This window comes from Sphingosinicella sp. YJ22 (assembly GCF_011320075.1).
GTDB lineage: Bacteria > Pseudomonadota > Alphaproteobacteria > Sphingomonadales > Sphingomonadaceae > Allosphingosinicella.
In genome coordinates this window covers 1-43,265 of sequence record NZ_JAANPA010000028.1, presented here as the reverse complement: position 1 = coordinate 43,265, position 43,265 = coordinate 1, and the positions used below count along the sequence as shown (strand labels likewise).

Annotated in this window: 51 protein-coding genes, 2 tRNA genes, 2 other RNA genes and 1 pseudogene; 30 read left to right on the top strand and 26 right to left on the bottom strand. The window is 69.2% G+C overall.

Annotated features, from left to right (window positions below):
* Window positions 1-474, top strand: a 474-nt coding sequence (locus tag G7B71_RS10895) for a glycine zipper domain-containing protein (protein ID WP_166040748.1), incomplete at its 5' end; no start/stop codon positions are given.
* Between the two features lie 63 nt (window positions 475-537).
* Here the strand turns inward: G7B71_RS10895 and G7B71_RS10890 are convergent.
* A complete protein-coding gene (locus G7B71_RS10890; protein WP_243406210.1) occupies window positions 538-2,079 on the bottom strand; it encodes a L,D-transpeptidase family protein in 1,542 nt (513 codons plus the stop codon).
* Between the two features lie 187 nt (window positions 2,080-2,266).
* Between G7B71_RS10890 and G7B71_RS10885 the strand changes: the two genes are divergently transcribed.
* From G7B71_RS10885 to G7B71_RS10875, 3 genes are all read left to right on the top strand, one after another.
* A complete protein-coding gene (locus tag G7B71_RS10885) occupies window positions 2,267-3,442 on the top strand; it encodes an NAD(P)/FAD-dependent oxidoreductase (RefSeq protein ID WP_279338402.1) in 1,176 nt (391 codons plus the stop codon).
* A 97-nt stretch (window positions 3,443-3,539) separates the two neighbouring features.
* Window positions 3,540-4,466 carry a PAS domain-containing protein gene (locus G7B71_RS10880; RefSeq protein ID WP_166040744.1) on the top strand — a complete coding sequence of 309 codons (927 nt, stop codon included), beginning with the start codon at window positions 3,540-3,542 and terminating at the stop codon, window positions 4,464-4,466.
* 67 nt (window positions 4,467-4,533) lie between these two features.
* Complete coding sequence (locus G7B71_RS10875) at window positions 4,534-6,225, top strand: DEAD/DEAH box helicase (RefSeq protein WP_166040742.1); 1,692 nt, start codon at window positions 4,534-4,536, stop codon at window positions 6,223-6,225.
* On the opposite strand, the gene G7B71_RS10870 is transcribed toward G7B71_RS10875, so the two are convergent.
* The gene (locus G7B71_RS10870; protein ID WP_166040762.1) at window positions 6,226-6,459 is read right to left on the bottom strand and encodes a DUF1294 domain-containing protein; all 234 of its coding nucleotides are present in this window, start codon (window positions 6,457-6,459) and stop codon (window positions 6,226-6,228) included.
* A gap of 121 nt (window positions 6,460-6,580) precedes the next feature.
* On the opposite strand from G7B71_RS10870, the gene ffs reads away from it, so the two are divergent.
* An RNA gene (gene ffs / locus G7B71_RS10865) (signal recognition particle sRNA small type) lies at window positions 6,581-6,678 on the top strand.
* A 129-nt stretch (window positions 6,679-6,807) separates the two neighbouring features.
* On the opposite strand, the gene G7B71_RS10860 is transcribed toward ffs, so the two are convergent.
* A complete protein-coding gene (locus G7B71_RS10860; protein ID WP_166040740.1) occupies window positions 6,808-7,326 on the bottom strand; it encodes a hypothetical protein in 519 nt (172 codons plus the stop codon).
* 203 nt (window positions 7,327-7,529) lie between these two features.
* On the opposite strand from G7B71_RS10860, the gene G7B71_RS10855 reads away from it, so the two are divergent.
* The 3 genes from G7B71_RS10855 to G7B71_RS10845 all read left to right on the top strand — a co-directional run bounded on the left by G7B71_RS10855 (window position 7,530) and on the right by G7B71_RS10845 (window position 10,290).
* The gene (locus G7B71_RS10855) at window positions 7,530-9,173 is read left to right on the top strand and encodes a DNA polymerase III subunit gamma/tau (RefSeq protein ID WP_166040738.1); all 1,644 of its coding nucleotides are present in this window, start codon (window positions 7,530-7,532) and stop codon (window positions 9,171-9,173) included.
* A 2-nt stretch (window positions 9,174-9,175) separates the two neighbouring features.
* Window positions 9,176-9,499: a YbaB/EbfC family nucleoid-associated protein gene (locus G7B71_RS10850; RefSeq protein ID WP_166040735.1), complete on the top strand. Its 324-nt coding sequence runs from the start codon at window positions 9,176-9,178 to the stop codon at window positions 9,497-9,499.
* 65 nt (window positions 9,500-9,564) lie between these two features.
* Window positions 9,565-10,290 carry a transporter gene (locus G7B71_RS10845; RefSeq protein WP_243406209.1) on the top strand — a complete coding sequence of 242 codons (726 nt, stop codon included), beginning with the start codon at window positions 9,565-9,567 and terminating at the stop codon, window positions 10,288-10,290.
* Here the strand turns inward: G7B71_RS10845 and mtgA are convergent.
* From mtgA to G7B71_RS10830, 3 genes are all read right to left on the bottom strand, one after another.
* A complete protein-coding gene (gene mtgA, locus G7B71_RS10840) occupies window positions 10,287-11,039 on the bottom strand; it encodes a monofunctional biosynthetic peptidoglycan transglycosylase (protein WP_166040758.1) in 753 nt (250 codons plus the stop codon). The two genes, G7B71_RS10845 and mtgA, sit on opposite strands and share 4 nt — an antisense overlap.
* 58 nt (window positions 11,040-11,097) lie before the next feature.
* A complete protein-coding gene (gene rpoH, locus G7B71_RS10835; RefSeq protein ID WP_166040733.1) occupies window positions 11,098-12,000 on the bottom strand; it encodes an RNA polymerase sigma factor RpoH in 903 nt (300 codons plus the stop codon).
* Window positions 12,001-12,061: 61 nt separating this feature from the next.
* Window positions 12,062-12,985, bottom strand: coding sequence for an RluA family pseudouridine synthase (locus G7B71_RS10830; RefSeq protein WP_243406208.1), 924 nt, complete (start codon window positions 12,983-12,985; stop codon window positions 12,062-12,064).
* Window positions 12,986-13,141: 156 nt separating this feature from the next.
* On the opposite strand from G7B71_RS10830, the gene G7B71_RS10825 reads away from it, so the two are divergent.
* The 11 genes from G7B71_RS10825 (at window position 13,142) to G7B71_RS10775 (ending at window position 22,456) form a co-directional block, all read left to right on the top strand.
* Window positions 13,142-13,777 (top strand): histidine phosphotransferase family protein, encoded by a 636-nt coding sequence (locus G7B71_RS10825; RefSeq protein ID WP_166040729.1) that lies wholly within the window; start codon window positions 13,142-13,144, stop codon window positions 13,775-13,777.
* 64 nt (window positions 13,778-13,841) lie between these two features.
* Window positions 13,842-16,181, top strand: coding sequence for a chemotaxis protein CheA (locus G7B71_RS10820; protein ID WP_166040727.1), 2,340 nt, complete (start codon window positions 13,842-13,844; stop codon window positions 16,179-16,181).
* Window positions 16,174-16,611: a chemotaxis protein CheW gene (locus tag G7B71_RS10815; protein WP_166040725.1), complete on the top strand. Its 438-nt coding sequence runs from the start codon at window positions 16,174-16,176 to the stop codon at window positions 16,609-16,611. The genes G7B71_RS10820 and G7B71_RS10815 overlap by 8 nt, the downstream gene beginning before the upstream one ends.
* 77 nt (window positions 16,612-16,688) lie before the next feature.
* Window positions 16,689-17,054: a response regulator gene (locus tag G7B71_RS10810; RefSeq protein WP_166040723.1), complete on the top strand. Its 366-nt coding sequence runs from the start codon at window positions 16,689-16,691 to the stop codon at window positions 17,052-17,054.
* Window positions 17,051-18,160 carry a chemotaxis-specific protein-glutamate methyltransferase CheB gene (gene cheB / locus G7B71_RS10805; protein ID WP_243406207.1) on the top strand — a complete coding sequence of 370 codons (1,110 nt, stop codon included), beginning with the start codon at window positions 17,051-17,053 and terminating at the stop codon, window positions 18,158-18,160. The genes G7B71_RS10810 and cheB overlap by 4 nt, the downstream gene beginning before the upstream one ends.
* Entirely contained in the window at window positions 18,151-19,002 is an 852-nt protein-coding gene (locus tag G7B71_RS10800; RefSeq protein WP_243406206.1) for a protein-glutamate O-methyltransferase CheR, read from the top strand. The genes cheB and G7B71_RS10800 overlap by 10 nt, the downstream gene beginning before the upstream one ends.
* A gap of 43 nt (window positions 19,003-19,045) precedes the next feature.
* Window positions 19,046-19,738, top strand: coding sequence for an N-acetylmuramoyl-L-alanine amidase (locus G7B71_RS10795; RefSeq protein WP_166040719.1), 693 nt, complete (start codon window positions 19,046-19,048; stop codon window positions 19,736-19,738).
* Window positions 19,739-19,774: 36 nt separating this feature from the next.
* Window positions 19,775-20,142: RNase P RNA component class A (gene rnpB, locus G7B71_RS10790), an RNA gene on the top strand.
* A gap of 59 nt (window positions 20,143-20,201) precedes the next feature.
* Window positions 20,202-20,801 (top strand): Yip1 family protein, encoded by a 600-nt coding sequence (locus G7B71_RS10785; protein WP_166040717.1) that lies wholly within the window; start codon window positions 20,202-20,204, stop codon window positions 20,799-20,801.
* 101 nt (window positions 20,802-20,902) lie between these two features.
* Window positions 20,903-21,433, top strand: a complete 531-nt coding sequence (locus G7B71_RS10780) for a J domain-containing protein (protein WP_166040715.1) — start codon at window positions 20,903-20,905, stop codon at window positions 21,431-21,433.
* Between the two features lie 69 nt (window positions 21,434-21,502).
* Window positions 21,503-22,456 carry a toll/interleukin-1 receptor domain-containing protein gene (locus G7B71_RS10775; RefSeq protein WP_166040713.1) on the top strand — a complete coding sequence of 318 codons (954 nt, stop codon included), beginning with the start codon at window positions 21,503-21,505 and terminating at the stop codon, window positions 22,454-22,456.
* Here G7B71_RS10775 and G7B71_RS10770 read toward each other — a convergent pair.
* Window positions 22,437-22,790: a UrcA family protein gene (locus G7B71_RS10770; protein WP_166040711.1), complete on the bottom strand. Its 354-nt coding sequence runs from the start codon at window positions 22,788-22,790 to the stop codon at window positions 22,437-22,439. The two genes, G7B71_RS10775 and G7B71_RS10770, sit on opposite strands and share 20 nt — an antisense overlap.
* Window positions 22,791-22,938: 148 nt before the next feature.
* On the opposite strand from G7B71_RS10770, the gene G7B71_RS10765 reads away from it, so the two are divergent.
* Window positions 22,939-24,498, top strand: a complete 1,560-nt coding sequence (locus G7B71_RS10765; protein WP_166040709.1) for a winged helix-turn-helix domain-containing protein — start codon at window positions 22,939-22,941, stop codon at window positions 24,496-24,498.
* A gap of 12 nt (window positions 24,499-24,510) precedes the next feature.
* On the opposite strand, the gene G7B71_RS10760 is transcribed toward G7B71_RS10765, so the two are convergent.
* The 9 genes from G7B71_RS10760 to pspA form a co-directional block, all read right to left on the bottom strand.
* Window positions 24,511-24,903, bottom strand: coding sequence for a PaaI family thioesterase (locus G7B71_RS10760; protein ID WP_166040755.1), 393 nt, complete (start codon window positions 24,901-24,903; stop codon window positions 24,511-24,513).
* A gap of 44 nt (window positions 24,904-24,947) precedes the next feature.
* A complete protein-coding gene (locus tag G7B71_RS10755; protein WP_166040707.1) occupies window positions 24,948-25,355 on the bottom strand; it encodes a SufE family protein in 408 nt (135 codons plus the stop codon).
* Window positions 25,356-25,389: 34 nt separating this feature from the next.
* Window positions 25,390-25,620 carry a hypothetical protein gene (locus tag G7B71_RS10750; protein ID WP_166040705.1) on the bottom strand — a complete coding sequence of 77 codons (231 nt, stop codon included), beginning with the start codon at window positions 25,618-25,620 and terminating at the stop codon, window positions 25,390-25,392.
* 11 nt (window positions 25,621-25,631) lie between these two features.
* On the bottom strand, window positions 25,632-25,883 hold the full coding sequence (locus tag G7B71_RS10745) for a hypothetical protein (protein WP_207774775.1): 252 nt from the start codon (window positions 25,881-25,883) through the stop codon (window positions 25,632-25,634).
* Between the two features lie 30 nt (window positions 25,884-25,913).
* Window positions 25,914-26,183, bottom strand: a complete 270-nt coding sequence (locus G7B71_RS10740) for a hypothetical protein (protein WP_166040704.1) — start codon at window positions 26,181-26,183, stop codon at window positions 25,914-25,916.
* A gap of 11 nt (window positions 26,184-26,194) precedes the next feature.
* Complete coding sequence (locus tag G7B71_RS10735) at window positions 26,195-26,467, bottom strand: hypothetical protein (protein ID WP_166040751.1); 273 nt, start codon at window positions 26,465-26,467, stop codon at window positions 26,195-26,197.
* A gap of 77 nt (window positions 26,468-26,544) precedes the next feature.
* On the bottom strand, window positions 26,545-26,925 hold the full coding sequence (pspC, locus tag G7B71_RS10730; RefSeq protein WP_166040702.1) for an envelope stress response membrane protein PspC: 381 nt from the start codon (window positions 26,923-26,925) through the stop codon (window positions 26,545-26,547).
* Window positions 26,925-27,242 carry an envelope stress response membrane protein PspB gene (gene pspB / locus G7B71_RS10725; protein ID WP_166040700.1) on the bottom strand — a complete coding sequence of 106 codons (318 nt, stop codon included), beginning with the start codon at window positions 27,240-27,242 and terminating at the stop codon, window positions 26,925-26,927. The genes pspC and pspB overlap by 1 nt, the downstream gene beginning before the upstream one ends.
* A gap of 4 nt (window positions 27,243-27,246) precedes the next feature.
* The gene (gene pspA, locus G7B71_RS10720) at window positions 27,247-27,942 is read right to left on the bottom strand and encodes a phage shock protein PspA (protein WP_166040698.1); all 696 of its coding nucleotides are present in this window, start codon (window positions 27,940-27,942) and stop codon (window positions 27,247-27,249) included.
* Window positions 27,943-28,180: 238 nt separating this feature from the next.
* On the opposite strand from pspA, the gene pspF reads away from it, so the two are divergent.
* Window positions 28,181-29,221, top strand: coding sequence for a phage shock protein operon transcriptional activator (pspF, locus tag G7B71_RS10715; RefSeq protein ID WP_166040696.1), 1,041 nt, complete (start codon window positions 28,181-28,183; stop codon window positions 29,219-29,221).
* 31 nt (window positions 29,222-29,252) lie between these two features.
* Here pspF and G7B71_RS10710 read toward each other — a convergent pair whose 3' ends face one another.
* The 6 genes from G7B71_RS10710 to G7B71_RS10685 all read right to left on the bottom strand — a co-directional run bounded on the left by G7B71_RS10710 (window position 29,253) and on the right by G7B71_RS10685 (window position 35,404).
* Entirely contained in the window at window positions 29,253-30,137 is an 885-nt protein-coding gene (locus G7B71_RS10710) for an RDD family protein (RefSeq protein WP_166040693.1), read from the bottom strand.
* Window positions 30,130-31,125, bottom strand: a complete 996-nt coding sequence (locus G7B71_RS10705; protein WP_166040691.1) for a stage II sporulation protein M — start codon at window positions 31,123-31,125, stop codon at window positions 30,130-30,132. The genes G7B71_RS10710 and G7B71_RS10705 overlap by 8 nt, the downstream gene beginning before the upstream one ends.
* Before the next feature lie 139 nt (window positions 31,126-31,264).
* The gene (locus tag G7B71_RS10700; protein ID WP_166040690.1) at window positions 31,265-32,581 is read right to left on the bottom strand and encodes a DUF58 domain-containing protein; all 1,317 of its coding nucleotides are present in this window, start codon (window positions 32,579-32,581) and stop codon (window positions 31,265-31,267) included.
* Window positions 32,578-33,576: a MoxR family ATPase gene (locus G7B71_RS10695; RefSeq protein WP_243406205.1), complete on the bottom strand. Its 999-nt coding sequence runs from the start codon at window positions 33,574-33,576 to the stop codon at window positions 32,578-32,580. The genes G7B71_RS10700 and G7B71_RS10695 overlap by 4 nt, the downstream gene beginning before the upstream one ends.
* Window positions 33,573-34,769 carry a DUF4350 domain-containing protein gene (locus tag G7B71_RS10690; RefSeq protein WP_166040686.1) on the bottom strand — a complete coding sequence of 399 codons (1,197 nt, stop codon included), beginning with the start codon at window positions 34,767-34,769 and terminating at the stop codon, window positions 33,573-33,575. Before G7B71_RS10690 ends, G7B71_RS10695 begins: the two co-directional genes overlap by 4 nt.
* Window positions 34,766-35,404, bottom strand: a complete 639-nt coding sequence (locus tag G7B71_RS10685; RefSeq protein ID WP_166040684.1) for a DUF4129 domain-containing protein — start codon at window positions 35,402-35,404, stop codon at window positions 34,766-34,768. The genes G7B71_RS10690 and G7B71_RS10685 overlap by 4 nt, the downstream gene beginning before the upstream one ends.
* A 137-nt stretch (window positions 35,405-35,541) precedes the next feature.
* On the opposite strand from G7B71_RS10685, the gene G7B71_RS10680 reads away from it, so the two are divergent.
* Window positions 35,542-36,024, top strand: a complete 483-nt coding sequence (locus tag G7B71_RS10680) for a hypothetical protein (protein WP_166040682.1) — start codon at window positions 35,542-35,544, stop codon at window positions 36,022-36,024.
* An 80-nt stretch (window positions 36,025-36,104) separates the two neighbouring features.
* Window positions 36,105-36,476 carry a hypothetical protein gene (locus tag G7B71_RS10675; protein WP_166040680.1) on the top strand — a complete coding sequence of 124 codons (372 nt, stop codon included), beginning with the start codon at window positions 36,105-36,107 and terminating at the stop codon, window positions 36,474-36,476.
* A 1-nt stretch (window position 36,477) separates the two neighbouring features.
* Here G7B71_RS10675 and G7B71_RS10670 read toward each other — a convergent pair whose 3' ends face one another.
* Together G7B71_RS10670 and G7B71_RS10665 are read right to left on the bottom strand one after the other, a co-directional pair.
* Window positions 36,478-37,704 carry an FAD-dependent oxidoreductase gene (locus tag G7B71_RS10670; protein ID WP_166040749.1) on the bottom strand — a complete coding sequence of 409 codons (1,227 nt, stop codon included), beginning with the start codon at window positions 37,702-37,704 and terminating at the stop codon, window positions 36,478-36,480.
* Window positions 37,705-37,777: 73 nt separating this feature from the next.
* Window positions 37,778-37,851 (bottom strand) — tRNA-Cys (locus G7B71_RS10665).
* A gap of 64 nt (window positions 37,852-37,915) precedes the next feature.
* Between G7B71_RS10665 and G7B71_RS10660 the strand changes: the two genes are divergently transcribed.
* The 5 genes from G7B71_RS10660 to G7B71_RS10640 all read left to right on the top strand — a co-directional run bounded on the left by G7B71_RS10660 (window position 37,916) and on the right by G7B71_RS10640 (window position 40,366).
* A complete protein-coding gene (locus tag G7B71_RS10660; protein ID WP_166040678.1) occupies window positions 37,916-38,668 on the top strand; it encodes a ComF family protein in 753 nt (250 codons plus the stop codon).
* Between the two features lie 49 nt (window positions 38,669-38,717).
* On the top strand, window positions 38,718-38,975 hold the full coding sequence (gene grxC, locus G7B71_RS10655; protein ID WP_166040676.1) for a glutaredoxin 3: 258 nt from the start codon (window positions 38,718-38,720) through the stop codon (window positions 38,973-38,975).
* Complete coding sequence (locus tag G7B71_RS10650; RefSeq protein WP_166040674.1) at window positions 38,976-39,803, top strand: carbon-nitrogen hydrolase family protein; 828 nt, start codon at window positions 38,976-38,978, stop codon at window positions 39,801-39,803.
* Window positions 39,800-40,249, top strand: coding sequence for a DUF1178 family protein (locus G7B71_RS10645; RefSeq protein ID WP_166040673.1), 450 nt, complete (start codon window positions 39,800-39,802; stop codon window positions 40,247-40,249). The genes G7B71_RS10650 and G7B71_RS10645 overlap by 4 nt, the downstream gene beginning before the upstream one ends.
* A gap of 40 nt (window positions 40,250-40,289) precedes the next feature.
* A tRNA-Arg gene (locus G7B71_RS10640) sits at window positions 40,290-40,366 on the top strand.
* A gap of 12 nt (window positions 40,367-40,378) precedes the next feature.
* On the opposite strand, the gene G7B71_RS10635 is transcribed toward G7B71_RS10640, so the two are convergent.
* On the bottom strand, window positions 40,379-41,068 hold the full coding sequence (locus G7B71_RS10635; protein WP_166040671.1) for an anti-sigma factor: 690 nt from the start codon (window positions 41,066-41,068) through the stop codon (window positions 40,379-40,381).
* Window positions 41,068-41,574 carry a sigma-70 family RNA polymerase sigma factor gene (locus G7B71_RS10630; protein WP_166040669.1) on the bottom strand — a complete coding sequence of 169 codons (507 nt, stop codon included), beginning with the start codon at window positions 41,572-41,574 and terminating at the stop codon, window positions 41,068-41,070. Before G7B71_RS10630 ends, G7B71_RS10635 begins: the two co-directional genes overlap by 1 nt.
* A gap of 101 nt (window positions 41,575-41,675) precedes the next feature.
* On the opposite strand from G7B71_RS10630, the gene G7B71_RS10625 reads away from it, so the two are divergent.
* On the top strand, window positions 41,676-42,926 hold the full coding sequence (locus G7B71_RS10625) for a S8 family serine peptidase (protein WP_166040667.1): 1,251 nt from the start codon (window positions 41,676-41,678) through the stop codon (window positions 42,924-42,926).
* A gap of 73 nt (window positions 42,927-42,999) precedes the next feature.
* Window positions 43,000-43,265 (top strand): annotated as a pseudogene (locus tag G7B71_RS10620) (hypothetical protein); the annotation flags it as partial.

The following is a 43,265-nucleotide window of genomic DNA, read 5'->3' as shown; positions in this document are numbered from 1 at the left end:
ACCGGCGCTGCGATCGGCGCGGTCGGCGGGGCCGGCGTCGGCGCGCTCGCCGGCGATCCGATCGCCGGGGCGGCGATCGGCGCGGCGATCGGCGGTCTCGCCGGCGCGGTGTGGGCCGATGCCAACAATGACGGCCGTGTCGACGGCTATACCCGCGGCGGTCAATATTATGCCGGCACGCCCGCTTATTATGATCCGGCGACGGGCCGGGCCTGCCAGAACGTGCTCGGCACGGCGGCGGCCGGGGCGGGCCTCGGCGCGGTCGGCGGCGCCGGCGTCGGTGCGGCGACCGGTTTCGGCACTCTCGAAGGCGCGATTGCCGGCGCGGTGGTCGGCGGTCTTGCCGGCGCGATCTGGGCCGATTCCAACAATGACGGCTGCGTCGACGGCTACACCCGTGGCGGCCAATATTATCAGGGCGCGCCCCAGCAGCCCGTCTATCAGGCTCCGGTGCAGCGCGGCGAGCGCGGCTGATCGCCTGAACGGTGAGGAAAGCGCCGCCGGGGACCATCCCCGGCGGCGCTTTTCTTTTGCGCTCTAGCGCCGCCGGCGTGCCGGAGGCTGGTTCAGCGCCGCGATTTGCACCGGGTCGCGATTGTACACGTCCTGGCGGAAGGCGACGCCCTGCGGCTCCGGCGCCACCGTCAGGTAGGTGATGTAGACCGGCACCGGCTCGGGAATGTTGACTTGCTGCTCCGGCGCGCTGCTCGGCGCCCTTGGCGCGGTTCCGAACAGCCAGCGGGCGAGCCGCGGCGCGTCCTCCAGCCGCACGCAGCCGGCGCTGAACAGCCGCCCTTCCTCGCGCAGCAGCGACCGGTCCGGCGTGTCGTGCAGGTAGATGCCGAGGTCGTTGGGGAACATGAACTTCATCCGCCCCATCGCATTGTCCTGGCCCGGCAGCTGGCGCACGCGCAGCTCCTGCCGTCCCGCCGCGACCGCGTTCCAGTCGACCTCGGACGGGTCGAGCCGGCGCGCGTCCTCGGTCCAGTCGGACAGGACCTCGTAGCGACGGCTGCGGATGAAGCCGGGGCCCTCGCGCTGCACGCCCGGCGCGATCCGCTCGCGGACGAGATCGGGCGGCACGTTCCAATAGGGGTTGAGCGTCAGGTAGCGCAAAGTGCCGGCCATCATCGGCGTCGGCTCGGTCGGCCTTCCGACGACCACGCGCATCGATCCGACCGCCTCGCCGTCCTCGTACATCCACAGCCGCGCCGCCGCGGCGTCGACCAGCACGTAGCGGCGGCCGAGATTGGCGGGGAGGGCGCGGGCGCGTTCCAGGTTGAGGCGCAGCAGCTGCTGGGTCTCGCGCGAGCCGTGGTTGAGCAGGGCAAGCGTCAGCGGGCCGGCGAGCCCGTCGGTCGGCTGGCCATAAGCGCGCTGGAGCTCGCGAACGGCATTGGCGACCGCCCGATCATAGGGGCCGTCGGGGATCATTCCGAGCCGTGCGCGCAGCAGCCGCACGCGCGGATCGGTCGAGCCCGGCCGCAGGATCGGACCCGAAGGAACGTGGATCGCCGGGCGCTCGTCCCCCAGGCCGCGATGGGCCGCGAGGCCGCCGCGAAGCTGCGCGTAGAGCGGGTTCATCCAGCCGATCGATTCGAGATAGGCTTGCAGGTTCGGCGCCGCCGCCGCCGCCATCAGCACCACCGTCTTGCTCGGCACGACCGGTCGGAAATGCGCCTCGGTATAGACGATGCCCATATCGCGGGCGCGGCGCGCGTCGCGCACATATTCGGCGAAGGTCCGCGACAGAAGCATTTCCGCGCGCGCCAGCGCCCGCGGCGCGCCGCCCGCCGCTTCCTCGATCGCATCGGCGACCGCGTTCGGCCGGTAGGTGCGCGGGTTCAGACCGTCCGCCTCGGCGGTTTCGAGGAGGTGGAGCAATTGCTGAGCCTCCGGCCCGAGCGTGCCGCCGCGCACCCAGATCGGCTGGTAGCCACGCTGCTGGTAGAAACGCGCGATCTCGCGGTCGCCGCGCACGGCCGATCGCACCGCCTCGGTGAGGCCGCCCTGAGCGAGTGCAGGCTCAGGCGCCGCCGCGACCGCGACCGCCGCACAGGCCAGAGTCGAAAATAGCAAGGAGCGGGCCCGGGAAACACCGGCCCGCCTAACGGATTGAAAACGCATTACACCCCCGACTGGATGATCCGGCAGGATCAACGCGAGGATGGCTTCGGCGTTCCACCTTTCAGCGACGAGGCGGGCAGACAGAAGGGCCGTTGGAGGCTAGGGACGCGCCGCAGCCCGATCGAAAGCAGTTCCTTCCGTGTCTTCCTCCTATGACGTAATCATCCTCGGTGCCGGCGCCGCCGGCCTGATGTGCGCGGCCACCGCCGGACAGCGCGGCCGCCGCGTGCTGCTCGTCGAGCACGCCGATCGCGCGGGCAAGAAGATCCTCATCTCTGGCGGCGGACGCTGCAACTTCACCAATATCGGCGCGGGGCCGGCGCAGTTTCACTCGGCCAATCCCCATTTCGCCAAGTCGGCCTTGAGCCGCTACACGCCGAGCGACTTTCTCGCTCTCGTCGAAAAGCACCGCATCGCCTGGCACGAGAAGACGCTCGGCCAGCTCTTCTGCGACGGCTCCTCGCTTCAGATCGTCAACATGCTGATGGAGGAATGCGCAAAGGGGTCGGTGCGCATCGCCCTTTCGAGCCCGATCCGCGACGTCGGCCATGCCGACGGCCAGTTCAGCGTCACCCACGGGGACACGGTGTCGACCGCGCCGTCACTGGTGATCGCCACCGGCGGACCGTCGATCCCGAAGATGGGGGCGACCGGCTTCGCCTACGATCTCGCCCGCAAGTTCGGTTTGAAGATCGTCGAGCCTCGGCCGGCGCTCGTCCCGCTCACGCTGGGCGGCGACGAGGCGTTGTTCCGCGATCTGTCGGGGGTTGCCACCGAGGTGATCGCCAAGGCGAACAAGACTCGGTTCCGCGAGGCGGCCCTGTTCACGCACAAGGGCATGTCGGGGCCGGCCATCCTTCAGATTTCGTCCTACTGGCGCCACGGCGAGCCGGTCGGGATCGACTTCCTGCCTGCGCAGGCGCCGGGCTGGGCGGTGGCGGCGAAGCGGGCACGGCCGCGCACCCATTTCCACACGTTGCTCGGCGAGCTGCTGCCGGACCGCCTCGCCGAGACTCTCGCCAAGAAGATCGGCCTGTGGGGCGAGCTCGCCAACCTGCCCGACCGCAAGCTGGAGGAGGCCGCGCGCCGCCTCGCCGACTGGCAGTTCCACCCCAACGGCACCGAGGGCTTCGCCAAGGCCGAGGTGACCGCGGGCGGCATCAGCACCGCCGAGCTGTCGTCGCAGACGATGGCGGCGAAGAAGGTGCCGGGCCTCTACGCGATCGGCGAGGCGGTCGACGTCACCGGCTGGCTCGGCGGCTACAATTTCCAATGGGCCTGGGCCAGCGCCTGGGCCGCCGGCCAAGCGATCTGACTGGGTGTCAAGGCAATCGATCCCATGCTAAACGATTGAAATGGAAACAAGTGAATTGCCTCGCCTGGCCGTTGCGTTCGAGGGAGCGTCGGCCGACATGCTGGCCGCGATCCTCGATCAGAGCGCCGATTGCATCAAGGTGATCGGGTCGGAAGGCACAGTCGATTACATGAACCGCAACGGCCAATGCGCCATGGAGGTCGACGATTTCTGCGCCATCGCGGGCCTCAAATGGTCCAGCCTCTGGCCGGCAGAGTCGCAGCCGCTGATCGAGAGCGCGATCGAGAGGGCGCGTTCCGGCGGAGTCGCCCGTTTCGAGGCGTTCTGCCCAACCGCCAAGGGCACCCCCCGCTGGTGGGAAGTCAGTGTGTCGCCGTTGCGCGGTACCGGTGGAAAGGTCGACGGCTATATCGCGACGTCGCGGGACATCACCGATCGGGTCAATCAGAACCGGCTCCGCGACGCGGTCTCGGACGAAATGCGCCACCGGCTGCGCAACAATTATGTCGTCGTCGGCAGCCTGCTTTCCGCCTATGCCCGGGGCAAGCCGGAACATGAGGGCTTCGCGCGCGAGATGACGCGCCGCCTGACCAGTCTCGGAATCGCCCAGACGATGAAGTCTGAACATGGCGCCGACTGCACTCTCGCCGGCCTGATTCCCGCACTGCTCGAGCCCTATGCGACCCCCGATTGCCCGCTCGTCATCGGCCCGTTGCCTGACGCCCCGCTCGCACAGGGCGCGGTCGACGCGCTCGCCCTCGTGCTGGGTGAGCTGGCCTGCAATTCGACGAAGCACGGCGCTCTCGGGACGGTCGGGCGGGTCGACCTGACCTCCACCCTCGTCCAGCGGACACTCCGCCTGGTCTGGTCGGAACGCTCCAGCCGCACCATCGAACGTCGTCATCGGGAGGGCGGCCAGGGCCTGCGCCTGATGAACCGGGTGCTTGCGTCTCAGGGCGGCGGAATCGATCTGGCCTGGAGCGAGAACGGCCTCGATGCCACGGTAACTCTGACCATCGCCTGAGCCTTTCGAGCCGCGCCCGTCGTCCCTCCTTGTCCGCGGGACGATTCATCCCCATTTGCGAGCGCTCATGACTTTCGAAAATCTGCCGCCGCTTCTCTCTGAAGCGCTCGCCGCGCGCGGCTATGCCGCGCCCACGCCCGTCCAGGCCGCCGTGCTCGCTCCCGAAGCGGAAGGGCGCGACCTGCTTGTCTCCGCGCAGACCGGATCGGGCAAGACTGTCGCCTTCGGCCTCGCCATGGCCGGCGAGCTGCTGGAGGACGGTGTCCCGCCGGCGGTGCGCGAGCCGCTCGCCTTGGTCATCGCGCCGACCCGCGAGCTGGCGCTCCAGGTCAGTCGCGAGCTCGCCTGGCTGTACGGCAAGGGCGGGCGGATCGCGACCTGCGTCGGCGGCATGGACCCGTCCAAGGAGCGCCGCGCTCTGTCCTACGGCGCCCATATCGTCGTCGGCACGCCGGGACGCCTGCGCGACCATCTCGAGCGCGGCGCGCTCGATCTCTCCGCGATCCGCGCCGTCGTTCTCGACGAGGCCGACGAGATGCTCGACATGGGCTTCCGCGACGAACTCGAGGAGATCCTCGACGCGACTCCGCAGGAGCGGCGCACCCTGCTGTTCTCGGCGACGCTGCCGAAGCCGATCGTGGCTCTTGCCAAGCGTTACCAGCGCGATGCCCTGCGAATCTCGACGGTCGGCGAGGATCGCGGCCATGGCGACATCACCTATCAGGCGGTCACCGTCTCGCCGGCCGGCATCGAGCATGCCGTCGTCAACCTGCTTCGCTTCCACGAGGCGGAGACGGCGATGCTGTTCTGCGCCACGCGCGACAATGTCCGCAATCTCCACGCCAGCCTGGTCGAGCGCGGCTTCGCTGCGGTGGCCTTGTCGGGAGAGCACAGCCAGTCGGAGCGCAACCACGCGCTCCAGGCGCTGCGCGACCGCCGCGCGCGCATCTGCGTCGCCACCGATGTCGCCGCGCGCGGAATCGACCTGCCGACGCTCAGCCTCGTCGTCCATGTCGAGATTCCGCGCGATGCCGAGACTCTGCAGCACCGTTCCGGCCGAACCGGCCGTGCCGGCAAGAAGGGCACTGCGATCCTCATCGTCCCCTATCAGCGCCGCCGCCGCGTCGAGGCGATGTTGCGCGGGGCGCGGATCAATGCCGAGTGGATTCCTGCGCCGACCGCCGAAGCGGTCCATGCCCGCGACCGCCAGCGGCTCATGGAGACGCTTCTCCAGCCCGTCGAAGCCGACGAGGACGATCTCGACCTCGGCCGCAAGCTGCTCGCCGAGCGCGCGCCCGAGGAGATCGCCGCCGCCCTGGTCCGCGCCCACCGCGCCAAGCTGCCGCCGCCCGAGGAGCTCGCCGAGCAGGGCGAGGGGCGCCGCGACGAGCGCGAGCGTGGCCATCGCCCGGGCTTCGAGGACACGATCTGGTTCCGAATGAATGTCGGCCGGCGCCACAATGCCGATCCGCGCTGGCTGCTGCCGCTGCTGTGCCGGCGCGGGCACATCACCCGCAACGAGGTCGGCGCCATCCGCATCGCCGCCAACGAGACCGCGTTCGAGATCCCGAGCGCGCTCGCCGGCCGCTTCATGAAGGCCGTCGCCCGCACCGCCCGCGACGAGGATGACGGTCTCCTCATCGAGCAGATGCAGGGAACGCCCCGCGATGCCGCGCGCGACAACCGCCGCCACGACGGCGCTCGGCCGGCTCCCGCTCATCGGTCGAAGGGCCCGCCGCGGCGGGCGCGGCACGGATAGCTAAAGGAGCAGGAACCCGAGGACGGCGCCGATCTGCAGGGCGACGATCGCCAGAAGGTGGGTCGAGAAGGGCTCCTTGCGGGTCTTGTGGCGGAATAGCCGTCTCGCCAGAAGCGCGCCGGGCGAGCCGCCGAGCAGGGCCAGGCCGAGAAGGTCGCCTTCCCGTATCCGTCTCGCCCCGGCGCGGGCGCGCCGCTTGTCGTCCCAGAAGCTCCACATGGTCCAGCCGTTCATGGCGGCCAGGAAGAGAGCGCCGAGAGGAAGCCAGGTCGTCGTGACCGCGACGCTAGCCGGCACGGGTTACCGATAGGTTCAGCGCCATCTTGCATCCTCCGGCCGCCTCGACCATATCGCCCCCGGGAGTCGGGCGGACGGAATTGTCGCCAACCTGGTCAGGTCCGGAAGGAAGCAGCCACAACGATTTCGTTCCGGGTCGTTCCGGCTCCCACCTCATGAACCGCCGAGCGCAGTGACGGCGACGCGAAGCGTCGCCGGAGCAGCGCGTAGAGTCGGTGAATGACGGACGGCCTGCCGCCTGGCGGACAGGACCGACGGCGCGGCTTTGCCGCGACGCAATTCCGCTCAGTCGAGCGAAACGCCAAGGCGCCGCGCCTCCTCCGCGAAGGCCGTGTCGATCACGCGCCAGCCGATCTCGCCGGCCGCGACCGCGCCGTCGAGCGAACCGATCATGCGCAACATGGCCTCGCAGCGTTCCGGCTCAGTGCTCGTCGCGCTCGCAACGGTCTCGAGCGAGCTCATCATGCCCGACATCACGGTGACGCCGCTTTCCATATAGGCCTGGAAATCGGGCCGGTTCATCAGGTCCAGGGCGAAGCGCGCGCGATCGTCCGCGGTCCACACGCCAAGCTCGATGAGCCGCGCCGAGCGCCGGTCCATCCGCTGCTCGAGGACTTGGTTCATCTCCTGGATCGCTGGCCGAGTCGCTTCCATCACCCGATCCATCTCGCTGATCAGCGCCTCTCGCTGGCCGGCGTCGGCGCAATTCGTCGCGCGCAAAGCCGGCGGGATGTCGATCCGCGGCAGGGTCAGCTCGGGGGCGGGTGGAAGCAGCGCCGCGGCGATGATGATGCTGGCAAACATGAACTTCCCCCGTCTCGCATGCCCACTCTGGTTCAGGTCCGCGCTGTGGGCAAGGTCGGGCTTAACCGGTTGGACCCGATCCCGCGCAGCGTGTGGTGCCGCTGCACTTTTCGCTGTCCTAGAGGGACCGGCATGGCCATGATCGGCCGCGATGTCTGATCCCCGATTCCTGCTTCGTTCGCTGCAGCGCGTAGAGTTCGCTCATGTCTGATTCCTTCGGCCTCGGCCTCGACGAGCCTCCCCAGCCGCAGTCGGCGCAGCCCTATCGCGTGCTCGCGCGCAAATACCGGCCGCAGAACTTCTCCGAGCTGATCGGCCAGGAGGCGATGGTCCGCACCCTCGCCAACGCGATCAAGCGCGACCGGCTCGCCCATGCCTTCCTGCTCACCGGAGTCCGCGGCGTCGGCAAGACCTCGACCGCGCGGCTCATCGCCAAGGCGCTGAACTGCATCGGCCCGGACGGACAGGGCGGCCCGACCATCGATCCGTGCAACGTCTGCGAGCCGTGCCGCGCGATCGCCGAAGGCCGCCATATCGACGTGATCGAGATGGACGCCGCCTCCAACACCGGCGTCGACGACGTCCGCGAGATCATCGACGCGGTCCGCTATTCCGCGGTGTCGGCGCGCTACAAGGTGTACATCGTGGACGAGGTCCACATGCTGTCGAAGAACGCGTTCAACGCGCTTCTGAAGACGCTCGAGGAGCCGCCGCCCCACGTCAAATTCCTGTTCGCCACGACCGAGGTGAACAAGGTCCCGATCACGGTCCTGTCGCGCTGCCAGCGCTTCGACCTCCGGCGCATCCCCGCCGACCGCCTCACCGCCCATTTCGCCGAGGTCGCGAAGGCGGAAGGAGTCGAGGTTGAGGAGGAGGCACTCGCCTTGATCGCCCGCGCCGCCGAGGGCTCGGCCCGCGACGGCCTGTCGATCCTCGACCAGGCGATCGCCCACGGCTCCGGCACGGTCACCGCCGAGCAGGTCCGCGCGATGCTCGGCCTGTCCGACCGCGGCGCGATCCGCGGTCTGCTCGGTCTCCTGCTCGCCGGCGACGCGCCGGGCGCGCTCGCCGCGGTCAAGGACCAGTACGACCTTGGCGTCGAGCCGGCCGCGCTGATCCGCTCGCTGCTCGAGGCGGTCCACGGAATCACCCGCGCCAAGATCGGCGGCGCCCGGGACCCGGCGCAGTCGGACGAGGAGCGCGAGGCTTATGCCGAATGGTCCGGCCGCCTGTCCTTCGCGATGATCCACCGGCTGTGGCAGCTGCTCCTCAAGGGCCTCGACGAGGTCAACCGGGCGCCGCTGCCGCTCGAAGCCGCCGAGATGGCGCTGCTCCGGGTGATCCACGCCTCGGAGTTGCCCGACCCCGGCCAGCTCGCCCAGCGGCTGGCGAGCGGGGGAGGGGCCGCGCCCGCCCAAGTGTCGGGTCCGTCGGCTTCGTCACCGTCTGCGCCGCCGGCGGAAACCTCCTCCGGCCAGGCCCCGGCCAGCTTCCCGGCCCTGATCACGTTGCTCGAGCAGAAGGGCCACGCCCATCTCGCCCAGCAGCTCCACGATTATGTCGGCCTGGTCCGCTATGCGCCGCCCGAGCTGGTGGTGAGGCCCGCGCGGCCGATGCCGGACCTCGCCCGTGAGGCGGTGACCGCGCTCAACGCGGCGACCGGGATGCGCTGGCAGGTCGAGCTCGCCGAGGACGGCGAGGCGCAGCCGAGCCTGCTCGAGCAGGAAGAAACCAACGCCGAGCGCGAGCGCCAGGAGGTGTTGGACTCGCCGATGGTCAAGGCGGCGTTCGAGGCCTTTCCCGATGCCGAGCTTGCTGGCTATACGGCCGGCAACCAACGGAGCTGAACATGCCGAACATCGATGAAATCATGAAGATGGCGCAGGACGCGCAGAACAAGTTGATGGAGGCCCAGCAGAAGCTCGACACCATCGAGGTCGAGGGCGCGGCGGGCGGCGGAATGGTCAAGATCCGCGCCACCGCCAAGGGCCGGGTCACCGGAGTCTCCATCGACGACAGCCTGTTCGCCGGCGGCGACAAGCAGATGCTCGAGGACCTGATCGCCGCAGCGTTCAACGACGCCAAGGGCAAGGCCGATACGGCCGGCTCCGAGGCGATGCGCGACGCCACCGCGGGCTTCCCGATGCCGCCCGGCTTCCAGATGCCGTTCTGATCAAGCGGCTCGCCCTGCTGCCGCTGGCGCTCGCTGCGGCAACGCCCGCGCTGGCGCAAGAGCAGTTGCGCGACCTGTGCGGCGACCGACCCGGCCTCGGCAGCTCCACCTGCATCGTCGATGCCGGGCACGTGCAGGTCGAGACGGGCCTGTCCTGGACACGCAGCGAAGAGCTTGGCGCCCGCGAGGATGTCTTCCTCGTCGGCGACACCCTGCTTCGCTTCGGCCTCGACGAGCGCACCGAGGTCCAGCTCGGCTTCACCGCTTTCGGTCACGTCCGCACCCGGACGCCGCTCGCGGTGGACGAGGACTCGGGCATCGGCGATGTCACTCTCGCTCTGCGCCGCAACCTGGTCTCTCCGGATGGTTCCGGGACCAACGCCGCGGTCCAGGCCTATGTCACACTTCCGACTGGCGACGATGCCATCGGCGCGGGCGAGTGGAGCGCGGGCATCCTGCTTCCGTTCGGCTTCGACTTGAATGACAGCCTGTCGATCGCCTTCACCCCTCAGGCGAGCCTCGAGCCGGACTCGGACGGGGAGGGGCACCATGCATCGTTCGGAGGCTCGGCCGGTATCGGCATCACTCTCTCTGACCGGCTCGGAGCGGCGGTCGACCTTGCCGTCATTCAGGATGACGACCCGGCCGGGTCCAGCACCGAGGCGTTGCTCGGCCTGTCGATGACTCTGAGCGTGTCGGACAACGTCCAGCTCGACGCCGGCCTCAATCTCGGCCTCAACGACGACAGTTCCGATACCGAGCTCTACGCCGGCATCGTCACCCGCTTCTAATCATAGACGCAGGAGTCGAGCCCCTGCCGCTCGACCGCGCCCATCCGCGCCGCGATGGTGTTGCCGTAGCGTCGGGTGAAGCCCGCCGGCGCGACCGCCGCGCGGCGCTTGGGCAGCGGCAGCACCGCGGCGATCCGCGCCGCTTCCTGGCGGGTCAGTTGGTCGGCGCCATGGTTGAAGTAGCGCTGCGCCCCGGCATTGGCGCCATAGGTGCCGATCCCCGTCTCGGCGACGTTGAGATAGACCTCCATGATCCGCCGCTTCGACCACATCGTCTCGATGAGCAGGGTGAACCAGGCTTCCAGGCCTTTGCGGAAGAAGCCGCCGCCCTGCCACAGGAAGGCGTTCTTCGCGGTCTGCTGGCTGATCGTCGATCCGCCGCGCAAGACGCTGCCGCCCTCCTGGTTGCGGCGCCAGGCCGCCTCGATCGCCTCGCGGTCGAAGCCGTGATGGGAGCAGAACTTGCTGTCCTCTCCCGCGATCACCGCCCGCACCATGTCGCGGTCGATGCGCGCGATGCTCATCCACTGGCCCTGGGCGCCGTTGCCGGCGGCGATGTCGGCGATCTGGGTGAAGGTGATCGGCGGGTTCACGACGCGATAGGCGAGCACCCACAGGACGCTCACCACCACGAACCAGAACAGGATCTTGAACGGCAGCAGCAACAGCCGCCGGCCGAGCGAGCGCTTCTTCTTCTTTCCCCTCCCGCGCGCGGGAGGGGGCAGGGGAGGGGCTGTTGTATCGGCCATGCGCGGGCTTGCGGACATGCCCATCCCTAACCCCTCCCGCAAGCGGGAGGGGAGGGTTTTATCCCGCCGTGAGCAGGCGGCGCTCGCCGGCGAGGCTCATCAGCGCCTTCTGCAGCTTTTCGAACGCCCGCACCTCGATCTGGCGGATCCGCTCGCGGCTGACATTGTAGACCTGGGAGAGCTCCTCGAGCGTCTTCGGGTCGTCCGACAGGCGGCGCTCGGTGAGAATGTGCTTCTCGCGGTCGTTCAGCGATTCCATCGCCTCGACGAGCAGCTCGTGGCGGACTCGGCTTTCCTGAGCGTCGGCGACGCGTTCGTCCTGCAGCGGCTCGGCATCCACGAGCCAATCCTGCCAGGTGCCTTCGCCATCCTCGCGCAGCGGCACGTTCAGCGAGGTGTCGCCGCCCATTGCCATGCGCCGGTTCATCGAGATCACGTCTTCCTCGGTGACTCCGAGATCCTTGGCGATCTTGGCGACGTCCTCGGGCTTGAGATCGCCTTCCTCGAACGCCTCGATGCGGTTCTTCATCCGACGGAGGTTGAAGAACAGCTTCTTCTGCGCCGCGGTGGTGCCCATCTTCACGAGCGACCAGCTCCTCAGGATGAACTCCTGGATCGACGCGCGAATCCACCACATCGCGTAGGTCGCGAGGCGGAAGCCCCTCTCGGGCTCGAACTTCTTCACGCCCTGCATGAGGCCGATATTGCCTTCGGAGATGAGCTCCGAGACGGGCAGGCCATAGCCGCGATAGCCCATCGCGATCTTGGCGACGAGGCGCAGGTGGGAGTTGACCAGCTTGGCCGCGGCATCGGTGTCCTGATGCTCGGCCCAGCGCTTGGCCAGCATATATTCCTCCTCGGGCGTGAGGATGGGGAACTTCTTGATCTCGGCGAGATAGCGGTTGAGCCCCGCTTCGCCGCCCGTCGCCGGGATGGTCGCTACGTTTCTGCCGGTGGCCATGACGGTCTTCTTCAACTCCCTGGGCGCTGTCCGCTATGCTGCGGACCGGCACCTTTCGTGCCTATACGGTGAGCGCCCTCAACAGTTCCTGTATATCCGACGGAAGGGCGCTTTTGAACGACAAGTTTTCATTCAAGACCGGATGCACGAATCCGAGCTCGGCAGCGTGCAGGGCCTGACGCTCGAAATTCAAACGCTTCAACACGTCCTTATGCTCCGGACGGCTGCGTCCGTAGACCGGATCGCCGAGCAAAGGATGGCCGATCGAGGCCATATGGACTCGCACCTGGTGAGTGCGTCCGGTCTCCAGCCGGCATTCGACCAGCGACGCTCCGCGCAGCGGTTCGACGAGCCGGTAATGGGTGACCGCGCGCTTGCCGCGGCCTTCCTCGACGATCGCCATCTTCTTGCGATTGACGCTCGACCGCGCGAGCGGCGCGTCGACCGTCCCCAACGGCGGCTTCGGCAGGCCAGCGACCACCGCATAATATAGCCGGTGGATACTGTGCTTGGCGAATTGCGCCGCCAGGCCTTCATGGGCGCGGTCGGTTTTGGCGACCACCAGAAGCCCCGACGTGTCCTTGTCGATGCGGTGCACGATGCCCGGCCGGGCCACGCCGCCGATGCCGCTGAGGCGGCCCGCGCAATGGTGGAGCAGGGCATTGACCAGGGTCCCGTCGAAATTGCCCGCGGCCGGGTGGACGACCAGGCCGGCAGGCTTGTCGACCACCAGCAGGTGGTCGTCCTCGAACAGGATGTCGAGCGGGATATCCTGCGGCTCGTTGTGCGCGGGCTTAGGCTCGGGAACCTCGACGGCATAGACGCCGCCGGGGACGGCCTTGGCCGCCGGATCGCGCACCGCGATGCCTTGGGGGCCGGCGACGGAGCCGCTCGAGATCAGGGCCTTGAGGCGCTCGCGCGACAGCGTCGGGACCGCCGCGGCAAGGGCCCGATCGAGCCGCCATCCGGCAGCGTCGTCCGCCACCCGCGCTTCTATGATTTGCGACGCCCCCACTGGAGCCGATATGGAGTCGGAGCCGAAATCTTCAAGCCGCCGCGCCGAAAGCCGACGCCTTGCAAGTCTTGGCGTTCCCGCCCAAAGAACCTGAACCGATAACCCGCACGGATCGTCGCGCCCCGCATGAAGTCCCACGAATTCGCCAGCCTGCTCTGCTCGCGCCTGTGCCACGATCTGCTGAGCCCGATCGGCGCGCTCAACAACGGCATCGAGCTGCTCGCCGACGAGCATGACCCGGAGATGCGGGCGCGCTGCCTCGACCTTCTCGGCGAGAGCGCTCGGGCGTCGGCCAACAAGCTCAAATTTTTCCGTCTGGCTTTCGGCGCGGCGGGTGGCTTCTCGGACGAGGTCGACACGCGCGAGGCGCGCCAGGCGATCGACGGCCTGTTCGGCACCGACGGGCGCATCCAGATCGGCTGGATGGTCGAGGAGCCGACGATGAGTAAGTCGGCGCTCAAGATCCTCCTCAACCTGGTGCTGATCGCCGGCGACTCCCTGGTCCGCGGCGGCCGGCTCGACATCGGCGCAGAGCGCCATTCCGGCGGCATGGACATCGTCATCCGCGCCGAGGGCACCCGCATCGTCCTCGATCCGGAGCTGCGCCGGGTGCTGACCGGCGCCGAGGCCGAGGGCGATCTCGCGCCGCGCGCGGCCGCCGCGTGGCTGGCGCAGAGCCTGGTCGCCGAAGGCGGCGGCCAGATCCAGCTCGCCGACGACGAGGACGGCGTCCTCCTGCTTGGGGCGAGCCTGCGTTTCTGACGCGGTAAACCCCTTCTTTACCAGCCGCTCGCCATAAGGTCCGCCGCCACCTGCGGACGGACCCATGGACGAGCTGATCAACGACTTCATCGCGGAAACCCGCGACATGCTGGAGGCCCTGGGCGGCGAGATCGTCGCCTGGGAAGCGGCGCCGGGCGACCGCGCTCGCCTCGACGAGATTTTCCGCTTCGTCCACACCGTGAAGGGCAATTGCGGCTTCTTCGACCTGCCGCGCCTCGAAGCGCTGAGCCATGCCGCCGAGGACGCGCTCGCCGAGGTCCGCTCCGGCAAGCGTGGCGCCGACGCTGCCCTGGTCAGCGGCGTGCTCGCGGTGATCGATCGGATCGGCGAGCTTGTTCACGCGCTCGAGACCGGGGAATCCCTCGCTTCCGAGGATGACGGGCTGCTGATCGAATCGCTGAAGCCCGGCGCCGCGCCGTTCGTCGAAGTGACGAGCAGCGACGTGGCGATCGGCGACGCGCGCAAGGCGCAGCGCTCGATCCGGCTGTCGGTCGACCTCCTCGACCGAATGATGAGCGGCGTCTCCGACGCGGTGCTCGCCCGCAACGAGCTCTCCCGCCGGCTGCGCGACGCGCCGACCGACTTGGCGGTCGAGGCGGCGTTCGACCGCGTCTCCGCCTGCATCGCCGAGATCCGCGACGCGATCACCCGCACGCGCATGCAGCGCATCGACAATCTCTTTGCTGCGCTGCCGCGCATGGTCCGTGACATCGCCTCTGAACTCGACAAGCATGTCCGCCTCGAGGTCGACGGCGGCGACGTCGAGCTCGACCGCGAGATGATCGAGATGATCCGCGATCCGCTGACCCACATGGTCCGCAACGCCATCGACCACGGCATCGAGCCGGCCGAGGCGCGCTCTGCCGCCGGCAAGGAGGCCGCGGGCACGCTCAAGGTGTGCGCGCGCCAGTCGGGCAACCAGATCCTCATCGAAGTGGTCGACGACGGCCGCGGCATCGACGGCGACAAGCTGGTCAAGAAGGCGCTCGCCAGCGGCGTTCTGACTCCGGAGCGCGCCGAGCGCCTGTCGCAGGCGCAGAAGATTGGCCTCATCTTCGAGGCTGGCCTGTCGACCGCCCAGGAAGTCACCGCCATTTCCGGCCGCGGCGTCGGCATGGACGTGGTCCGCGCCAATATTGAGCGGATCGGCGGCCTCGTCGAGGTCGATTCCAAGCTCGGCCATGGCGTGCGCTTCACCATCCGCGTGCCTCTGACCCTCACCATCATCCCCGCGCTCACGGTCAGCGCCGGCGGCCAGATCTTCGCCATCCCGCGCGCCGCGATCGACGAAATCCTGCGCACCAGCGGCAGCGCCGTGAAGCTGGAGACGATCGGCGACTCCTGCATTGCCACCATCCGCGGCCGCCGGGTTCCGCTGATCACTCTGACCGACCTGCTCGGCCTGCCGCGCAACAAGGGCGGCAAGGACCAGACGATCATCCTTCTGAAGCCGGCGGGCGGCGACGTTTATGCGTTGCTGCTCGACGGCGTGTTCGATCACGAAGAGCTGGTGGTGAAGCCCGCCGCGCCCGCGATCATGGCCGCCGGCCTCTATGCCGGCACCACGCTCGCCGACGACGGCCGGCCGGTCCTGCTGCTCGATCCTTCCGGCATCGCCAGCAAGGCGGCGATCGCCGAGCAGGAAACCGACCGCGAGCATCGCGTCGCCGAAACGGCCAAGAAGGCGCGGGTCGAGGAGCATGCCCAATTGCTCGTCTTCCGCGGCCTCGACGGCGGCCGCCGCGCCGTGCGGCTCGCGGTGGTCGAGCGGATCGAGGACATTTCTCCCGACGCCATCCAGTTCACCGCCGGCCGCCTGCGCGTCGCGATCGACGGCGCGATCCTGCCGATGGCGGGCTGCACGGAGGCGCCCGACCGCGAGAAGATCCGAATCCTTCGCCTCAGCGACGGCCTCGGCGAGCTGGCTTACGCGTTCGACTCGGTGATCGACATCGTGCCGCTCGCCGGCAAGCTGCGCCGCTCGCGCACCGCGGGCGAGATTGCCGGGGTCATCCTGATCAACGGCGAGCAGGTCGAGCTCGTCGACCCGCACTGGCTGTTCGCCCATTGCGACGCCGTGACCGCGGGCGAAGCGCGCCGAGTCTGCGCGATGCCGCTCGGCGACCCATGGATGGACAATATGTTGCGGCCGCTGGTCGAGAGCCTCGGCTACGAGGTGATCGAGGCGGGGGAGGGCGTCGAGGCCGATCTCCTCGTTGCCAGCGCGGACACGCCGCTGCCCGCCGCGCCGCCGGGCGCCCAGGTGCTGCGCCTGCGCGCGACTCCGGAGCCCGCGGACGATTCCGATACCATTTACCGCTACGACCGCGCCGCTCTGCTCGACGCGCTCGGCGCCAGCGAGAAGGCGAGCAATCATGGTTGACCTGTTGCTGATCGTCCGCCTGGCCGGCCGCCGCGTCGCACTTCCTGCCGCCGACGTGGAGGCGGTGGTCGAGCTCGAGGGCCTCACTCCGGTTCCGGGGACGGCCGATCATGTCGCCGGCCTGTCTGCGCTGCGAAGCCGGGTGTTGACGGTGATCGACAGCTGGTCTGCGCTCGGTCTCGAAGACCAGGCCGCGATCGGCTCCACCGAAGCGATTGTCGTCCCGTCGGGCGGGCACACCTACGCCTTGCTCGTCGAGCAGGTCGAGGACGTGGTGGAATCGAAGGGGAAGCCGGTCCCGTTCAAGGCCTCGCCGGGGCCGGGCTGGAGCCGCGTCTCCTCCGGCATGGTCGAGGCTGGGGACGACCTGCTGCTGCTCGTCGACCCGCACGCGCTGATCGCCGGACCGCCGTTGGAAGAAGCCGCATAATCCGGTCGCCGATTTAAAGTTGTGCTTACTACTTGCCGGTAAGCATCGTTCGCACACAACGAGAGTGAGCCTCCCCGATGAAGACATGCCTGGTCGTCGACGACAGCAAGGTGATCCGCAAGGTCGCGCGGCATATCCTTGAAACCCTTGAGTTTTCCGTCGAGGAGGCCGAGGACGGGCGCGCCGCGCTGGCGCATTGCGAAAATGCCATGCCGGACGTGATCCTGCTCGATTGGAACATGCCCGTGATGAGCGGCATGGAGTTCCTGCGCGCCTTGCGCCGGGCGGAAAGCGGCGGCGAGCCCAAGGTCGTGTTCTGCACGACCGAGAACGACCTCGCCCATATCCGGGCGGCGATCGAGGCCGGCGCCGACGAATATGTCATGAAGCCGTTCGACCGCGAGACGCTCCACTCCAAGCTGCAGATCGTCGGAGTCGCGTGACCGCGCAGCCTGCAATGCAGGCGCGGCAGTCAGGGGTAGGCGACAATGGCGCCGATCCCATCCGACTGCTGATCGTCGACGACTCGTCGGTGGCGAGGGCCGTGCTGACGCGCATGGTCCAGTCGCATCCCGACCTGAAGGTCGTCGCCACCGCGAGCAGCGCCGGGGAAGCGTTGGACGCGCTGAAGAGCGTTCCCGTCGACATCGTCCTACTCGATCTTGAAATGCCGACCGGCAACGGCATCGCCGCATTGCCGGATATCATCGCCGCTGGGAAAGGGGCCCGCGTTCTCGTCGTGTCGACCGGTGCGGATGAGGGCGCGGAGAGCACGGTCAGGGCGCTTGCCGCCGGCGCCGCCGATACGCTCCCCAAGCCGATCGCCGGCATGTTCGGCGGCCGCTTCTCCGAAGTGCTCGCCGATCGCGTTCGGCGCATCGGCCGGGCCAGCGTGGCCGAACGCGAGCCGGACTCGGCGCCGGCCGCAGCGAGCGTCATCCAGCTGCGCGAAGTGTCCAATTGCATCCCGACCTGCCTCGCAATCGGCGCCTCGACCGGCGGGTTGCACGCGCTCAACGAATTCTTCGCCAGCCTCACCAAGCCGACCGGGATCCCGATCCTGATCACGCAGCACCTGCCGACCCTGTTCATGCCGCACTTCGCCCGGCAGATCGCTGCGGCGTCGGGCCGCGAGGCGCGGGTGGTCCAGGATGGCGACGCGCTCATCCCCGATCGCATCCATGTCGCGCCGGGCACGGCTCATCTCTGCGTGGTGCGCCGCGGCGGCGACGTGCGGATCAAGCTCGATACGCGCCGCGCCCCGTCCGGCTGCCTGCCCTCGGTCGATCCGATGCTGGCGTCGGTGGCGGAAGTGTACGGCCGCGGCGGCCTCGCCGTCGTGCTCAGCGGCATGGGCCGCGATGGGCTCACCGGCAGCCACGCCTTGGCGGCCGCGGGGGGCGTCATCCTGGCGCAGGACCAGTTCAGTTCGGCAATATGGGGAATGCCGCGCGCGGTCGCGGAGGCTGGTCTCGCCAGCGCCGTGCTGCCGCCGCGCGACCTCGCCCGCCGAGTCGCGAAACGCCTTGGAGATGGTGCGTGGAAGTAAGCAGTTCATCGCGTCGCATTCTCGCCAGTCTGCTCGAGACGCGCACCGGGCAGCAGCTGGCGGTCAACCGCAACTGGCGCATCGACACCGCGCTGGCGCCGATCATGCGCGAGCACCGGTTCGAGAATCTCGACCATCTCGTGACCAAGCTCGTCACCGGTTCGTCGCCGGCGCTGACCGAGCAGGTGATCGAGGCCCTGCTCAACAACGAGACCTTCTTCTTCCGCGACAAGCTTCCGTTCGACCTGCTGATGGGCGGTCCATTGAAGCGCATCGAGACGGCGCGCGCTGCGGAGAAGCGGATTGCGATCTGGAGCGTCGGCTGCTCGACCGGGCAGGAAGCCTATTCGATCGCGATGACCTTCGCCGAGCAGGAAGTGCGCTGGCGCGGCTGGAAAATCGAGATCGTCGGCACCGACATCTCGCGCTCCGCGATCGGCCGCGCCCGGGCCGGCAAGTACAGCCAGTTCGAGGTTCAGCGCGGTCTCCCTGTCATGCAGATGGTGCGCTGGTTCGGCGAGGAAGGCGAGGGCGGCTGGCAGATCTCCCAGAAGCTGCGCGACATGGTCCGCTTCGAGGTGCGCAACATCGTAGAGCGTCCGCCCGAGCCCAAGCAGTTCGACATGATCCTGTGCCGCAACGTGCTGCTCTATTTCGCGCCCGACATGCGCAGGCTCGCTTTCTCGCGCATGGCCGACGCGCTCGCGCCGCACGGCGCCCTGATGCTTGGCGCCGCGGAGACGGTGATCGGCCAGACCGACCGCTTCGTGTCGGATGCCGAGAATAGGGGGCTCTACGTGCCGGCGGCAGCGGCCGCCGCAGCGTCGCGCCGAGTCGCCTGATTTAGGTTGACCTCAGGCGCCTTTTGGCGCGGGATCGCGGCCCATGTCCGAGTATATCGAGCGGCCTTCCCCGAACCACGACGCACGCTCGCGGCCGATCTCTATGATCGTGCTTCATTATACCGACATGCTGAGCGCCGAGGAGGCGATCGCCAAGCTGTGCGACCCCGAGGCGGGCGTATCGGCCCACTATCTCGTGACGAAGGTCGGCGAGGTCGTCCGGCTCGTGCCCGAGGAGCGGCGCGCCTGGCATGCCGGCCGCAGCTATTGGCGCGGCCTCACCAACGTCAACGACGACAGCATCGGCATCGAGATCGACAATCCCGGCCACAGCAACGGCTATGAGCCGTTCCCCGACGCGCAGATCGACGCCGTGATCCGGCTCGTCGCCGACATCAAGCAGCGCCACAGGATCGGCCGCGGCAATGTCGTCGGCCATTCCGACGTCGCGCCAGCGCGCAAGCGCGACCCGGGCGAGCTGTTTCCCTGGGGCCAGCTCGCGCGCCTCCGCCTCGCGCTGCCGCGCCCGACGAAGAACCTGATGGACCCGGACTGGACCGAGGCCGGCTTCCTGCTCGCGCTGGAGCGCTTCGGCTACGACGTCAGCGACAAGCTGGCGGCGATCATCGCCTTCCAGCGGCGCTTCCGTCCCGAGCTGATCGACGGCGACATCGACGCCGAATGCCGGATGATCCTGCTCGCCTTGCTGCTGCCGCGCCCTCAGGGCGACGACTGATTGGCTTTCCGCCGCTGAAGCCCTATCTAGGCCGCGCCAGAGGGTCGGGCGGCCGCGAGCGCGCAAGCGCCCGAGGAAAGTCCGGGCTCCACGGAACGACGGTGCCGGCTAACGGCCGGCGGGGGCGACCCCAGGGAAAGTGCCACAGAAAGCAGACCACCGGGCTTCGGCCCGGCAAGGGCGAAAGGGTGGGGTAAGAGCCCACCGCGGGACCGGCAACGGGACCGGCACGGTAAACCCCACCGGGAGCAAGACCGAATAGGGGCGGCATATGGGCCACGTTCCGGCTCGTCGCCCGGGTTGGTTGCTGGATCCTGTCCGCAAGGGCAGGGCGAGAGGAATGGCCGCACAGTCTCCGCGCAAGCGGGGATGGACAGAACCCGGCTTACAGACCCTCTGGCATTGTTGCGCTCCCGTACGAATCGCCTAGAGTTGCTCCAGATCAATTCAGGGAGGGGGTCTCATGAACCTGGTTCAACGCGCCATCAACATCAACACGCAGCCGCGGCCCGAATGGGCCCAGATCGCTGGGGAGTCCGGCGATGCCGGCCGGCTGATCCTCGGCTATGCCTTGCCGCTCGCGCTGCTGCCGTTCGTCGGAACGCTGCTTGGCGGCCTGATCTTCGCCGGCGCGCTCGGCTTCACCTTCGTGCTCGTGACGGCGGCGCTGAGCCTTGCCGTCGGTCTCGGCATTCTCTTCCTGATGGGGATCATCGCAGGCGCGCTGGCGCCGAGCTTCGATGGCCGCAACACCAACAATGCGGCGCTGAAGCTGCTGGTTTACGCAAGCACGCCGGTCTGGCTGGCGGGGTTCATCGGCGGGTTCATTCCGATCCTTGGCCTTCTCGTCGTGCTCGCCGGCTACGGCTATGCTGCCTACCTCATGTATCTCGGCAGCATGACCGTGCTCGGGATCCCGCAGCAGAAGGCGGTCGGCTATACGGCGGTGGTCATCATCATCTGGTTCCTGCTCGGCGCGATCGTCACCGGCCTGGTCGTGACCGCGGTCGCCGTCGCCATCGTCGGCGGCGCAGCGATGGGCGGTGGGATGATGTACCGCTAAGCTGTCGCGGCGGCACTGGCCGCCGCCTAGCGGAGTTAAAATGACGGGCCGTGACCTTTGGGTCATGGCCCGTTGCCGTTTCAATCCCTAGATGAAGGCTCATGGCGAAACCGGGACGATCGAACGACTGGGGTTTTCCGCGCTGGCGCGGCTATGGCAGCGCGCGCGCGGCGGAATCGGTGCGCCTGTGCGATCGCCACGGCTGCAACGAGCCCGGCGACCGGCCCGCGCCGAAGTCGCCCAACAGCCGCGACCGCTGGTATTTCTGCGAGGTCCACGCCGCCGAGTACAACCGCAACTGGAATTATTTCGAGGGGCTGACCGCCGAAGCCGCGGCGGAGCGCGAGGCCGAGGAGCGGATGGGCGCCGACGCGTTCGCGAGCGCCGGCCATTATGGCTGGGGCGGGCCGGGCGACGGCAGCCGAAGCCGCGACGAGATGCGCGCCCTCGAGCTGCTCGAGCTTGAAGCCGACTCGGATTTCGAGGCGGTGCGAGTCGCCTATCGCCGTCTCGCCAAGGCCAATCATCCCGACACCAACCCGAACGACGCCGAAGCCGCCAAGCGCTTCCACGCCATCCAGGCCGCCTATGACGTGCTCAAGCGCTCGGAGGAGCGCCGCGCCGGCTTCTGACGTCGCGAGCCACGCTCTTGTCATGCCCGACCGGCGGTGCGAGGCTCCCGGCTTCGACAGCGGGGCGCCATGGCCAAACTGTTCCTGAGCTACGCGCGCGAGGGCCGGGAGTTGATCGGCCCGATCGCCCAGCTCCTCGAACATGCCGGCCATGAGGTCTGGTGGGACCGCAGGATATTCGGCGGGTCCGACTTCTCCCTGGAGATCGCCCGCGAACTCGACTCGGCGGATGTGGTGATCGTCGCCTGGTCGGGCGCGTCGGTGGCGTCGCACTGGGTCAAGGACGAGGCCGCGGAGGGCCGCAATCGCAACCGACTGGTGCCGCTCCTGCTGGACGGGACCGTGCCGCCGCTCGGCTTCCGGCAGATCCATGGGATTGATTTTTCCGGCTGGGACGGCCGCGGGGCTCCTGCGGCGCTCCACGATCTTCTGCGCTCCATAGACCTCGTCTCCGGCGCGGAGAATTGGCAGGCCGAGCGGCCCGCGACCCCGGCGGCGCATTCTCGCGGTCCGACGGCGCAGACGTCACCGCGCCGCACCGGGCTCATTCTGGCATCGGCGGTGGCGGGCGCCGCTCTGCTGATCGTCGCTGTGCTTCTCGTCGCGCGGCCCTGGGCTGGCGACACCGCCGCGGCCGACGCGCCCAGCCGGGCTGAGCCGGTGGCGGCAAGTCCACAAGCGCCGGCGCCGAGCGCTAGCGGCGCGAACATCGACGGGCGCTGGCGGATATCGTGGACCATCAACGGCACACCCTATCGCGGCACGCTCGTGGCCACGGGCGCGACGGCGCGGATCGAGCTCGACGCGACGACCTCGATGGGCCGCCAGTCGGTGCGGCAGGATTGCGCGGTCGCCGGCGAAGCGCCGATCCAGGTCACCTGCCACAATGCCGAGGTCGTGTCCGGTCCGCCGGGCTACATGGCGGACAGCTTCACCTTCGAGCGGCGCGGCGACGTGCTCAGCGGGAACACGTCCGATCCGCTCGGCCTGATGAGCGCGCCGGTCACCGCGCGCCGCGAATAGTCATTGCCGTCTCCAGGCTGCCGGCCCGAGCCGCGATCGCCCGCTCGATCTGAGCGCGCGCACTTGCCCGCGCCCGGCGAGCGCAATTGCCGTCGAGACGGCCGCGACCCAGGCCTGCCGGGACAGAGACGGGTCGGCACATGTCATCGACGACACGAGACACGCGCCGATGGAGCTCGGCAACGGCCGCCGGGCTTCGCAGGTCGAGGTCGCTTAATTCGATCCTCGCCTCCACGGCGACGAGGCGCGGCAAGGCGTAGTCCTCGGACGCAGGTTCCGCGGCGAGCGCGGGAGTGGTAAGAAATGCGGCGAGCGGAAGGATAGTGCGGATCATCTCTTCATCTCCTGTCCTGCGCGGCGCCTGGCGCCGCCCGTCGAGGGATCGCATCGGCAGGGCGGAGCCGACAGGATCTCGGCCTGATGAAGTGGCCGCCGAGGCTGATCGAAGCCTGATGATTGGCTGACCGCGGAGCGGAGCGGATATGAGCAGGACTGCGGTCGTGCTGGCGCACAGCCCCCCATTCCGGCTCGGCACGGCGGAGGTCCGCCCGGCGACGCGCGAGATCATCGGCCCGAGCGGCGCGGAGATTGTCGAGCCGCGTGTCATGCAGGTCCTGGTCGCGCTCGCGGACGCGAACGGAGAGATTCTGTCGCGCGACGACCTCATTCACGCCTGCTGGGAAGGCCGGATTGTCAGCGAAAACGCGATCGACCGGGTGATCTCGAAGCTCCGCCGCCTGGCCGGAACCACCGCCGGCGGCAGCTTCCACATCGAGACGATCACGAAGGTGGGATATCGGCTGCTGCGGGATGAAGCCGAGTCCACCGCATCGCCGGCCAGGCTGGACTCGAGACCCAGCGTGGCCGGTGTGCGGACCGGCCTCGATCGCCGCGCCCTGATCCTGGGCGGAGCGGCGCTGGGAATCGCCACCGCCAGCATCTGGCTCGGCTCCCGGGCCGCCCGTCCGGTCGTACCTACGGCCGCCGCCCAGCTCTATGAACGGGGGGTCGAGTCGCTGCGCCGCGGCTGGGCCGAGGACATGGCGAACGCCGTCAGCGCCTTTCGCGAGGCCGTGACGATCGCCCCCGATTTTGCCGACGGATGGGGAATGCTCGCGCTCGCCTATCAGCTCAGCGTACAGTTCGCGCCGCCGGAAACGGCCAGTGATGTCCACGCGCGCGCCCGGTCGGCGTCGCGCCGTGCGTTCGAGCTCGATCCAGGCAATGCCCATGCGCTGGCGGCGGAGGCCCTGGCAGTGCCCATCTACCGCAATTGGGCGGCCGCTGAGACGGCGTTGCGGCGCGTTCTCGACCGCGATCCGGCGCAGCTGGAGGCGCGCGGCGCGCTGTCACGGGTGCTCGCCGATGTTGGGCGGTTTCGCGACGGGGTGGCAACGCTCGAGCGGGCTGGGCAGGCGGCCAGCGCGCTGCCCTTCTACCAATATTGGCTGGCTTGGCTGCTGTTCTGTGCCGATCGGCTCGAGGAGAGCGATCGCGTGATCGACCGCGCTCTCGGCATGTGGCCGCGCCAGTTCGCAATCTGGTTCACGCGCATCTGGCTCTATGCCTATACCGGCCGCGCGACCCGGGCGCTCGCGCTGATCGGCGACGCCGCCAACCGGCCCATCGGAATTCCGGACCGCGATTTCGAGATCGTCGAGCTCAGCGTCCGCGCGATCATGACCCGAAGCCCGGCAGACATCGAAGCCGCGGTGCGCGCCAACATGGCCGCCGCGCCGGCCGGCGCCGGCTTCTGCACCAACGCCGTCAAGATAAGCGCCCACCTCGGCCGCCTGGACGAGGCATTCGCCGCGGCCGAGGCGCTCTATTTCAACCGCGGGTTTCGCGTAGCGCCCGTCTTCTTCACGCCGCAGCAAGGCGGCTACACGCCGCCCGAGCAGCGCGGCACCGAATTCCTCTTCTCGCCGCCTTGCCGGCAGATGCACGCCGATCCGCGCTTTCGTGACCTTCTCGGTGAGATCGGGCTCGCCGACTATTGGCGCAGTACGGGCACTGGGGCGGACGCCTTCTCCCGGTCCTGATCGAGCCAAGCGTTACTCGGTGAACATGAAGGTGCCGGTGACGTGGGCGACCGGGTCGGCGGGGTCGCCGTCATGGGCGGTTCCGCGCACGAAGGCGACGCTGCGCGTGACCGCATAGCATTCGCCGCGGCCGATCACCGTCCGTCCCGGCGTCGCGGGGCGCAGATAGTCGACGCGGAGGTCGAGAGTCGCCTGGTGGCGGAAGCGGTCGAGCCGGCACCAGATGGCGACGCTGGTCGCCATGTCCATCAGGCTGATGATCGGCCCGGAGGCGATGATCCCGCTGTCCGGCATTCCGATCAGCTTCTCGTCATAGGGCAGGCTGAGCTCGGCCCAGTCGGGGCCATGGTCGACATAGTCGATTCCGAGCGTGCCGCCGTGCCCGACGCGGCGCACATAGGACATGAAGCGCTTCGGATCGAAGCCCTCCGCAGGCGCCTTCGCCTCGCTCACGCCGCGAGCCGCGACGCCGTCTCGCGCACCAGCGCGATCATGTTGGGAATGCCCTGGGTGCGGTTGGAGCTGAGCTGGTTCCTGAGGTCGAACCGCCCCAGCGCGCCCTCGATGTCCAGGGCGGCGATCTCGGCCGGGGCGCGGTCCTGCACGGCGAGCAGGATCAGCGCGACGATGCCCTTGGTGATCGCCGCATTGCTGTCGGCGAGGAAATGGAGCCGGCCGTCGGCCTGGGGGACCGGATAGACCCACACCGCCGCCGAGCAGCCGCGCACCAGGGTGGCGTCGGTCTTGAGCGCGTCGGGCATCGGCTCCAGCGCGCGGCCGAGGTCGATCAGCAACCGGTAGCGGTCGTCCGCGTCGAGCAGCTCGTAATCGTCGTAAACATCGTCGAGAGAAGGCATGAGCGCGCGTTAGACCGTTTCGCGCGGCTCGTCATTATTCGACGCCGTTGGCGATTGCTTCAAGTCGTCTCACACGCGCCTTCAAGTCGGCGAGCTCGATGCGCGCCGCCGGCGTCGGCGAGTCGGGCGCCTGGTCTTGCGCTTCAAGCTCGGCGCGCTTCAGAGCGAGCCAGTCGGTCCAGCCGCGCAGCAGGGCGGCCACCAGCAGCAGGAACGCGGCCAGGCCCGCCACCGCGACGATCATGGTCGTGAGCATGCCGTCCATCTGCACCCTCCTCAGCGGTCGCGAAGCCGCTCGAATTCCTGCTCGAGGCTGTGGTTGCGGTCGGTGGCGATGCGCTCGAGCACCGCGAGCCGCTCCTTCAAGGTCCTGATCTCCTCGCGCATCCGCTCGGTCTCGGCGCTGTCGTGGGCCGGCAGCGGGTTGCCGTGACGGTCCCTGCGAACCGAATATTTCGCCCGCATGACCCCCGCGATCGACGTGATCAGGACGATCAGAACCACCATGATCACGACATTGCTGCTCATCTTCGTCTCTCCTGGCTGTCCGTGCGCGCGTCAGTTGAGCGGCTTGTCGCGAAGCGCCTCGATCTGGTCGGCGACGTCGACGCCCTTGTCGGTGATGATCCGCTCGAGCACCCGCACGCGCTGCTCCAGCCGCTCGGTATGCGCGGCATATTGGGCGGCCTTCTCGGCGGTCTCGGCGTTCAGCGCCAGGGCCATGTCCCGCTTGTGCTTGAGCCATGAGCTGAACAGCTTGGCGCCCGTTCCGGCGAGGACCGGGATGCCGACGACGATGAAGAAGAACAGAATCAACCCGATGTCCATGGCAGCGTCTCTCAGTTCTTGGTCAGGCGAAGGGCGTCGATCTCCTGCGACAGCCGGTGGCTGTCGTCGGTGACGATCCGCTCGACATTGGCGAGGCGGTCCTTGACCGAGCCCAGTTCGGCGCGGAGCTGCGCATTCTCCTGGGAGATCAGCTTGATGCGCTCCATCGCCTCGTCACTCTTCTTCGGATAGACCGCCTGGCCCCAGGCGCCGTCGAGCGGGTAGCCGTTCTTGATCCTCAGCCAGGTGGTCAGCACCCAGCCGCCGATGCCGAGCGAGGCCATGATCGCGATGAACGGGAAGATGGTCTGGAAGAAGGCGAGCTTGTCGGGATCCACGATTCAATTCCCCCTGTGAATGGTCAGCGCAGGCTGTCGATCTCGCGGGCGAGACGACGGTCGGGGCTGGTGAGATAGGTTTCGACGTCGGCGAGGCGGCGGTCGATCTCGCGGAAACGGGCGCGGACCGTGCGGGCGCTGCGCTTCGGGTTCTTGCGCACCTTCTGCCAGAATTCCTTCTCGGCCGGCGCCAGCTCGTCGAGCTCGCGGGGCCGGTTCGGCGCCATGAACGCAATGAGGAAATAGGCGAGGAGGACCAGCGGGCCGATGACGAAGGGACTGATCACGGTGCCGATCCGCACCATGGTGACGTCGACGCCCCAATAGTCGGCGATTCCGGCGCAGACTCCGAGGAACTTGCCGTGCTGCTTGTCGAGATAGAAGCGGGTGTTCTGGCCAGCCATCACATGCGCTCCTGGCGGGACGGCGCATTGCTGCGGCGCGGTTCGAAATCGCTGACGGCGGGCTTGTCGAGGCTCGGCCGGGTCGGCTCGTAGCCGACCGGGTGCCAGCCGGGATTGTCGGCCTGCATGATGCGGTCGATCGTGTTCATGCGCTCCTCGAGGCGGCGGGCGAGCTCGTAAAGCTCGTCGAGCATCTTCTCGTCCTCGCCGGTGAGGCTCGAATTGACCTTCCACTTGGTGACGTAGTGAAGGATCAGCCACGGCAGCGCGACGAACAGGATCGGCACGACGATCAGAGGGATAAGCACGTCTTCCATTTGATTACCCCTCCTGCTTGGCGTCGCCGCCGTTGGTGCGGCGGGCCAGCGAGGCCTTCAGTGCCTCCAGCTCCGCGTCGACCTTGTCGGCATTCCTGAGTTCCGCGATCTCGTCGTCGAGGCTCTTGGGCCCGGCGCCGAGGCTCAGCGCGTCGGCCTCGCCCTCGGCGAGGTCGGCGTGGCGCTCCAGCACGTCGAAGCGCGAAAAGGCCTCGTCGACCTTGGGCCCGGCATACATTTCGCGCATCCGGGTGCGGTTCTGCGCGCTTTCCATGCGGGTCATGATCGCGTTCTGGCGGGTGCGGGCCTCGCGCAGCTTGTTCTGAAGCTTGGCGATGTCGGCCTCCGACGCGCGCAGGGCGTCGTCGAGCACCTCGATCTCGGTCTTGAGCTGATCGGCAAGGTCGGCGGCCTTCTGCTTCTCGAACAACGCCGCCTTGGCGAGATCCTCGCGACTCTTGGACAAGGCCAGCTCGGCCTTCTCGACCCAGCTGTCCTGGACCCGGTCCAGCTTGGTGATCTGGCGGCGCATCTCCTTCTGGTCGGCGATGGTGCGGGCGGCCGAGGCGCGCACTTCGACCAGGGTCTCCTCCATTTCCATGATGATCATTCGGATCATCTTGGAGGGATCCTCGGCCTTATCGAGCAGATCGGTGACGTTCGCGGCGATGATGTCGCGGGTCCGCGAAAAAATTCCCATGAACACAGGCTCCTTAAGGATTCGGCGAAGCGACTCCGCCGGGCGCGGCGCGTCCGCCGTCCGGTTGATGCCGACAAAGGGCAGTCGTGCAGTGTCGTCGCTTGCCATGCCGGTTGCTTAGCAAGGCGTGTGCCAACCGTTGGTGGTGCATGGAATTTCGCGGAAAAGGGTCATTTCCGATGGGCCCAAGCTCACAAAAAAGTTGCCAACAGCTGGGATTCTGCGCCAAGCTTCGGGAATGGAGCGGGCGACGCAGCTGGTGGGGCAGGCCACCTCTTTCCTCGACGCGGTCGAGCGCGCCAGCCGCGCCGCGCCGCTCGATCGGCCGGTGCTGGTGATCGGCGAGCGCGGCACCGGCAAGGAGCTGATCGCCGAACGTCTCCACCACCTTTCCTCCCGCTGGGACGGTCCTCTCATTACCATGAATTGCGCCGCTCTGCCGGAGACTTTGATCGAGGCGGAGCTGTTCGGCCACGAGGCCGGCGCCTTCACCGGCGCGGCCAAGGGACGCGCGGGCCGCTTCGAGGAGGCCGACGGCGGCACCCTGTTCCTCGACGAGCTCGCGACCCTGTCGAGCCCGGCCCAGGACCGGCTTCTGCGTGCCATCGAATATGGCGAGGTCACGCGGATCGGCGCGTCCAAGCCGCTGCGCGTCGACGTGCGTATCGTCGCCGCGACCAACGAGCATCTGCCCAGGCTGGTCGAGGAATCGCGGTTCCGCGCCGACCTGCTCGACCGCCTGTCGTTCGAGGTCGTCACGCTGCCACCGCTGCGCAACCGCGAGAGCGACATCCCGGTGCTCGCCGACCATTTCGGCCGGCGCATGGCGATGGAGCTGGAATGGGAGCTGTGGCCGGGCTTCAGCCAAGGCGTGACCGAGCGCATGCTGACCTATGAATGGCCCGGCAACGTCCGCGAGCTCAAGAACGTCATTGAGCGCGCCGTCTACCGCTGGGGCGTTCCGGATTCGCCGATCGACGAGATCAGCTTCGACCCCTTCGCCTCGCCCTGGGCGCCGATGACGAGCATGTCGCGGCCCAAGGCGGAGCCGGACGCGATAGCTGCCGGCGCGCAGCAGGTTCTGCCGGCTTTGCCCGCGCCCGGCGCCTACGATCCCGGCGAGTGCGGCGACTTCCGCCTCGCCGTCGCCGAATATGAAAAAGCGATCCTCGCCGCCGCCCTCGAGAAATGCCGCTGGAACCAGCGCGCAGCGGCCCAGGCGTTGAAGCTCACCTACGATCAGCTGAGGCACGCGCTGCGCCGCCACGAACTGCAGTGATCTTGGCCCCTCCCTGGAAACGGAGGGGTGATCAGCGGTCGTGCTTGTCCGCGCGGCGCTTTCCGAACAGCAGGCCGCGCTCCATGACGGCGCGGGCCTCGCGGTAATAGGCGGACAGAAATTCGTAGTCGTCGCCCGGGCCCCAATAGCCGATCTTCTCGCGGATCGTGCCGGCGACGAGGCGCAGCGTGTCGGGCTGGGCGTCGCGGAGGACCTGCTCCAGCGTCTGAAGCTCGTAGACGCCGTAGGCGTCGAGCTGCTCCTTGCTGAACTGGCTCGTCTCGATCGGGGCGTGGGTGACGAGGTCGTAGCTGAGGTTCTTCTTCGGGATGTTCACCACCCAGGTGCCGGCGAGCAGGTCGCCGACGCGCAGCCGGTCCTTGTTGAAGAAGGGGAAGAGGGTGAAGACCAGCACCCACAGCACGCCGCCCCAGGCGAGCAGGGCGTCGCCGCTGTCGGTCTCGACCATCGCGTAGATGAGGTAGGACAGCGGCAGGTAGAGCTCGACCTCGCGCATCAAATTGCGGGCGACGACGCTCTCGCTGGTCAGCCGCTCGCCGCTCCGCGCGACGACGCGCAGGCCGAAGGCGCGCTTGCCCCAGGTCGCGGCGCGGGTGCCGGCCTCGAACAGGATGAAGTAGAAGTTGCGGATCAGGAAGAAGCCGAGCAGCCACACCACGCCGACGAATTCCAGCGCCCACTCGCCGCCGCCCGAGGCGCTGAAGCCGACCGCCGAGAAGGCGACGATCAGGGTCAGCGCGATCAGCGCCAGGACCATGATCAGCAGGTCGACGACGAACGCGCCGACGCGTTGACCGCCGGTGGCGAGGCCGAGGCTGAGGTCGACTCCTTCCGGAGTGACCAGGCTGCGCCGGTCGCGTGCCGCGTGCGGGCCAAGAACGTGCGCCTCAACCATCGGCGCGCCGCCTTGGAATATAAAAGTATGCGAGCCAGAGCAGCAGCAGGGTCCAGCCGATGGCGTAGCGGGTCCAGTCGCCGGTGATCAGCTGGCGGCCATAGCCTTCGAGCAGGCCGGCGCACATCAGCATGATGACCACGCCGATCATCGCGATCGCCGCGGTGCGTCCCGCCCGGGTCGCCGCGGTGAGCCGGGTCTCTTCGCCCGGGAAGACCACTGCCCAGCCGATGCGGAAGCCGGCGGCGCCGGCCAGCACGATGGCGAACAGCTCGGTGGTGCCGTGGATCGACAGCCAGCCGCCGAGCTCGAACGCCAAGCCGCGGTCCTGGAAGAGCGCGAAGAACGCGCCCAACATCGTGCCGTTGTGGACGAGCAGCATCGCCGTCGGCACGCCGAACGCGAAGCCGAGCGCGAAGCACATCAGCGACACCTGGGCATTGTGGGTGAACAGGAAGGTCGCGAAGAAGCTGAGGCCGGTGCCGCCCTCCGGCGCGTCGTAGAGCGTTCGGCGCAGCTCCTCGGCGCTCGCCTGGAAATCGCGGCCGCTGCCCAGCTCGCCGGGGACGAAGGCGTCGAACCAGGTCGGATCGTTGGCGACGAGCAGATAGGCCGCGACCGCGCCGAGGATCATCAGCAGCGCCGACACGATGGTCTCGCGCCACAGGCTCCTGATCGCATCCGGCCAGTCGGCGCGGAAGAAGGCGAGGAACTTGGCGCCGGCGGTCGTGCGCACGCCGTAGACGAAGAAATAGGCTCGCGCGCACAGGCCTTCGAGATAGGTGACGAGCTCGAGGTCGAGCGAGGTCTCGCGCGCCAGCGACAGCGAGGAGAGCGCGCCGCGGTAGAGCACGGGAAGGGCGAGCAGATCCTCGTCCGACAGCGCGCGCACCGACTTGCGCTCGGCGACCCGGAGGATCGCCTCGAGGCGCTGCCAGTCGTTCTCGCGCTGCTCGCGGAACTGGCGGGCGATGGTCTGCGTGCTCATGATCCTGCCTCGAACACCCCTCCGCGGCTTCGCGGAGGGGACGGGGGTGGTTCTTCCTTTCTAGACCGAGAACAAGAAGGGCCACCCCCAGCCCCTCCAGCAAGGGCTGGAGGGGAGGCAACTGGGCTGTCTCGCCACCTCACAGGCGCCCCCGCCGCTTGAGGTCCATATAGGCGTTGACCACCGCCGGCCCGGCCTGGGCGGCGGGCGCCTCGACCACCTCGACGCCGAGATGGCGCAGCCGGGTCAGCACCAGCCGGCGCTCGCGCAGCAGCCCGGCGGCGGTCACCGCGCGGCTGACGTCGTCCGGCTCGTTCGGCTCGGCGGCGGTGAACGCCTCGAGCTCCGCGTCGCGCAGCACCACGAACAGGATGAGATGCTTGCCGAGCAAAGGGGCGAGTGCGCTCATCATTAGCTCGGCGGCGACGGTGTCGGTGAACTCGGTGAAGACGATGATCAGCGAGCGCCGCTTGAGCCCGCTCGCCAGAGTGGCGAGGCCGAGCGTGTAGTTGGTCTCGTTGCTCGAATATTCGATGTCCGCCGCGACTCGCTGGAGCACTCCGAAGGCGGCCGGGCCGGACACCACCTTGCTCGACGCGCGCGGCTTGGAGTCGAAGGCGAACAGGCCGATTCGGTCGCCCTGCTTCAGAGCGACGAAGGCGGTGAGCAAGGCCGCGGCGACGGCGCTGTCGATGCGCGGAACGCCTTCCATCGGCTCGCACATGGAGCGGCCGCTGTCGATCGCGACGACGATGTTGTTGTTGCGCTCGACCCGATATTCCTTGGCGATCAGGTGGGTGTGGCGGGCCGACTGCTTCCAGTCGATCCAGCGCCGGTCCATGCCCTGGCGATAGTCGGCGAGCGATTCGAACTCCTGGCCCTCGCCGATCTGCTGGCGCGCGATCTGGCCGTGCATCATTTCGCGCGTGGCGAGCTGGACCCCGTCATCGCGGGTCGGGCGGATGTCGGGCGTGACCAGGATCGGCCGGTCGAACTCGACCCGTTGCTGCTTCCACACCAGGCCGAGAAGGCCGGGCAGGCGAAGCCACAGGCCGGCTATGCGGCCGCGGCCGCGCCGCTCGGCGTTCAGCGCGACCCTGGCGCCGGACACCGGAAGGCCGGCCGCGGGCTGCAGCTTTCGCCGCATCCGACCGACCAGCGCCAGCGGTCCCTCGACGTCGAGCGCGATCTCGGCGCCGCGCGGCGCGCTTGTCCCGCGGGCCTGGATCTCGACGTCGAACGTCTCGCCGACATTGACGATCTGGGCGCCGTCGCACTGGACCTGGAGCCGGCGCGGCGCGGGGCCGACCAGCGCGTCGACGGCGGCGAGCGCGAGCAGCAAGGCGAGCAGGCCGAGGCCGGCGGTCCACGCCTCGGGCAGTGCCAGCGCGAGGACGAGGGCCACCGGCGCCACCGCGGCGGCCAGAAGCACCATCCTCTGCGTCGGATAGATCAACGCGGCGCCTCGACCTCTTCGATCAATCGCTGGACGACGCTCTCGACCGGCCGGCCCTCGATCTCGGCGGCGGGCGACAGGATGACCCGGTGGCGAAGAACCGCCGGCGCGAGCGCCTTGACGTCGTCGGGAATGACATAGTCCCGCCCGTCGAGCGCCGCCCGCGCCCGCGCCGCGCCGGCGAGCAGGGCCGCGGCGCGGGGGGAAGCGCCGCCTTCGAGGTCGGGCGCGGTTCGGGTCGAGCGGATCAGGCCGACGACATAGTCGACCACCTCGCCGACCATCGGCAGCGCCGCGACGGCGCCGATCGCCGCCTCGAGCAGAGTCGGGTCGACCTTGGGCGTAATCCCCCATTCCTCGGGGCGGGGCGCTCCGAAGCGGGCGCCGTGGGCGGCGACGATTCGCCGCTCCTCCTCGTGGCTCGGATAGTCCATCTTGTGCTTGAACAGGAAGCGGTCGAGCTGCGCCTCCGGCAGCGGATAGACGCCCTGCTGCTCGATCGGGTTCTGGGTGGCGATGACCATGAAATGGGGCGGGAGATCGTGGGTGACGCCGTCGATGGTGACGGCGCGCTCCTGCATCGCCTCGAGCAGCGCCGCCTGGGTCTTGGGCGGCGTGCGGTTGATCTCGTCGGCGAGCAGGAGCTGGCAGAAGATCGGGCCGCGGGTCAGGGTGAACTGGCTGGTCTGGAAATTGAACAGGTTGGAGCCGAGGATGTCGCCGGGCATCAGATCGGGGGTGAACTGGATCCGGCCGAAACCGAGCCCCAGCACGCGTGCGAAGCATTGTGCGAGGAAGGTCTTGGCGGTGCCCGGCGGCCCTTCGAGCAGGACATGGCCGGAGGAGAAGAGGGCGATCAGCATCAGCTCGACTGCCTCGTCCTGCCCGACGATCGCCCGGGCGACCTCGCGGCGGATGTCGTCGGCCAGCGCCTTCACCTCGCCGACGGCGAGCGTTCGGCCGTTGTCGCCCGACTTATCGATTTCGACTGTCACCGGATCAGATCCTTCTTCCATCGGAAAAGTGCGCGCGCGGCCGACATCAGGTCGTGGCGGTCGCGGGCGGAGCGAAGCGCGTTGGCAAGGTGCGAGAAGGGCGGCTCGCCGGGCCGCGTGAAGCGGTCGAGATAGGCTTCGAGCGCCTCGTCATGGAGGTTTGGCGGGGCAGCACCGGCACGGGCCGCGTCGTCGCGCACCACCGCGGCATAGCCGCCGCCGAGCCGCACCTCGCGATGCGCGAGCCGCACCAGCCCGGCGCTGTTCTCGACCAGCGCCGCCTTGCCGAACGGGATGGCGCGGGCGGGCGGCCGCGCCGGCCCGAAACGCACCGCGCCGTGAAGCCCGGCGAGGAAAGCGGCCGCGATCAGCGCCAGAGTCATCGCCAGGAACGGCGGCTCGAGGATAGTGCGCAGAAGGCTGCGGCCGCCGCCATAGCCGTTGATGGTGAGATCGAAGAGGATCGGCCCGCTGTCGTCGGGCGTCATCGCGGCGAGCATCTGCACCGCGGCGCGGGCGCGGTCGGGATCGGCGATGCCGTGATTGTTGAGCAGGTCGGGATCGGCGACGACGTAGAGCGGATGGTCGCCGTAGCGCCCGACCAAAATGTCGCCGCTCGCGGTGGTCAGCAGCGGTTCGAGGCCATCGCCCTCGATGATCTGGGCGGAGGCCGGCACCGGCACGGACAGGCCGGCGAGGATGTCGTAGCCGCGCGTGCGGCCGCGGCTCTGGCGCGCGGTCAGGATCTCGACCTCGGCGCCCTCGCCGAGCAGGCGCTCGCCCGCACCGCCGAGATCGGGGCCGAGGCTGCGCACCCAGCCGCGCCGCTCGGGATCGCGGATGACGTCCCATTTGGGCAGGATCAGCACTGTTGGCCGGTCGTAGCGCTGGTTGAGCAGCCGCTCGACCTCGGAGCGCTCGGTCTGCGGCTCGAGCGCGACGACGACGAGATCGTCAGTGTACAATTGGTCGCCGCTGCGGATCAGCCCGGTCTCGTAGAACTGGTCGGTGAGGTTGACGAGCCCCTTGAATCCGATCGCCGCAACCGACAGCGCGGTCCCGCGCCCGCCGCTGCGCCCGCCGGCCTGGCCACCCCAGCTGAGCAGCATGACGAAGGCGGCGAAGCTCACCAGGCCCGCGACGATCAGGCCGATCACCAAAGCGGGGCGGAAGGGGCTGGTTTCCTTGGTCATCCGCGCCAGCTTTCGGGGAAGGCGAAGCGCTCATAGGCGGTGCGGCATTCGCGCCAATCTTCGGCATCGAGATCGCGGCCGCCGAACAGGCTGCGCTCCACCGCCCGGACGATCGCCCGGAAGGAATCGGCGGGCCCGTGGGGGAGCGACGGCAGCCCGGCGATGTCGCGGCTGGTCAGCGCCCGGCGGATCGTGTCCGGGCGGCGCTGATCGATCTCCTCGATGCTTCGGAACAGGAGGAGATGCGCGGCTTCCGAAAAGAGGCCCTTCGCGGCGAGCGCGTCGGCGTCGCCGAGCAGCTGGCGCGCCGGCTGCTCCGCCATGTGCCATTCCGGCTCCCCGGCCTCGGCCTCGCCGCGCCGGCGTAAGCTGAAGCCGGTCAGGCGGCTGACGATCAGGTAGAGCAGGAACAGGACCGCCGCTGCGACCAGCACCCAGAACATGACCCGGAAGAACGGCGCGAGATTGACGAGCCCGCTCAGGTCGGGCGGCGGATCCATTCGGGGCGGCTGGAACGGCTCCAGCCTGAACTGGATCGCGCGGTCGTCGAGCAGCGCCCGATGGGCCTCGTCGAAGCCGTCCAGCGGCTGGATCGCCCGCTCCGCATCGCTGCTTTCGGGCCGCTTGGCCAACATGACGTCGCTCAATTCCCCCGTTGGCGCCTAGGAAAGCAGGGCCTGCCCGCCCGCGCAAGCCGTAACGCATTGGCACGGCGGCGCTTGACTCAACTTACGGCGCGGGTTCCAACTGTCGGCGCAGTCAATTTGGGGGAATGACCGACATGCGCACTTTGCTCGTCCTGACCGCGCTCGCTTTGGTGACCGCCTGCGGCAGCGGCGGCGGCGAAAGGGAACGGTCGGATCGCGACTCATCCCGCTCGGAACGCGACCGCGACAACGAATCCGAGGCCCGCGACGGTGACCGCGGATCGCGCGAGGATCGCGGCCGCCGCGACGTCGATCCCGACCTCGAGGACGAGCTGCGCGCCGAAGTGCGCGAGTTCCGCAACTCTCTGCCGGCCCGCGAGGGCGTGCTGACCATCACCGACGTCGACCTCGACGGCACCGAGATCATCTATACCGGCCGCGTCGACGCCGACTTCACCAGCTCGCGCATCGCCGAATTCCGCCGCGTGGTCAGCCGCGACCTGTGCACCGGCGAAACCGGCGAGGTGATCCGTCGGGGCGGCGCCTACACCTACAATCTGCGCGACAATGACGGCGACGATTTCGAGACGACGGTCTCGAGCTGCTGATCACACGTCCGCCGGGAAGGTGGGGGGCGACGGGCCGCGAACCCCGGCCTGACCGAGAGCAGGCGAGGAGAGGAGCTATCATGCGACGCACTTTGTTTCTGGCCGCCCTCGCATTCGCCGCCCAGGCCGCGGCGGCCCAGACCAATGCTGACCGGCAGCGCCTGGCCGAGGAATTGCGGGCCGAGGTCCAGGCGTACCGCGCCGGCCTGCCGGTGCGCGACGGCGTGCTGACCATCACCAAGGTCGATCTGCGCGGCACCGAGGTCATCTATACGGGCGTCCTCGACGTGGACTTCGATGACACGGCGATCGCCGTGTTTAGGCGCGAGGTCGCGCGAGGATTGTGCACCGGCGAGACCGGCGAGGCGATCCGCCGGGGCGGCGCCTTCACCTACGACCTGCGCGACCAGGCCGGCGATCAGTTCGTCACCACCGTCGACAGCTGCCGCTGAGCTAGCGCGCGGCCAATTCCTTGAGCGGCACGCTCGCGTCGGCGAGCATGGCAGCGTCGGGCGTGAGGCGGTCGAGGATCAGCTTTCGCCCCTGGACATAGTCGCGGGTCGCGTTGACGCAGTCGAGCGCGACCACCCGGCCCTGTTTCAGATAGACGACCGAGAAGCTGCGTGCCCCTGGGTCGCCGCGGACCACCGTGGCGTCATGGCCGATGGACAGGCCGACCGTCTGCAGCCTGAGGTCGTACTGGTTCGACCAGAACCAGGGCAGGGCGTCATAGTCCATCTCCAGCCCGGCGATGGTGCGCGCGGCCACCGTCGCCTGGTCGTGGGCATTCTGGACCGATTCCAGCCGGATCGGCGCGCCGCCGGCGAAGCGGTTGGAGTGAAGCGCGCAGTCGCCGACCGCGAAGATGTCGGGAAGCGAGGTGCGGCACCGGCCGTCCACCGCGACGCCGTTGCCGCCCCGGGCGCCGGCTTCCAGCAGTGGACACGCCGCGCCATCGATGCCGATTCCGACGATCACCAGCTGGGCATCGACCAGCGAGCCGTCGGCGAGACGAACGCCGCTCACCCGTCCGCGGTCGCCGACCAGGGACTCGACCTCGGCGCCGAGGCGGACGTCGACGCCGTGGGCGCGGTGCTCGGCCTCGTAGAAGCGCGATAGCGGCTCGCCGGCGACTCGGGACAGCACCCGGCCGAGCGCTTCGAGCAGGACCACCCGCTTGCCGAGCTTGGTCAGCACCGCGGCGGCCTCGAGGCCGATATAGCCGCCGCCGATCACCACGACCTGCGCGACGCGGTCGAGCGCGCCGACGATCCGGTCGACGTCGGCGCGGGCGCGGACGGTGTGGACGCCGGCGAGCTCCGCGCCCGGGCAGGCGAGCTGCCGCGGTGTCCCCCCGGCGGCCCAGATCAGCTTGCCATAGCCGATCGTCTCGCCGCCCTCGGTGGTTACTCGATGCGCCTCGGGATCGACCGCGACGACTCGGCGGCCGAGCAACATCTCGACGCCGCGCTCCTCCCAGAACGCCGGCGGCCGGATCAGCATGCGCTCGAACGTCTTCTCGCCAGCGAGATAGTCCTTGGAGAGCGGCGGCCGCTCGTAGGGCAGATCCGGCTCGGCGCCGATCATCGCGATGCTGCCCGCAAAGCCGTTCTGACGCAGCGCGATCGCCGCCTGCGCCCCGCCATGGCCCGCCCCGACGATCACCACGTCAAAGGTCATTCGCACGGTTCCTCTTTCGGCGCCGCCATGGTTTACTGGCGCTGCGGGGACAAGGCGATCGGGCAGAAAGATGTGGAGGCCCGAGCCGGAATCGAACCGGCGTGCACGGATTTGCAGTCCGCTGCGTCACCACTCCGCCATCGGGCCTCGGGAGGTGAGGGGGCGACATGATGGGCTTTGACTCGACTGTCAACCGCGGCTGCCGCGGCGCATGATCGCGGGCGCGGCGCGGCACGCGCGGGCCGGGCTGCGCGCCGTCGTCGACTTCGCGCTTCCGCCGCGCTGCCCGGGCTGCGGCCTGGTGACCCAGGCGCAGGACGCCTTCTGCTACCCATGTTGGTCCAGCCTGGACTTGCTCGGGCCGCCCTGCTGCGCCGCATGCGCGCTGCCGTTCGAGCATGGCGGGGCGGGCGAGGATGCGCTCTGCGCCGGCTGCATGGCCGATCCGCCCGCCTTCGACCGGCTGCGCGCCGCGGTGGCCTATGGCGAGCTCGCCCGGGCGGTGGCGCTCAAGCTCAAATATGGCCGCAAGCCGGGCGTCGCCGGCACGATGGCGGGCCTGATGGCGCGCCATGTCGACTTAGCGCGCCAGCCGATCCTGTGCCCGGTGCCGCTTCATCGCTGGCGGATCTGGCGGCGCGGCTACAACCAGTCGGCGCTGATCGGCGCGGCGCTGTGCCGCCGCTTCGGGCTCGACATGCGCCCCGACCTGCTGCTTCGGGTCAAGCGAACTCCGCCCCTGAAGGGCATGAGCCCGCGTGAACGCCGGCTCACCGTGCGGGGAGCCTTCCGGCTCAACCCGAGTCACCGCTCGGCGATCGCCGGGCGCAACATCCTGCTTGTCGACGACGTTTTCACCACCGGCGCCACCGTCGAGGCCTGCGCCCGCGTGCTCAAGCGGGCCGGCGCGGCGGAGGTTTCGGTGCTGTGCTGGGCGCGGGTGGTCCGCGACGGCGAACATTGACAGTCGCGGCGGCCACGGTCACCTGCGGCGCGAACGAGGAAAAACGCGAATGCCGAACGTCGAGATCTATACCAAGATGTTCTGTCCCTATTGCACCCGCGCCAAGCGGCTACTGAGCGACAAGGGCATCACCTTCGAGGAATATGACATCACGCTCGGCGGCGCGAAGCGCGACGAGATGCTGAGCCGCGCCAACGGGCGGTTCACCGTGCCGCAGATCTTCATCAACGACCATCATGTCGGCGGATCGGACGACCTCCACGCGCTCGAGGCTTCGGGACGGCTCGATCCACTGCTGCAGGCCTGAATGCGCATCGCCGTCTACCAGGCGCGGACGGGGATCGACCCGGCCGCCAATGCCGACGCGCTCGCCGGCGCGATCGCGGAGGCCGCGGCGGGTGGCGCGGCGATGCTGTTCACCCCGGAGATGAGCGGCCTGCTCGACCGCGACCGTGAGCGGGCCGCGCCGCATTATCGGCGGGAGGCCGACGACCCGCTGCTCGCGCGGGTGCGCGAGGCCGCCCGGCGGCACGGCATCTGGGTCGAGCTCGGCTCGCTGGCGCTGCTCGCCGAGGAAGGCGACCGCCTCGTCAACCGCTCATTCCTGATCGACGACCGGGGCGCCATCCGCGCCCGCTACGACAAGATGCACCTGTTCGACGTCGACCTGCCGACCGGCGAGAGCTGGCGCGAATCCGCCTCCTTCGCCGCCGGCGACGCGCCGGTCCTCGCCGACAGCCCGCTCGGGCCGATCGGCCTGTCGATCTGCTACGATCTGCGCTTCTCCGCCCTGTACGCCCGGCTCAGCGAGGCCGGCGCGGCACTACTCAGCATCCCCGCCGCCTTCACCGTGCCGACAGGGGAGGCACACTGGCACGTGCTGCTGCGCGCCCGGGCGATCGAGGCGGAGGCCTTCGTCGTGGCCGCGGCCCAGGGCGGCAACCATGAGGACGGCCGTGCCACTTACGGCCATTCGCTCGTCGTCGATCCGTGGGGCCGTGTTCTGCTCGACATGGGCAAGGACAGCCCGGCGCTCGGCTTCGCCGATCTCGACATGGCCATGCTCGGCGACGTGCGCACTCGCCTGCCGGTGCTCGCCCATCGCCGGATCATCCCGGAACCGGTGCGGCAATGATCGTCTTCGACCTGCGCTGCGCGTCCGCGGGCCATGTCTTCGAGGCCTGGTTCGGCTCGACGGACGATTACGAGTCGCAGAAGGAACGCGGTCTCGTCGCCTGCCCGATCTGCGGCGACCCGGACGTCGCCAAGGCGCCGATGGCGCCGGCGGTGCCGAAGAAAGGCGGGAGTGTCGCACCTGCAACCGACATGATGTCCGCCCCGCCGGCCGCGGTGAAGGAGATGCTCGGCAAGATGGCCGCGTTCCAGCGCGAGATGCTGGAGAAATCCGAATGGGTCGGCGACCGCTTCGCGACCGAAGCGCGCGCCATGCATGTCGGCGACATCGACTCCCGCCCGATCCACGGCCAGACCACGCCCGACCAGGCCGCCAGTCTCGCCGAGGACGGCGTCCCGGTCGCGCCTTTGCTGTTCCCGGTGGCGCCGCCCGGCGAGGAGAATTGACTTACGGCAGGCGCTTGGCGGAAAAGGCGGGGCGGTGGACGGCCCCGTAGCTCAGCAGGATAGAGCGACAGATTCCTAATCTGTAGGCCACAGGTTCGAATCCTGTCGGGGTCACCACCGCCTTCGGGCTCAGCGCCAGCCGGCGTCGCGCACGCGGCGCTCCTCTTCCTCGCCCAAGGGTTCGCCGGCCATCCGCTCCTGCGCGGCCTGAAGCGCTAGCATCGCGCCGCTCGACGCCTGCTGGTAGCCGGAGGCCTGGGCCCCGGACCCCGGCGCCAGCATCTCGATCCGCCAGGCGCGGCCGTCGCGGCAGGCGAAGCCGGCAACGTCCGCGCCGTCGAAGGTCCGGCACAAGCGGCCTTCGCCGTCGCGGAAGGTGGTGCCGATGCGCGTCGCGCCGGCGGTCGCCGGAGCCGAGGCCAGCTGGGTGTCGAGTGCCTGGGCGAGATCGCCGCCCGCGGCCGGCAAGGTCGAGATGCCGCCGCCGCTCGCGAGATACTGCCCTCCGAAAAGCCCGACGACGAGGCTCGCCGCGATGGCTGTCGGCACCCATGCCCGGTCCGGCCGCCGCCGGTGCGCGTCGAGCGACACCACGTCCGCGGCCGGCCTGGGGGCGAGCATCCCGCGCAGCGCGTCCGGCACCGGCTCGTCCAGCACTGGGTCGAAATGGCCGCCGAGGCGGGCACGCAGCATTTTCTCCCGCTCGACCCGGGCGCGGAGGGCGTCATCGCGCTGCAGCGCTTCTTCGAAACGGTCCTGGATCAGGCTGTGCAGCTCGCCATCGGCATAAGCGGCGACCAGTTCGTCATCCCATTCCATCACGCCGCCTCCAGCATCTGCACCAAAGCCTGCCGCCCGCGGGTCAGCCGCGATGTCAGCGTGCCCATCGGGATATCGAGGATGTCGGCGGCCTCGCGATAGGCGAGGCCCTCGACCAGGACGAGAGCGATGACCTCGCGCTGCTGCTCGGGGAGGGCGGCCATCGCCCGGTCGACGTCGCGCATCGCCGCCGCCTGCTCAGGGCCGGGGGCGGGATCGCCGACCGCGAGCCCGTCCTCCTCCGGCGCCAGGGTCCTGGCGCGGCGGGTGCGGCTGCGCGTTTCGTCGATCCAGCAATTGCGCATGATCCTCATCATCCATGAATCGAGCCGCGTTCCCGGCGCCCATTGGGCGCGCGCCTTGAGCGCCCGCTCGAGCGCGGTCTGGACGAGATCGTCGGCATCCGCGGCATCGCGGGCCAGCGCCCGGCCGAAACGGCGCAAGCGCGGCAGCAGACCCGCCAATTCTGCCTCGAACGCCTTCAATCCCTCCCTCCGGCACGTCATTCATGGAGGAAACGACCCCTGGCAGCCGTTTAATCCCCGCGCGACATGATTATTTTGAAGCGCAGGAATTGGGAGCAGGAAAGCTGAACAAACCCACCATCATGATCCTCGCCGCGCTCGCGACGAGCCTAAGCGGCGCCGGCGTTGCGACGGCGCAATTACTGCCGCGTGCGCCGCAGCTCCCGAGCCTGCCCTCGGTCGGCGGCGTTGGCGGCGAGGTGCTTCGCCCGGTCGACGGGCTCAGGCGCGACGTCGGCCGGGCTACCCAGCGCCTCGCCCGCGAGCGGCGGCAAGCGCTCGACGCCCTGGTGCGGGCGCATCCCGAGACGCTGGAGATGACCCGCGACGGCCCCGCGGTGCGCGGCGAGGTCGTCGCGATGGACCCGGATCCGATCCTCCTGGCGGCGGTCGAGGGGGCGGGCTTCGCGGTGATCGGTCGCGAGGCGGTCGAGGAGCTCGGCTTCGAGCTGGTGCGGTTGCGCCCGCCCGCGGGCCTGTCGGTGGACGTCGCTCTCGCGCGCCTGCGCCGGCTCGCGCCGGGGCTGGAGGCGAGCGCCGACCATCTCCACCTGCCGAGCGGGGCCGGGGCGGGTGCCGTCACCAGTTCCGGGACAGTCGTTCAGCGCGGCGGGGGCGGTGGGCCGGTCATCGGCCTGATCGACGGCGGCGTCGCGTCTCACCCGGCGCTTCGCGGCGGCATCGAGCAGCGCGGCTTCACCGCCGCCGGGCTCCAGCCGAGCGCCCATGGCACCGCGGTCGCCTCGCTCATCGCGGGGGACGGGGCGGTCCGCGGCGCGGCTCCCGGCGCGCGCCTCAAGGTCGCCGACATCTTCGGCGGCGCGCGCACCGGCGGCAGCGCGACCAACCTCGTGCGCGCGATCAACTGGATGGTGGGGAGCGGCGTCCGAGTCGTCGCGATCAGCCTCGCCGGTCCCAACAACGCCATCGTCGCCCGCGCCGTGGCCGAGGCCCACCGCCGCGGCACCTATGTCGTGGCATCGGTCGGCAATGCCGGGCCGGCCGCGCCCCCTTCCTATCCCGCCTCCTATCCGGAGAGCGTCGCAGTCACCGCGGTCGACTCGCGCGGGCGGTTGCTGATCGAGGCCGGGCGAACGCCGCACCTCGATTACGCCGCGCCCGGCGCCGACATGGCCGCGGCCGATCCGAATGGCGGCCTTCGGGTGGTTCGCGGAACCTCGTTCGCGGTGCCGCTCGTCGCCGGCCGCCTCGCCCGCCATGTTGGCTCGCGCGACCCGCTTGCGGCGCTCGATGGCGAAGCGAGCGCGCGCGACCGCCGCTATGGCCGCGGCCTCATCTGCGCCTCCTGCCGGACGCCGCCGCCGCGAAATTAATTGCGACCCCGGGATTAATCCCGCGACCGCCGTCGTTCCCCGGACATCAGTTCACCTTTCGGGGAGTGTTACCATGAAAAAGACCCTCATCCTCGCCGCCGCGGGCACCGCGTTCTTCGCGGTTCCGGCCCAGGCCCAGCTTCTCGGCGGCGGCGGCCTCGGCGGCCAGGTCGGCGGAGTCCTCAGCGGCGGCCGCTCGGGCGGTCTCGGTCAGACCGTCGGCGGGACGTTGAGCGGACGCGGCGCGGGCGACCTCCGCCTCGACCGCCAGGTCGACCGGCGGCGCGGCCGCGCCAGCGCGGGCGGCTCGGGCAACGCTCAGGGCGAAGCGCTTCTCGG

Bases quoted from the DNA above. Each gene is read 5' to 3' on its own strand.
- G7B71_RS10875 (WP_166040742.1), top strand. From the start codon at position 4,534: ATGACTTTCGAAAATCTGCCGCCGCTTCTCTCTGAAGCGCTCGCCGCG.
- mtgA (WP_166040758.1), bottom strand. From the start codon at position 11,039: ATGGCCGATACAACAGCCCCTCCCCTGCCCCCTCCCGCGCGCGGGAGG.
- rpoH (WP_166040733.1), bottom strand. From the start codon at position 12,000: ATGGCCACCGGCAGAAACGTAGCGACCATCCCGGCGACGGGCGGCGAA.
- G7B71_RS10760 (WP_166040755.1), bottom strand. From the start codon at position 24,903: ATGTCCTATGTGCGCCGCGTCGGGCACGGCGGCACGCTCGGAATCGAC.
- pspB (WP_166040700.1), bottom strand. From the start codon at position 27,242: ATGGAAGACGTGCTTATCCCTCTGATCGTCGTGCCGATCCTGTTCGTC.
- G7B71_RS10750 (WP_166040705.1), bottom strand. From the start codon at position 25,620: ATGGACGGCATGCTCACGACCATGATCGTCGCGGTGGCGGGCCTGGCC.
- G7B71_RS10675 (WP_166040680.1), top strand. From the start codon at position 36,105: ATGCGACGCACTTTGTTTCTGGCCGCCCTCGCATTCGCCGCCCAGGCC.
- G7B71_RS10710 (WP_166040693.1), bottom strand. From the start codon at position 30,137: ATGGTTGAGGCGCACGTTCTTGGCCCGCACGCGGCACGCGACCGGCGC.
- G7B71_RS10755 (WP_166040707.1), bottom strand. From the start codon at position 25,355: ATGCCTTCTCTCGACGATGTTTACGACGATTACGAGCTGCTCGACGCG.
- G7B71_RS10770 (WP_166040711.1), bottom strand. From the start codon at position 22,790: ATGATCCGCACTATCCTTCCGCTCGCCGCATTTCTTACCACTCCCGCG.
- G7B71_RS10795 (WP_166040719.1), top strand. From the start codon at position 19,046: ATGTCCGAGTATATCGAGCGGCCTTCCCCGAACCACGACGCACGCTCG.
- G7B71_RS10860 (WP_166040740.1), bottom strand. From the start codon at position 7,326: ATGTTTGCCAGCATCATCATCGCCGCGGCGCTGCTTCCACCCGCCCCC.
- G7B71_RS10745 (WP_207774775.1), bottom strand. From the start codon at position 25,883: ATGAGCAGCAATGTCGTGATCATGGTGGTTCTGATCGTCCTGATCACG.
- G7B71_RS10820 (WP_166040727.1), top strand. From the start codon at position 13,842: ATGGACGAGCTGATCAACGACTTCATCGCGGAAACCCGCGACATGCTG.
- G7B71_RS10645 (WP_166040673.1), top strand. From the start codon at position 39,800: ATGATCGTCTTCGACCTGCGCTGCGCGTCCGCGGGCCATGTCTTCGAG.
- G7B71_RS10740 (WP_166040704.1), bottom strand. From the start codon at position 26,183: ATGGACATCGGGTTGATTCTGTTCTTCTTCATCGTCGTCGGCATCCCG.
- G7B71_RS10810 (WP_166040723.1), top strand. From the start codon at position 16,689: ATGAAGACATGCCTGGTCGTCGACGACAGCAAGGTGATCCGCAAGGTC.
- pspF (WP_166040696.1), top strand. From the start codon at position 28,181: ATGGAGCGGGCGACGCAGCTGGTGGGGCAGGCCACCTCTTTCCTCGAC.
- G7B71_RS10670 (WP_166040749.1), bottom strand. From the start codon at position 37,704: ATGACCTTTGACGTGGTGATCGTCGGGGCGGGCCATGGCGGGGCGCAG.
- G7B71_RS10775 (WP_166040713.1), top strand. From the start codon at position 21,503: ATGGCCAAACTGTTCCTGAGCTACGCGCGCGAGGGCCGGGAGTTGATC.
- G7B71_RS10625 (WP_166040667.1), top strand. From the start codon at position 41,676: ATGATCCTCGCCGCGCTCGCGACGAGCCTAAGCGGCGCCGGCGTTGCG.
- G7B71_RS10705 (WP_166040691.1), bottom strand. From the start codon at position 31,125: ATGAGCACGCAGACCATCGCCCGCCAGTTCCGCGAGCAGCGCGAGAAC.
- G7B71_RS10870 (WP_166040762.1), bottom strand. From the start codon at position 6,459: ATGAACGGCTGGACCATGTGGAGCTTCTGGGACGACAAGCGGCGCGCC.
- G7B71_RS10680 (WP_166040682.1), top strand. From the start codon at position 35,542: ATGACCGACATGCGCACTTTGCTCGTCCTGACCGCGCTCGCTTTGGTG.
- pspC (WP_166040702.1), bottom strand. From the start codon at position 26,925: ATGGCTGGCCAGAACACCCGCTTCTATCTCGACAAGCAGCACGGCAAG.
- G7B71_RS10690 (WP_166040686.1), bottom strand. From the start codon at position 34,769: ATGACCAAGGAAACCAGCCCCTTCCGCCCCGCTTTGGTGATCGGCCTG.
- G7B71_RS10785 (WP_166040717.1), top strand. From the start codon at position 20,202: ATGAACCTGGTTCAACGCGCCATCAACATCAACACGCAGCCGCGGCCC.
- G7B71_RS10765 (WP_166040709.1), top strand. From the start codon at position 22,939: ATGAGCAGGACTGCGGTCGTGCTGGCGCACAGCCCCCCATTCCGGCTC.
- G7B71_RS10635 (WP_166040671.1), bottom strand. From the start codon at position 41,068: ATGGAATGGGATGACGAACTGGTCGCCGCTTATGCCGATGGCGAGCTG.
- G7B71_RS10735 (WP_166040751.1), bottom strand. From the start codon at position 26,467: ATGGCCTCGCTCGGCATCGGCGGCTGGGTGCTGACCACCTGGCTGAGG.
- pspA (WP_166040698.1), bottom strand. From the start codon at position 27,942: ATGGGAATTTTTTCGCGGACCCGCGACATCATCGCCGCGAACGTCACC.
- G7B71_RS10630 (WP_166040669.1), bottom strand. From the start codon at position 41,574: ATGACGTGCCGGAGGGAGGGATTGAAGGCGTTCGAGGCAGAATTGGCG.
- G7B71_RS10815 (WP_166040725.1), top strand. From the start codon at position 16,174: ATGGTTGACCTGTTGCTGATCGTCCGCCTGGCCGGCCGCCGCGTCGCA.
- G7B71_RS10650 (WP_166040674.1), top strand. From the start codon at position 38,976: ATGCGCATCGCCGTCTACCAGGCGCGGACGGGGATCGACCCGGCCGCC.
- G7B71_RS10825 (WP_166040729.1), top strand. From the start codon at position 13,142: ATGAAGTCCCACGAATTCGCCAGCCTGCTCTGCTCGCGCCTGTGCCAC.
- G7B71_RS10780 (WP_166040715.1), top strand. From the start codon at position 20,903: ATGGCGAAACCGGGACGATCGAACGACTGGGGTTTTCCGCGCTGGCGC.
- G7B71_RS10850 (WP_166040735.1), top strand. From the start codon at position 9,176: ATGCCGAACATCGATGAAATCATGAAGATGGCGCAGGACGCGCAGAAC.
- G7B71_RS10880 (WP_166040744.1), top strand. From the start codon at position 3,540: ATGCTGGCCGCGATCCTCGATCAGAGCGCCGATTGCATCAAGGTGATC.
- G7B71_RS10660 (WP_166040678.1), top strand. From the start codon at position 37,916: ATGATCGCGGGCGCGGCGCGGCACGCGCGGGCCGGGCTGCGCGCCGTC.
- G7B71_RS10855 (WP_166040738.1), top strand. From the start codon at position 7,530: ATGTCTGATTCCTTCGGCCTCGGCCTCGACGAGCCTCCCCAGCCGCAG.
- G7B71_RS10685 (WP_166040684.1), bottom strand. From the start codon at position 35,404: ATGTTGGCCAAGCGGCCCGAAAGCAGCGATGCGGAGCGGGCGATCCAG.
- grxC (WP_166040676.1), top strand. From the start codon at position 38,718: ATGCCGAACGTCGAGATCTATACCAAGATGTTCTGTCCCTATTGCACC.